Source organism: Pseudoalteromonas aurantia, from assembly GCF_005886875.1.
Classification (GTDB): Bacteria; Pseudomonadota; Gammaproteobacteria; order Enterobacterales; family Alteromonadaceae; genus Pseudoalteromonas; species Pseudoalteromonas aurantia_A.
Genome location: NZ_PNBY01000058.1, coordinates 57,672 through 115,342 on the forward strand (window position 1 = coordinate 57,672; position 57,671 = coordinate 115,342).

The following is a 57,671-nucleotide window of genomic DNA, read 5'->3' on the forward strand; positions in this document are numbered from 1 at the left end:
CTGGAAATGACAAGCGATGTCAATAAATTTAATATTAAAAAACTAAACAAAAATAAAAAACCAATCCTTTTAGATTGGTTTTTATACTATTTAAGAACGCAATGTTAATAAATGCATTATTAATTGCGTTTTATAACCTACCTACTAACCTGTATTTCGCATACCCGCCGCAATACCTGTCATGGTGATCATCAGTGCATTGTCAATTACTTCACTGTGATTAGTACGTGAGCGCTTCAGTAGTTCTACCTGTAATACATTGAGTGGATCTGTGTATGGATTGCGTAACGCAATCGACTCTTTTATCCAAGGTTGTGCTGATAACAATGTTGATTTAGGTGCAAGCCGCTCTACCTGTTTTTTTACTTCAGCCAACTCACTGCGTAACTGCTGCCCCAATCCGTGGTACTGCGCTGTGACTAAGCCTTGCTCGTAGTGCTCACTAAGCCAGCTATCGGCTTTGCAAAACACCATTTCTAGCATTTCTAATCGAGTTCTAAAAAAAGGCCACTGTTCACTCATTTTAAGTAATTCAGCTTCGCCAAACTGCTCTAATGCGCCACAGAGGCCTTGTAATGCTCCCAACCAAGCAGGTAGCATGAGTCGATTCTGCGTCCAAGCAAATATCCAAGGGATCGCTCGCAAGCTCTCAACTCCACCATGCGGGTTACGTTTAGCTGGCCTTGATCCTAAAGGTAACTTAGCCAGCTCTACCTCGGGTGTGGCCATTCTAAAATAAGGCACGAATTGCGGATTTTCTCGAACAACCGAACGATAATGCTGACAAGAATGATTAGAAATAGTATCCATTACCGCACGCCAATGCGGCTCAGGTTCAGGAGGCGGTAATAAATTGCTTTCAATAATTGCCGAGCTATATAGCGCAAAACTTTGTATAGCCACTTGCGGTAAACCGAACTTGAAGCGGATCATTTCTCCCTGCTCTGTAACCCGTAAGCCATTTTTCAATGAACCAGGCGGTTGTGAACGAAGCGCTTGGGCAGCTGGTGCTCCGCCGCGACCAATCGTTCCACCTCGGCCATGAAATAAAATGAGTTCAATGTCTTGGCTTTCACATAAACCAATTAATTTTTCCATTGCACTGTACTGCGCCCAACCAGCGGCCATCATTCCCGCATCTTTTGCCGAGTCGGAATACCCAATCATGACATATTGTTTACGATTAATTTGCTGCCTATACCAAGAGTGACTAAATAGTTCAGTCATCACTTGCGAACCGCTATTTAAGTCATTTAACGTTTCAAACAATGGTGCTACAGGTAGTTTGAATCCACAACCGGCTTCTTGCAACAATAGCTCTACTGCAAGCACATCAGATGCTGAACGCGCCATTGAAATAATATAAATGCCCAGTGATTGCGAGTCTTGCTCTGCTATCACATTAAAAGTATCTAAGACTTCTTTTACATTCGCGGTTGGCTGCCAGTGTTTTGGAATAAGTGGCCTGCGAGAATTTAACTCAGCAAGTAAAAAAGCTTGTTTGTCTTGTTCACTCCAATCTCCATATACGCCAAGCCCTAAATACCCCGTCAATTCACTCAATACCTCAGTATGACGCGCTGAGTCTTGTCTGATATCTAATTTACATAAGTTCACACCAAAACACGCTAGACGCCTCAGTACATCGAGTAGTAAACCATCGGCAACCACTTTCATATCACACGCCACTAACGAGCGGTAGATTAGCTCTAACGGAGTTTTCAGCTGCGTTACATCACGGATACTATCTCGATATTTACTCGGTTGCTGTTTAATTTTATTTTCAAGCGCATGAATAGTATTCGTTATATCTGCTTTTAACCCTTTTAATACATACCGATACGGCTCAGCTTGGTTATTAGCAACCTTTAGCAATTCATTGCTCGCTTGATGCATAGACAACTCTGCGCTGAGAGTGTCTAAGTCTCTTCGATACAAATCTAACGCCATCCAGCGGCCATGATCTAACACAGTTTGTGTGACGCTTGCCGTAACAAAAGGGTTACCGTCACGATCTCCGCCCATCCAAGAAGTAAAACTGACAGGCGAAAATGAATCGGGCAACTCAAGTGATAGTGCATCCTTTGTATGAGTATGAAACTGACGAATAAAGTCAGGTACAGCTTGCCACAAACTATTCTCGATCACTGCAAATCCCCACTTAGCTTCATCAAGTGGTGTCGGTCTTTTTTGACGAATATCACTGGTGTGCCAAGCCTGACAAATCAACTGCTCAATTCTATTTTTTATATATTCTTGTTGCTGGCTATCTAAGCCTTTTAACTCCATAGCGGCCAGACAGTCACTTAGCTCTACATGTTTATTAATAATGGTCCGGCGCGTGACTTCTGTTGGATGTGCCGTTAGTACCAAATCCATCTTTAATTTTCCAATGGTTTCAGCTACTTCATTAAGGTTTAACGCCCCTTGCTCTATTTCGTCAGCAAGCGTCATAAATGTATTAGTTAAAGGCTGGATCACTCCATCAGGCGCGCCGCTTTTTGAGATTGTATGAAATTGATCCGCAACGTTTGCCAAATTTAAGAAGTGGTTAAATGAACGCGCAACAGGGAGTAATTCATCGTCTTTTAACGCGTGTAGTGTCGCAATTAGCTTGCTCCTATCTTGCTCACTACCAGCACGCGACGATTTGGCTAATTGCCTTATTTTCTCTACTTTATCTAACATAGCAGGGCCTTGTGCCTGCTTTATCGTTTTACCGAGTAGTTCTCCCAACATACTTACGTTGGCACGAAGTGTTTGATATTGTTCAGTCATCATACGTCCTTTGTCTAGATTTTACGCTATTTACTATACAGAGATTAATACTGAATAACAGCGATCTAATCTGCGTCTTATGACGTATTGATACACACAAAAATGACAAAAGGTAGGCAATGAAAATTTTTTATGACGGTCAGTGTCCATTATGCGCAAAAGAAATGACTAGCCTAAAACATCACGATACCGACAACAAAATCCATTTTATTGATGTTCATTCGAGCGCATTTGAACAGGATCATCCTAGCATCAATAAACAGCGTGCATTACAAATACTGCATGGACTAGATAATGATAACAATTTGCTCCTAGGTCTAGACGTTACTTACTGTGCTTGGCAAACTGTAAACAAGCATAAGTGGTTAATTATACTTAGAAAGCAGCCAATAAAGTGGTTTGCAGACAAGGCTTATCTATTCTTTGCCAAACACCGAATGAAAATTTCAGGGCTATTAATGCCTAACCAATGTGATAAATCAGGGTGTAAGTTAAAATGACAACACAAAACCATTTTGTCATCGGCGCGTCTGCGGCGATTGCACAGAGCTTTATAGACAGACTACACCATCAAGATCCGAGCTCGCATGTCTATACTATTAGCCAACAAAACATAGAAGCGCATCACCATAACCGGACGCATATAGTGAGTGAATACAATGAAGACAGTATTGCTCATACGGTGGAGATGTTAAAAACCCCATTACAGCATGCCGCCACCATCACTATTTTTAACGGGCAATTACACAACCAAGAATTTACACCAGAAAAGCGCTTAGAAGATATTTCTGAGAGTTATTTTGACTGGATTTTCAAAGCAAATACCCTAACACCGATACTTTGGCTTAAAATGTTAGCACCACACTTGAGTAAGATCCGTCATCCATGTGTTGTCACCTCTCTAAGTGCGCGAGTTGCGAGTATCAATGAAAATGAGCTTGGCGGCTGGTACTGCTACCGCGCGTCAAAAGCCGCACTCAACATGATGTTTAAAACAGCCTCGATTGAATATAAGCGCAGGGCTAAAACTACCAAACTGGTACTGTTTCATCCGGGCACGACAGATAGCCCACTATCCAAACCTTTTCAAAAAAATGTCCCACAGGGGAAATTATTTACCCCTGAGTTTGTGGCCGAACGACTTTACGACCTAATACAAACACGTGTGATTGATGGCCAGCTAGACTATATTGATTGGCAAGGTCAAACAATAAGTTGGTAAAGAAATAGACACCTCACACTTTCGCATAACCATACAGAGAGATCTCCATGTACTTTTGTAAAGATGATATTGTTCAGTTAGAGCAACGATATCGAACTCAACTCATTAACTCACTATCAGGATTTAAAAGTGCCAACCTTATTGGCACAACCGATAAAGCAGGAAATGAAAACCTTGCTATTGTAAGTTCTGTTTTTCATTTAGGTGCTCACCCTCCTCTAATGGGTATGATAATGCGCCCTCACTCTGTACCTCGTCATACGCTAGAGAACATATTCGAGACTGAGGTTTACACTATAAATCATGTTAGCGAAGATATTTTCATTAGCGCACATCAAACATCAGCAAGGTACGATAAAACGCATTCTGAGTTTGACGCCGTTAAGCTCAGCCCACAATACCTTAAAGACTTCAAAGCGCCGTTCGTATCACAAAGTAAAGTGAAAATCGGGCTGGCATTACGTTCTTCGCAAACCCTAGAAATAAACAACACTGAATTAGTCATTGGTGAGGTGGTTGAATTACATGTAGAAGATACTGCTATTAGCCAAGATGGCTTCATTGACATTGAAAGCTTAGGCACTGTAGCGTTATCAGGGCTCGATAGCTATCATCAAACGCGTAAGCTTGGTCGATTAAAGTATGCAAAAACCTCCGAAGTCCCTCAGTTTTTGGACCCTTTAAACCCAAAACCATTCGATTAAACTCATTTACCAACTGTGTTGACGACCTCATTAATCGTTCGTCAACATCACCAGAAAAGGCTATCCACAGCTTTTGCTAAACTTATTAGCATGTTAAACATTCAAACACCTTACTGCGTCACCACAATGAATGTATTACTTGCCAGTATGTATTGTATTTCCATATCAGTCATTTACACTGTAGGAACAAGTAGCTTTGGAGCATCATTATGTGGCATAAAAAAATTAAACCTATTATGTTAGCCGCGTTACTAGGCTTTGCGGGGAGTTCATCAGCTGGCCTTGAACAAGGTATTGAAGCCGCTAACTCAGGTCAATTTGAGGTAGCACTGAAAGAGTTTCGTTACCTTGCTGATATGAATTACGCACCGGGTATTTATCAGCTTGCAAAAATGTATCAGGGTGGATATGGCGTAACTAAGAACTTAACAAAGGCCGCCTCATTATTCCAAGACGCCATCAAGCTTGGTAGTGCCGATGCCATGTTCTCTCTCGCTGTTATGTATGATGATGGCAAAGGTGTAAAGCAGGATAAAAATAAAGCCATTGATCTATTTGAACGCGCAGCAAATAAAAACCTCGCTGCTGCACAATTTAACTTAGGTGTCATGTATGCCAATGGTGATGGTGTGATCCAAAGCTATCATAGAGCAATGGACTGGTACGAAAAAGCCGCGGCAAATAACTATACACTCGCCCAGTTCAACCTTGCCTTGATGTATTACCAAGGGCTAGGCACTGACAAAAATATTGAAAAATCGTATATTTGGAACTTAATCGCTGAATACAATGGTAATAATGATGCGAGTAAAAGCCGAGATTTAGACGAACAACAGATGTCTCCGTCACAAGTTGAGGTAGCTACCGACATAGCTAATGATATTTATAATCGTATCCAACAAGGGACGTATGCCCCAGAAGTCCGTCCTAAAAAACGCTCCTACACATTCTAATTTAGAGAGACTATAGAAATGATATACTCGTTTTTATAGTCTCTGCTCAACGCAATTATCTCATGGAAATGAAGTCAGATCACTTCAAAAATAGTGCTTTTAATGGGTCTAATAGTAACTTCGACTGTTTAAGTAACAGCGACGTTCGCACCCTGGCAACTTTATCGCTCGCTAACACACTTTTACCATGGCTAAACGTAAGAAAACCCTCTTTACCATGATATTGGCCCATGCCCGAGTGGCCAACCCCACCAAACGGACTGTCTTCAATTGTTACTTGCAAAATCGTTTCATTTATCGCCAATGTGCCTGTACGCAATGATTGACTTACTTTATCCTGCAATGTTTTGCTTTGTGTAAATAAATAACTTGCCAATGGTCTCTGTGATAGCTCAACGTATTGGAGCGCAAATTCTACGCTTTCAACTTCTATAATTGGTAAGACTGGTCCGAATATTTCATTTTGCAGTGCGATCATATCTTGCGTTGGATTGGTAATTAAGTACAGCCCCATCCTAAATGGTGCTTTTTCATTTACAACTGTACTCTCACCATGTTGAATGTCTGGCCAAACAACAGCGCCTTTTTCCTGCGCATCATGCAAAGTTTCATGCAAACGCGCATACTGTTTTTCACTAATAATACTCGACAATTTCTTGTCATCTTTGCCATGTGGATAATGTGAAGTGTAAAGCTTTTTCAAGGCGTCAATAAGCACAGTTTTATTCTTTTTTGTCACCAAAACGTAATCGGGTGCTACACAAATCTGGCCTGCATTCGTTAATTTCCCCAATAAAATGCTTTTGGCACAATGTTCAATATTCGCATCGTCAGCAACAATCACCGGCGACTTGCCACCAAGTTCCAATGTTACAGGGACTAAATTCGTTGCAGCTGATTGCATGACCTTTCGACCAATATCAGTTGCCCCAGTAAAAAACAAATGGTCAAATGTTAAGCTTGAAAATTCAGCCGCAATCGTATGATCACCTTCAACAACAACACAATGCTCTTTTATATCAGCCAAAAGCATTTTAACTTCTTGATTTACGTGTGGCGTAAACTCACTGAGCTTTAGCATCACACGATTACCTGCACTCAGTGCGGTAAATACTGGTAATAATGCCAACTGTATTGGATAGTTCCACGGTGCAATGATCCCAACAACGCCCTTAGGGACCTGTTGCACCCAAACTTTGGAAGGCCACATTGCAATACCAGAATGGCGTTTATCTGGACGCAACCACGTTGCTAGATGCTTTATCTGATATTTAAGCCCATTGATGGTTGGTAAAATATCACCAATTTGCGAATCGAAATCAGTACGGCCGTTAAAGTCTTTGTCGGCAGCCACCACAAATGCTTGCTGTGATTCCACCAATCGTGTCAACAAGTGATTCAGTAATTCAAGTCTACCGTCTAAAGAGGGAAAAGGTTGCCCTAAATAAGACGACTTTAATGTTAATAGCTGTTGATTAAGAGATGAGATATTTTCTGCTTGCACTTGAAATAAACCACACTAGTAAGGTATGTCTCAACTATATCGAAGCCTGAATCGATACGCAAAACTTAACTTTTAAATAACATCAATATTAAACATTGGCTTTCTAAAGCCTTGTAACGTATCTATATTGGTTTCACCTAGGCATAAAATCCGAATAGAGCCGACCCTACCGTCATTGTCAGTAGTGTGATCAACAAGATAGCCAACACATTCATAGCGAAGCCTGCTTTGATCATTTCCTTGATTTTAATCTCCCCAGAGCCAAAAACAATGGCATTTGGTGGTGTCGCCACTGGCATCATAAACGCACAACTTGCAGCAATTGCTGCTGGCAATACCCACATTAAAGGCGTACCGGTCACTTGCTCAGCGACAGGTCCCAATAAAGGTAAAAACCCCGCCGCCGTCGCGGTATTGCTGGTCATTTCAGTCAAGAAGCAGATCAGCGCAGCAACGATAAGAACCCCAACTACAATGGGCATCACCGATGCGCCCGCCAATGAATTCGCAATGTATATGGCCAAACCTGACGACTTTATCTGCGCAGCTAGAGTCAAACCACCTCCAAATAGCAATAGAATACCCCAAGGTAATTGATTTGCAGACTGCCAATCTAATACACGTTCGTCACTGTGTTTTTTGGCTGGCAATATAAAAAGCAACAGAGCTGCAATCATGGCGATACCCGTGTCGGTTATATTCAACCCTGTTATTTTCGCTAGGTACGGCCTTAAAATCCAACTAGTCGCAGCGAAGATAAATACGAATAAAACATTTTTCTCCGCCAACGTCATACGGCCAAGCTCTGATAATTGACTTTTAAATAAAGCAGTCAAATTGGTACTTTCACCTGTATTGCCCGAGAGCTTAAACGCAAAGCGCGTTAACCAAACCCAGCACAATACTATCATAAGGATACTAAATGGAACGGCAAAAGCCATCCACTGTGCAAAGCCTATCTTTATCTGATAACTCTCCCACAAATATGCCACCATTAGCGCATTAGGTGCAGTGCCAATAATAGTACCAATTCCTCCTAAACTCGCACTGTATGCAATAGCCAGTAGTAATGCTTTACCATAATTATCATCGCTATTATTGGTTTCTTTTAAAACATGGATCACTGACAATGCAATAGGCAACATCATTAAGGTCGTTGCTGTGTTGTTGATCCACATCGATAAAAAACCGCTCACAAGCATCATTGCTAAAATTTGCAACGTCGGGCTATTACCACTTTTGAGCATAGTATGCAGTGCGATTCGCTTGTGTAAATGCCATCTTTCCATCGCGATAGAAATTAAAAAACCACCCAAAAATAGAAAGATTAACGGATGTGCATATAGACTAGCAGCAGACTTTATATCGTTAATGCCAACCAACGGCACGGCGATAAGGGGCACTAAAGAGGTTGCAGGGATCGGCACAACCTCACTGATCCACCAAATGGCCAACCATAAAGCTAACCCTGCGGTGCGCCATGCATTAACTTCCATACCCGTTGGCGCATGCGTTACGCATGTTAAAAGGAATAAGCTCGGTCCAAGTAACATTAATAGTAAATTTAATTTATTTTTATTCTTCGTGTTCACGGTCATCATATCTTAAATAAATTTATAGAATCGTATCAACTAATTGAGGACAGAGTATGAAGTAGCGAAGTGAATAGCTCAAGTGAGGAATATGTTACATACCTCATGAGTAACAGGGTCACTGATGAGGTATGTTAAGATTTTAGTTAGCCAATATCTTTAATGTCACTCCATTGGCATTACTATAACCTTTTAGGCCAATAAACCACTGACCTGCCGCTGGCGCATCAAAAGTACAGGTTTCTTGATTACCATTTTTATAAGGCCTGCAATCATGTACGGTATCTGATACATCAGTACTATGCTTCACGTAAAGGTCTGCATCGCCTGTCCCACCAGACAACGACACTGTTAAATTTTGATATCCAGACGCTAATGTTTCATTAAAACGTAACCAGCCACCTCGGGCAACCGTCAAACTATTTTCGGTCCGCTCAATAGGTTCAGGAGCCCCTGTTTGTATTTGATAGCGCCCAGTTAAACTCACATCACTTATCGCATTCCAAGCTTCGACCATAACATGATAAGTGCCTACTTGAAGCGGGGTAATCGCGCATGATTCAACACTATTTGAATTTGTGCTTTTACAGTCATAAGATTGTAGTGTGGGTTTAGTACCAAATTTAACATATAAATCAGCGTCACCTGTGCCCCCTGCAGTGGTAAATTGCAGGTTAGTACTATTTAAAGGTACATTTAACGAATAAAACAACTGTTGTTTAGCCGCACCATTAATACCCGTTTTAGCAACCCCGTTTTCTAATACATTATCAACCGGGGGCGGATCAATAGTGCCTGCAGACTTAGCAAGTTCAGCTAAATAAATAACTGCCAGTTTGGCAAATTTACTTGCGTGATCAGCGTCAAATTCGGTGTCATTAATAGTATGGATCTTACGGTTTATATCTGCCATTCTCGATTCAAATGGCATGGAGGCGGCATACCCTTGTTGATACCATGAAGCATGATCTGAGCATCCATAGCCACATTGATCAAAACCATAAGATACCGCGGGTAAATAGGCATCAATAAGTTGACCTAAAAATTGGTTCTGACCATTATTTGTATAATCTGTCATCATCACAATGTCATCGGTACTACCATGGCGCCCTGTCATATCAAACTGTGCCATACCAACAACATTTTTACCTTGTGATTTATAGGACTCTGCAATTGCTTTCGACCCTCTAAGGCCTACTTCTTCGGCAGCAAAACCCATAACTTTGATCGTGCGCTTGGGCTTAAAATCACTCGCGACAACGGCTCTAAGTGCCTCAGTCAATACAGCGATACCCGATGCATTATCATCAGCCCCCGGCGCTCGCCCACCACTTGCATTCGCGCTATTAATAGAGTCAAGGTGCCCGCCAATAACAACTATCTCATCGGCTTTTTCATTACCTGGGATAGTTACTATAACTGAGGATTGTGCCCAGCTATGCGTAAAGTACTCGACACTGATGTCATTACGAGACTGTACGATTTGTTGCCAATGATTTTTCAACCATTCAGAAGCATCTACGCCAGTTTGTTGGGTGTAATAGCGATTATGAAAAGCAGACATCGTATTGACCGTGTTATTTAAGTTGCTGACCGTTATTTGACTTAATAAGCTGTTGGCCATATCTGGGTTATCAATACTGTAATTAACCGCAAAAGGCTGGATTTCTTTATTATCTACTGCGACTAATTGTGCTAAATAGGCGTTAGCTTCCATCAATGAGTCATGTGCGACAAACCCACCACAACGATGATAATTATCATGCATAAACTCACTCAATTCATTTACCTGACTTGCAGCGATATTTAACATGTGAGCCTGTTGATGGCTGCTCAGTTTTGAATGTATCTGTTCACCTACTAGGGTATTTTTTAACTGGTAGTGTTGTACCGCATCTGCGCCAATCGTTACCCAAATACGCTCATCTAACATGTCAGACGCAGCTAAGCTAAACGGTAAGGTACCTAAAATAATCGCCAACTTTACATGATGTTTCATAATAGAGTCCATTGTTTGTGAAACAAAAAAGGGAGCGTTATGCTCCCTTACTTATTGATTTTGATTAGTTTGCTTTAATTTTCAACGTGACACCACTTGCCGCATTATAACCACGAAGATCTATGTGCCAAGTGCCCGCTTGAGGGTTGGAAATGGTACACGTCTCAGAGTTACCATTTTTATATGGACGACAGTCGTAAGAAGACGTCGTCGACTCAGAACCAAAGTTTACATAAAGATCAGCATCACCCGTCCCACCGGATATACTAATATCTAAAGATGAGTAGCCCGCACCTAAATCTTGAGTGAAGCGCGCCCATCCGTTACGAGACATACTCACATTGCTTTCAGTTCGATCAATCGGTTGTGTAGATCCGCCCCCTGTAGAATAACTACCTGTTAAAGAAACACCAGAAATTGCATTCCATGCTTCCACCATTACATAATAGGCACCCGCTTGCGCAGATGGAATTGCACAACTTTCCGTGCTGTTTGAATTAGTACTCTTACAATCAGATACCGACAGCGATGGACGAGAACCAAATTTAACATATAAGTCTGCATCACCCGAGGTACCGGTTGTTTCAAACTTAAGATTAGACGCTCCTGCCGGCACGTTTAAAACGAAAAATTGTTGTGCCTTAGCAGCGCCGCTAATGCCAGTTCGTGCAACACCGTTGCTGATCTCTTCGTCGTCAACCGGTGGCTCTATAGTTCCACATGAACTACCAGCACTTAGGTTTGATATAACACCTACCGCCGCAAGTGCTGCTTTTACATCATCGGGGTTATAATTTAAATCACATGCAGCGTCCATTACACCGTTGCCAGCTAAGTCCCAATTTGTACTTGCCGTCCAGTATTGTTGATTGGCTTTAGCCATGACTTTAAATGCCTTTTGCGTGTCCCATCCCGCAGTTGTCGCTAAATTGTAGAATGCCTTATTAAACACTCCCGAACTGTGATGTACATCCATACCAGAGGTGTAACTAGATTGCTGATCAATTGAACGGCCATCTTGAGTGGGGTTATTCATATAACGAAGCGCTCCGGTTCCTTTGAATATTTCTTGGCCTACTAACCAATCATTTGAGCCCTTCATATAAAACTCAGCGGCTTCACCGGCCATATCAGAGAAAGCTTCATTTAAGCCACCCGATTTGCCACTATAGATTAACCCTGAGTTTTGCTCAGTGAAACCATGACTCACTTCGTGAGCCGATACATCCAAGCTCACTAATGGATAAAACGTGTTTTGACCATCACCGAAAGTCATCGCACTGCCATCCCAAAATGCATTTTCATAATTATTACTATAGTGAACACGCATTTTTAACTGGAAGCTCAAGGGGGCTGTGCCAATCCAGTCGTTGTACATGTTAAAAACAACATTGCCAAAATAGTGGGCATCATTAAGTGGTGAGAAAGCGCCATTTATTTCTTTCACTGTATTTTCAGGACATGTAAAGCTATGAGCTGAACTGCCACTGGTACCATGGTTCAAGTTTATCGTTTTAACATTGGTATTAGTCATTGAACAGGTGTTACCTGATTGAGCTACATCAAGATGACCAAAATCAGTACCGTATACATATTTTCCTGTTTTTGCATTCCCGCCGGGGCCGGTTGCATTTGCATGTTGCAAGTTATCAAAGCTATGGATCATTTCACCAGTATGCGCATCAATAATATGGTACGGGCGAGAAGGCGTTTTACCATAAGTAACATAGCTCACCTCATAGGCTAGTCGAGCCATTGAGTGCTCATCCAGAAAAATCACTAAACGGGACGATTTATTATGCTGTATTAACTGCTCTGATGTGCCTAATTGTATTTTATGTTGCTGCAGAGACTTTTTCTGCGCCACCGCTTGAGATAATGTTGGCTTCACTGTTTTAATGTCACTTGCCACATCGTAAACAGCCGCGCCATGTGCACGTAACACTTGTCCATGCTTATCAAACGTCAGTATCGCATGGTCGCCAATCACTGGAACGCCCTGATACACTTGCTGGTAACGACGCGTCATTTCACCATTTTTCCCTGCGAACTCTTTCACAATGAGTAAATCATTTCCTGCTCCTAGCCCCACAACTTGTGTTGCTGTTGCAGATAATAACGTAGCAGCATTGGAAACCAGTATTTTATTCATATTACCTTGGTTATTTAAATACTGTTTATTTGCTGCACTAGCTGCACCCGCATAGCCTAATGCTAACGCAGTAACAGTCGCTAAAGTGACCTGTGATATTTTCACGTTTACGCTCCAAAATGTTGTTTAGTTTTATCAGCCATCTATTTTGGCTTTTTATAAGTTGAAATTAGCAACAGTTGTCCTTGTTGCTTAACCCAGCGTAGCCAGCATTAAAAATAAATAAACCTAAATTTAACATTTAAAACATATTTTATTTACCTAAAAATAAAACTATATACATCAAAAAAATAGATTAACCCTTCTTTACTCTTAGCGCTAAAACGTACAGTACTTGTAAACAAAATAATACAATAGGCATAAAAATTCAGCTCATAAAAAATACAAAGTGCAAGATTTGATATGTTATAACAACTCAAACCTATGATAAATATGGTGTTTATAATTAAGTTGTGACTTTTTTCAATTGGCAGATCGTCCAAATTTCATGCTATCAGTGACAACACATAGCAAACTTATGTCGGTCTAAGATAGATAATTCAAAAGTATCAGCTATATCAAATAAGTGTTGTATTTAGCATGATCTTTGCGCTAATTGGCTTTTCTTAAACACTTGGCGACTAGAAGCGACAGAGACAAATAACAATATTCGAGTAGCTTGTTTCGAAACACTTAAAGAACTTTCAGCATTAGAGTAAATTAACTTTGCCACTTATTACGACCAAAACACGCTTGAAGGCAACCTAAGAAAAGGCTGGATATGAGTCGGATTGGTCAGACACTTTATTACATTCACTCCCCCAGTATTAAAAACAATACCAAAGCGCTCGAGCAAGTTTGGAGCAATAACTGGCAGTTGCTCTTTGATGATCAAGAAGCAGTTAATAAAATCAGGGAATATAGATAAGGTACGAATAGAAATTAAGAGGGTACTGACCGCGCTTAATTAAAGACGTACTGTAGAGTACCACCCACATAAATAATTAAGAGCATCGTTCCTATATTGCTTGGTTTTCGTCTAGACAATCCCCCCCCTTTTTCTATAAAGTGTTGTTATTCGTCGCCGTTCTACTCGACAAATAGTTTATACATAATCACTCTGTGCTTATGTATAAACTCATTCAGGTATTTAGCTAGGTTCAATATTCGTGCCTAGCCTGCCCCCTGAAGAAATCTAAGACTTGTCAAATAACCAACATAAATAAGCGATTAGCCTCAACAATTACAAGGACTTAAAGTTATGATAAATATAATAATTATCTTATTTACACTGTTATATACCAGTGTAACTTATGCAGCTGTTTCTGCTGACGTATTAAATATTTCCTCAAAACGACTTGCGGAAGACCGAAAAGTAGTGGTGAAGTTACCTGTTGATTATCAAAAAAATAATAATAAAACATACCCTGTGGTCTATGTCCTAGATGGTGAAACAGAATTAGACTTGACTTCAAGTTTGTTGCATAGAATGTACTTAGCGAATGAGGCTCCTCAACATATTGTCATTGGTATATATAACACCGACAGGCTGAGAGATCTTGCTCCCACAGTGAATCATGATCCTAGAGGTCCTGTAGGCCAAGGAGGCGGTGCAGATAAGTTTTTAGATTTTCTTGAAATGGAACTTGTACCACACATAAATCAACAGTATCGGGTATCACAAGACAAAGCGATTATAGGCTCATCAATCGGTGGCCTCTTTGTTTTACATAGCCTTCAATCACGCCCTCATTTATTTCAGGCCCATTTAGCATTCAGCCCAGCGGTTTGGTGGGGCGCAAGAAAAACACTAAAGCAGTTCAAACACTTTGTGCAGCATACTCCAGACTTAAATAATTTTTTGTATACGAGCATAGGTAATGAGGGAGGAGAAATGCGTGAAGTTTATGACTCATTAAAGCCCACAATAGAAAAGCATTTACCTAAGCAACTATCATTCCACTCAGCCGTTTTTCCAGACGTGCCCCACGGACTGGTCTTACCCGCAAGCTTATTAGATGGATTAACAGCACTAATCGCATATAATAAAGGTAAACAGAGATAATTGTCTGAGTGACTTTGCATACTAAAGCACGTGATACCAGGCAATGCTCCCCAATCAACTCATAAATAGAATATGACTTGATAGAACATAGATCTCGATTTAGTGTCTATCGAATACCAAAACTTACTAAGTGGCAAGCATGTCACTTAGTAAGATGTAGAAAGTATTAATGAGAAAGCATGAAGGCTGGATTTAACGATTGTTCATAAACTTATAAATGAGCTCTAAAGTCAACGCCGGTTTCTCTCGAAATATCCAAATAGTTGTCTTTAAGATATTTGCTCACCGTTATCGACGTCTGATACATACGTTCAAATAACAAACAAATAGAAAAAGAATTATTCATAATAATATAGCGAGTCGAATAGGGTGATAATATAGAATACATTAAGCGACTAACTATAACACCCGTTCGCATATTTTATACTATATTTATCATGTGGTTATCCCACTTAAGTCGATGCTTCTGTAAACTCACTTTTCTCTGTCCTTGCCGTACAAGTTCACCTCGTCCTGTACTCCCCACAAATAGACCATTACTACTGGCGATACCAGCGCAATCTCGCTGTTTTGTGACTTCAAGTAAGCTATCTGTTTGAGTATCCCAATAGGTAATCACTCCGCCTCTTGGCGACGTAACGGCAAGTCGATTATTCACAGGATCTATGGCCAGACTTGCCGTGTATTGATTAAACATGCGCCATATATTTAATTCTGTTTTGAACGCTTCGAGTTCAGGGTCGTCGTGTAACGTATGTGAAAAGATAAGTGGCTGAGTATGGTGTTTTTCCCCCTGATATTGGCATCCAACATAGACTTTATTATCATTAGATACGCATAAGTGACGTGTACTTAGCTGATTGTTCGGTGGAGAAAAGGATCCTATTAATTTACCCGACGTGGCTTCTAGGTAACTGATGTTTGGTTTCATTGATTCAATATTTAGTTTGGTCCTTGGACTTGCAGGATGAGTATGGATCCCGCCATTGGCAACTACTATTATTTTACCTTGATTCATCAATGCCAGTTGATGGGGTCCTACTCCTCCACTTAAAAATTCAGCTTCAATTGCATAGTTAGTCGTGTTACGAACCACCACCACTCCCTCATATGCTTTATAACTATTGTCAAAACGATTCTCAGTGGTATATAACAAGTCACCTCCCTCACTCAAGACACCATGCCCATAAAAATGCTGCTCGGCAGAAGATAGGATCTGTTTTTTTATTGCACCGGCATTAATATCAATAACGTATAATTTGTTACCTGGTCGCCGTGAAAATGCAAAAAGCGTTTTATGTTTACGACAATAAGTTAAGTCATGTGCTCGCGCTTGTATTTTAACTCGACCAAGCATATTACCATTGTGGTCAAACCATCCTACAAAATGCTTTCCTGACAGGTCGGTGAATGCACTTGCAAATTGTGATGTTTGCGAAAGTGCACAACCACTCATTAGTACAGTAGCCGAAGCCACTGCACCAATTGCGAGCATATTTTTGCAGAACTTACGCCTACTATTAAACTGTATTGTATTGACTGCCAAGTTTAATCTCCGTCGTTAGTATTAAACCCTGGAGCAAGATCTGTCACTTGAACAAAATCAGTACTCATAATAGTACGTAGCTCTGTGATATCTTTGCGGAGTGCTTGTAATTTAATCTGCCCCTCATCTGTTTTAATCAAATCAGCTAACGTGTCACCTTTAAGTCCATTTACATTTGTCAATAAAGTAGTAAACGCCGTCATAATTGAAGTATTAACATCTTCTCGATTATTCACTTCAGTTAGATAGTCGTCAAAACCAAACTCATTAAGACCTTGATACTGAGAAAATAAGGTATTGATGTTAACAGCTATATTATCTAATGAACTTAAACTTATAGCACTTTCGAGTAAATCACCTTTACCAGGGGCGCCAACACCTAACGGCGCTTTTAACTTGTCGTCATTGATGATCTCTAGATATTCAAACCATATCGTAAGAAACTTTTCTATTGCGTGTTTTTTACTATCGAAATCACCACTGCCTTCTTTAAAACTCTGAGCATATCCTGAGTTCCACTGCAATAAGGTATCTTCCATGATATCACTTACATTTGTTGTAATAGCTTTAATATAACTACACCTATTTTCTCTGTCTTGCGCGCTCAGTAGTGATGTTGCTGGATCATTGTTAAACAACACATATTCCATTGCTGGCAAGCCCTGAATTTGGTGCTTTTGACTACCAAACCCTTCAGAAAAATCACTTTTTTCTGCCAGTGTAGCCTCTACATCTGAAGATAATTTACTGGCTGATATCGGCCAAAATTGCACTCTTGAGTAATAAAATGTTTCAGCAATGGGCCCGAATTTTAAAGTTCTAGCAGCCTGCCAAGCCACGCTTGTCTCACGCCAAGTTTGTTTGAGCTTTTCAAAATCAATATTTGTAGGCGTTGTCAACGCACAAAATTCAGTACTTTTATTTTCTAACTTTTTAGCCGCTGAATGCATATCTTGGTACGCTGGTAAGATCGCATTATCAACTAGACTTGCTGTTAGCCTCGTTAAACCATCATTAACGCTTAATGAACTTACAGTCGGAGTCGTTGGCACTGTTGATGTCGCTGGGGTTTTATCCGCCCCACCAGATGAACCACCACATCCCGACAAGAGAGAAAAACTAAATGCGCCCGTTATTAATAACAACATAGGATTGTTTTTATGAAACACTATTTTAAAATCCGAGAAAAAGTTCATTGCTGATCCAGCCTTGATTAAATTTGATTAATAAAGTGAAGTAACGCTTCACGTTCAGTCATAGTTAGGTTTATAAAGCTATTTTGCTGTGATTTTGCTTCACCGCCATGCCATAAAATCGCTTCTTCTAAGGTTCTGGCCCGACCATCATGCAAATATGCCGCGAAACCTTGTACACGTTTTTGTAGACCAATCCCCCATAGCGGAGGTGTTCTCCATTCTGCACCCGTTGCAGAATTCTCTATACCTTCATCTGCCAGCCCTTCACCCATATCATGCAAAGCTAAGTCGGTATAAGGCCAAATTTTTTGACCTGCAATTGCTGCTATAGAGTAATCGGGATCCGTTATATAACTCGGCGTATGGCATCTATTACAACCTATTTGATAAAATAGTTTTCTCCCTTGCATTGCTTGTTTACTGGTTAAATCTCGAGCAGGCGGTACAGCTATTGTTTGGCTCATAAAGACAGTGAGATCATGTAACTTTTTTGGTATGTCTAGTGTGCCATGAGGGTCAACATCAGCGGCTTGTTGGCATCTAACTTGATGAGGTAGGCACTGTTCTTTTTCAAATATTGGATTAGTAATACCAATATCATGCACAAAAGCGCCTGCAACTTGCTGTTCCAATGTGCTATGTAATCCTTTAAAACCAAAACGGCCAATCTGTCGGGTTTGGTCAATCGCATCGACTACAACATTGTATTTTCCACTGACACCATCACCATCCCTATCATCGATATCTTCTTGTACTAGCAAATCCTCTGCTTTTATCGCATCCAATAATCCCATACCATAGACTGCGGGCGCGTAGCGTGCCGATAGCCTTGAGTCACTATCCATTTGTCCATAATGATAATTATCAAATTGGTATCGGGGTTTGCGCAAAGTATATTCAGTTCCGTCGGTATATTTTCCAATTATTTGTTCATAGAAAACGCGAACTTGCCCTTCACCTTTCAAAGGCCCGTTCAAGTTGGGGTGAGACAAACGCACATTAAGAGGTTGTAGTTGTCCGCCATATCTGCTGTCTGCCATGTAACTATTTATATTTAAAAACCGAAATAGCAATGCTGGTGGTGCAATCTCTCCATGTTTTGGAGGCTTTCCACGGCCACCATCTACATGACACGTTTTACATGAGCGAGCATTAAATAACGGTCCTAATCCATCACGGTCCTTTGTGATCGCAGGTGATGCAACCCACGGGTCTCTAAAAAAAGAAAACCCGTCCCAAAAATCTAACTGGCTCATAATGGGCACATTGTCTGCCGGATACACAAATGTACGTTTAGACAATACTTTACGTGTTGCCTCCCCCCCGGGTTTTAATTCACTTACGCTAAATTGCGGCGTATCACCAAAGGATCCCGCTACTTTATATAAAGCAGCACCAACTATCAGTACGACTCCAATAATAATCCGCATTTTTAGTCGATAATTACGTTTTATAGTCATAACGAATTCAAAAAAGCCTGTAAGTTTGAGCGCTCTTCTTTAGTCATATTGATATAGCCTTTTTGAGCCGCCAATGCTTCACCTCCATGCCACAAAATCGCTTCTTCAATTGTTAACGCTCGACCATCATGAAGAAAAGTCGCTTTAGGATTGACCGTCTTCACTAAACCTATCCCCCATAAAGGCGGGGTTTTCCATTCAACTCCTGTTGCATCTCCCTCCGGACGTCCATCGGCTAACCCGTCACATCGCTGGACATAGAAACACAGCTCACCACTTGAACAACTCTCACCTGACGCCAATTCTCGAGTAACTTCACAGGTGCCACCCATATCATGTAATAGCAAATCTGTGTAAGGATAAATCACTAAGTTCTCAAGTGCGTTAATATTGGTTTTAGTGTCTTTGATTTGTAACAAGTCAACATCTCCTAAAACACTACCGAGCGCCCTACCGGTTTTATGGCGCGGTACATGACAACTATGGCAATTAGCTTTATAAAACAAAGCCCTTCCTGCTAAAACATCTGTGTTCCATGTATTATTCTCTTCGTTAAACCCTCTACGCTTTGGCACAGCAAGCGTTCGGTTATAAAACTCCACCTGTGCAAGGTCAACATTGTTTAAATCCACACCATCATGATGCTTGTTATTTTCTAGTAAAGCTTGTTCGTTACATGCTGTCTGTAAACTTGTACATGGCTCTTCAGGCTTAATAGTATTTGTCACGCCCATGTCGCCTCGATACGCACCTGAAATCTGCTGTAGTATCGATCCTGTAACAGCCTTCTGTCCGAATCTTGCTAACTGACGAACGCCTGTTATTGGTTGTGACGTATATGCAGCTCGACCCGAAATACCATCATTGTTACTATCATTTGGGTCTGCATAGACTAGAATGGACGATTCCGGAATACTTTCTATTAGACCAGAGCCATACACGTGTGGTGTCACGCGTGCTGAAAACCTGACATCTTCATTAAAATCTCCATATGCCAAATCTTTCACTTTATAAATGGGCTTTCTAAGTGTGTAACTTGTTCCATCAGCAAACTCACCATGTTGTAATTCATATTCAACCCAGGTATATGCTTCGCCGTAGGATAAGCCTTCGTTAATCGCTCCTTGATATTTCGCTAATATAGGACCAGATTTGCCTTCAATTACACCAAATACTTGAAGTTGAGCACCATAAATTGGATCAATACTACCTTTTGAGCTCCCTACCTTTAAGAGCATACTCATCATTGGCTCGATATTCGATGACGGAACTTCGCCTCTGCCATCTTTAATATGACAACCTTGACAACTAGTATTATTAAACAGTGGACCTTCGCCATCATGGTTACTTCTAAATGTGTGATCTCCTGCTTTAAAAACAGCGTCCCATTCAGGTAGTTGCACAATTGCCGGTATGGCTTGGCTAAAGGCATCATTATTTTGAATATCTGTTGTTGCAGTATCTGCAGATAGGTGCTCATTGCTATCAACTTTATCAATTAACAATGGTGGCAACCCATCATCGACAGTAACTGAAAACGCATGATTTGACGTATCGAGAACAGGATCAGGTGGGGTACTGGTATCTGGTGGTATACCTGTTGCCGGATTACTTGATTCGCTCGAACCGCCACCACATGCCGACAGTATAATAGTGGCAATAGATGCAGCTATATAATTATATTTATTTAAAAAATTCATCTTCAGTACCCCTACTTCTTCATTACAAAATTGCAATGCCGAAAACTGAAAAAGGCTGACATTGCATCAGCCACTATAAAAATTATACGGTATGTATTAGATATCTTCTTCGGTATCATCTTTAAGTGAGTCATCGATTTCCAAACCTAGAGCATCAACCGCCTTTTGTATCAAGTCAGTTTGCTTTACAAGCGCTTGGATAGTCGAATAAACATCTTGCTTATTTTGTTCATTTTGTATTTGAACATCAAAAGACATGCCTAGTTTAGCCGTGTTATCAATTACCGAAGCTGTCGCCATTGTCGTTTCGAGAGCCGCGCGTAATTCATTTGCAAGCTCATGATGTCCTTTGGCAACCAGTAGATCATGAATACTAGCGCCAACAAGTGCTTCACCATCAACTTTCGTGTAAGAACCTGAATAATGATTCTGAACCCCTTTTGCATTTAGCCAAATGTCCCTATGTGTGTTGTCAGAAAAACAGGAGTGTTCATCTTCTTGGCTATTAGTTCGCACTGCGATGCTCATACGCTCACCCGCTAATTCACCAAAACTCAAGCGCCCCATGCTTTCAAACATCGATGCTAGACTCTTATCAACGTTTTCTGCTTTGGTATATTCAGCGTAGTGAAAACCTGATCCAGGTTTCCATGCGTTAACAACATTAGTTAAATCATCAACGAGTAAATCGGCAGCAGCAATGAGAAATTGTGCTCTGCGTTCACATACTGCATCTTGTGCACCCTGCTCACCTGATGTGCATGTTCTTCCATTTGCTTCATCAGCAGGGATCGTTGCTGCTGTATAGAAATCAGTAACCGGACGGTGTCCAGCTGTGTAATCTCGCTCTTCGGTATAAGTAAGATCAGCGTTTAAATCCTGACCCCAAAGAAGAAACTCAATAGCATGATAACCTGAAGTAACATTTGCTTCTTCACCATCTAATTCAAATTTCTCTTCTAATAGTGCCTTGGTGATAACAGGGAAAGATGATGCGTCATGAATAATGTTTCCACCCTCTTGGTAAACAGCTGCGTTGCCACGACCCTCATTACCGTCCATATCAATGGTGTAGTCAATCAAGGCTTCAGCTAAAGGCCACGCATTAATCGCACCTTCTGGACCTTCACCATCAACAAGTGTCCATTCGCCAGCTGTATTTTTTGTTAACGCATCGATGGGGCCTTCACGAAAACGGTATACCTCAGTTTGACCGTAAGGCTCCCTCGCCGCTAACCATGCCGATTTGGCAGCGGTAAAATTGGCTTCAGTGGGGTTCTGCACAAGCTCTTTTACCTTCTCTTGTAAAAGCTTTGCTGTGATCAATGAATCTGCAAATGCTGCATACGCATGTTGCGCATTAGTATTGACGACATCTTGTGCCGTTACAAAATTACTGACACCCGCGACACCTTGTTCACCTTGAACACCTGCGGTGCCAGAGGCGCCATCTTTTCCATCATCACCACTACATGCTGCTAGTACCCCAATACAGACTAAAGTTAACGCAATATTTTTAATATTTCCCACAATCATTCTACCTTTTGTATTAGATTATTTTAATCTCTGAAATATTAAACAATAAACAATTCGCAATCAATAATTATTTTCATTTGCATTTGCATTTTAAATACTCTTTTTTGCTCTAGATCAAAGTTATCTTATAAATTGCAGCCCAAAAGCGAAATAAATTGATATTAATTAATATTTTCATCAGCAGGTTTGCGCTTGGCGCGAGCACTCTTTGTTAATTCCTGTTAACAAACCAAAAGTTCTGCTCTAAAATCATTGTAAAACTGACTGCAACAAGTTTGCCTCGAATTAAACCTAGGATTTTTTGTGCAACATTAGCCCTGTTGTGAACAACTCGCCTAAACAACGCCATATACTGGGCACCCGGTGCCTCAAAAATTTGGCAGTTGTTGGAAGACATTTGAAATTGCCGAATATAGCTTTTTGATTGCCCTTAGCTTGCACCACATAGTCTGCTTTGCGGCTGACAAGTTGGTTTAGCGTCTCTTTTTAGCAATGCATTGCGTCTAATGTGGCCATCGCACCGGTAATATAAAACATTTGGAGTAATTCACGCACCGCTGGGATTTCATAACTTTTGTTATCAACACAGGTATGGAGTAAGGTCAGTCCTGAATCGCAATCGTACACTGAAACCTAATGGGGCTTATCTATAGCGCGTTTGCTAGCAGTAATCAGGTCATCAAGGCCTCGGAAGGTACGAGCGCTGCTGTGCCGGGTGTGAATATTATGTACAAAAGTACAAAAACGCCTTAGCTATGAGGTTTTTTATTAGTTCGAGATGAGAAAATAAAGACGTGCATCATAGGTTTGACTTGTTTAAAAAGCGAGATCCAGCCCTGTAGGTTTGTGCGAGTATTAAAAACTGAATACTCGCTTTAAAATTAAAACATATAACTATATTGTAAGCGCAGGTTTCGCCCTTTCGCAGGAACCCTTCCATTTTGCATTCTAGGGTCGAATACATCATAGTTTTTATCAAATAAATTTTGCGCTTTTAAGTTCAAAGACTGTGTGGGTGACACTTGCCATGTCACGCTGGCACCGACAATGAAATATGAAGATTGGTCATAGTGAGGCGCTAAACTTAGATCTAACGACTCAACAAATACCGCATCACGCCAAATAGCATTCAAACTATATTGAAACTCTGACACTTGATGCGTTAACGCCATTGCCCCAAAGCGCTTAAAGCTTGCATTAAATGGTTCATCAAACAATTGCGTGTAACCCACTTCAAACCAAGAACTTGGAGATAAATTAAAGTTTCCGTTAAGTTCTATACCCTGCACACTTGTTTCGAATACGTTGTCGAACGTAAAGCGGCCCTGCTGTACATCAATTGGCACAAGGTTTATAAAATCTTCAAGCTCATTGTCAAATACAACAACATCGGCTTGCCAAGACTCATATTGCGTATGCCACACTATCTCGGTTGTTTTAACATACTCAGATTTAAGGTTTGGATTGCCAATCGTCACATCATCATTTGAGTTCAGTTCATTACTCACTGGGGTTCTAAACGATTCTCCATATTGCAACTTTAATGTATGACCTTCAAAAACATCATATATAACTGCTAATCTCGGAGAGAGTTTATTATCTATGTGCTTTACTTCATCAAAACGCGCCCCAATAAATAAGGTGACTTTATCGTGTGCTTGATACTTGGCTTGCCCATAAGCAGCATAAGAGTCAAAAGACTGCAATAAATCGCTAAAAGCAGCGTAATCAACAACAGTGATAACCCCCCCTTGATCAAACGCTTCATCTACATATATATCACCACGAACAAAATCAAAATAACTCGTTCTAACTCCAGCTTTAGATTGCTCCTCTTCGGAGTACTCCGCACCAAAATTAAAGACTAAACTTGGGTCAAACGTATAAGCAGCATCAAGTTTAAGCGTTGCGTCTTTGGTACTCCATGACGGCCCAACATAAAAGTTACGCTCTAACGCGAGTTGTTCCGCACTTGCTAGCAAGCCATTACTGTCGATCTGGTGCTCAACATATTGTAACTCACTGGTTACTTCCCATACTTCATCATTCAACCATGCATAAGCAAAATTGAATGCGAGGTTTTCACTTTTATGGTTATTGCCTTTAGACCACCCAGCTAAGTTTACAAACTCACTTAATTCAGTTTGGTTATGATGTATGGCAAAGTGCCCTTGCTTCCACTTAATACCTACTTCAACAAAATGGGTATTAAGTGGGTCTCGCACATCAAATTCAGCGTAACGTTCTCCGTTACGCTGCTCCCATGACACGTTGGCATATATATCGTAAACTTCATTCAGTGGCTGAAACACATTCAAGCTACCTTGAAGGTGTCCATGCTCTCCCACAGCAACCGACACTTGATTGTGCTCTTTCTTTGTCACTACATTCATCACACCTAAAAATGCATTGCTGCCATATAATGCTGAGCCTGGGCCGCGAATAAACTCAACACGTTCGATAATCTCGATAGGAATAAATGGCATATAAACAGACGCTTTGCCAAACGAAGATTCGTTGAGCCTCAAGCCGTTAATCATCACCAAGACATTTCCACTATCAAGGTACACACCTCTGGCATGCTCCTTAGGGACTGCGCCAACCCAATCTCCTCGCGTTGACTGAAAACCAGGAACAAAGTTCATTAGGTCGTAAGCATTACTCACACCTAACAGTGAAATATGTTGTTCATTAAAAACGGTAATACTGGAAGGAACGCTCGCGCGTGTTTCTGCGGTTTTTGTTGCTAAAGTAATGTTGACGTCAAGCAACTCTTCGAAAGATAGTTCAAACAACCCTTCTTCGCTATTAGCTTGAGCTACACTTAAAAATGAAACTGCATACCCCAAAAAAAACAACGCTACTCTATTAATCATCACATTCTCTATATTACTAGAAGGCTGTGTGCAATAGTTTACGTCACTGCACAGCAGCCAAATCAACTTTAATAATACTAGCGATGGCTAACTGTGCAAGCTTTTAACTCGAGTTTATTGATAATTAAGCTGTTGCTGTTGACTGTTTGGCCTTAAAGTACTTATATAAACCAATTAATGATGCGGCAATCCAAAAAATTTCAATAACAAAACTGGCAAGGTTGAAGTTATAACACAAACTAATGAGTAACAGTATCGCGCCGGATAAGTTCATTACGTTGTATGTTAAACCCTCTGGGCTTGCTTTTCCTAGTTGAAGCATAAAAAATGCCCCTACTACTAACCCAGTTCCACTCATACCAATTACATCAAACAATATGTCGATCATGTATTTTCCATCTGTGCAGTCGATAATATGTCGTATCGACTAAAAAAGTCACCCAAACTGACTGGCCCATTCCATGGGAAGGGTTGTTTTCAATCGTTGAAACAGCACAAAACTGCGCAATCGTAACATTGAGGGCAATGAAAGAAAGGTCAAATGTCCGCTCTACTTAAACGTAACCTTACCACCAATTATTTTAAGTGCAGGTGTTCCCCGTATTAGTGTTTGCCGTGAAAAAAGTGTATCGCATTCAGGGCAATGAGTTTGGTTGTGTGTGAAGTCTTTGCTGATCCGTTCAATAAAGCATTTTACCAAAGCACCTTTACCGCCTTTACGATATTTAAACAACGCAGCTCGACATTTAGCACATGCAATATCAACGGTACGTGTTGGGCCTACTTTGTTTGGCTTCGCCATTTAATTACCCTGTTAAACTTAATACAACAGCATTTAGTATAAACTGAACCACATGGTAACCGCCATTGACTAAAAATAACTTTAATGGCCTTTGTTCAAAAATATAGCTAATACCAAACGCTGCACTGACAAAACCCAACCCTGTGAATAATCCTAACAATATGGCCTCAACTAACGTTGGGTCTTTGCCTAACAATACAGCCATGGAAAAAGCAATAAACAAAGACAATAGCAATACCACCCCGTAAATCATTTTGGGATCGCTATTTTTTAAGTCTAAGTCGGTTAAACCGCAGCCTTCCATCCACACCCGCCCAAACAACCAAGGAGAGTACCAGATGCCTCCCAGCATGAATGAAGAAAGTGCGGCCAATAGCACTGCCCAATAATTTAGTTCTAATATTTCCATGGCCCATATCTCTCACCGTTCATTATTTCAATTTAGTTAATAAACAGACCGTATGCAACCATACAAATGTTCAAGTATTTGGCAATTACCTTTGCGCAGGTTTTTTTTGTAATTTACGTTGTAACGTGCGCCGATGCATATTGAGCTGTCTGGCTGTTTGCGAGACATTGCCTTCATTATGTTTTAAAACTTGTTGGATGTGCTCCCATTCTAGTCGCTCAGGAGACATTACTGTATCTGGTAATTGTGTGACTGCACTCTTACCTATCAGTGCCTGTAAAATCACCTTCGTATCCGCTGGTTTAGTCAGGTAATCATCCGCGCCTAATTTAACTGCTTCCACCGCCGTTGCAATACTGGCAAACCCAGTCAATAACACTAACTTACTATCGGGACAAACCGCTTTAAGCGGTTCAATAAAGTGTAAACCTGATTGTGTCGTAAGTTTCATGTCCAACAATATGTATTGCGGTAAAAATGACGCGCAAACCATTAATATATCATGTTCATCATTTACAACTTTGCAGTCGAACCCATACTTGCCCATTCGCCTTGACAAGGTATTTGAAAACGCAATGTCATCTTCTATTATGAGTAATTTTTTCATATCTTTATATTTTGGTAGGAAGGTGTAAATGTGTTTGTGCCCCTAAACTAGGGTGGTTTTCAATGGTTAAACTGCCATTAAGCCTCTCAAACGTCGCGTGTGATAACAGTAGTGCTATACCCATTCCATTATCGCTTTGCACTATTTCATGGCCCAATTCACTTAATTGCATAGGGTCGATCCCTTTCCCGTGGTCAATAATTGTTAAAGACCAGGATTTTTGTTCAGCCTTACTGCACAACTGTATAATGTTTGAATGATTTTGCTGATTAGCACGTGCTGCATTATTTAAAATATTTAATAATGCCGGCAACAACATCGGATCTCCGCTCACTTGTAAATTAGGCGACTCATCCGTTATCTCAACCTTTTGGTCTGGGTATTGTAATGCCATAAGTGATGCTAACTCCTGCAGCACATCCGATACGGCCTTTCTGTGTTCCATATGGCCTAATTTTAAATTTTCAGTTTGTGTTCTAAACCCTGCAAGCTGTCGCTTACATTGCTCAAGTGCTATCACTATATCTGGAATTGCTGGGTGCTTAGGGCAGTCTTCGGCTATTTCTTCAAATAATAAATTTAAGTTAGCAATGGGTGTTGCCAGCTGGTGTGTCGCTTGGGCTGCGGCACTGCCTAAAGCCATTATTTGCTCGCTTTTTAATTGCTGCTCTCTCGCTTGCGCCAATTTGTGTTCTTTATGCTGAATCTGATTTACCAACGCCATAACAACCGCAACAATCACAATGACGCTAAAAACAAAATTGACCAACATACCGGTTAAGTGCTGGTGCATGTCCATATGATGCACGTGATGGTTAGGCAGTGTAAAAAATAAATAGCCATAGCTTGCCAGTGCACACAGCGCAACGATCACAACGTAGTTTTTAGGCACAGTTACGGCTGCTATAACAATGGGTAACAATAATAATGAAACAAACGCATTACTTGCGCCGCCTGATAAAGATAATAAAACAGTCAAAAATAATAAGTCAGCTAAGAGCTGCAATAACATCCCAGTAGGAGCAGCTTCACTTTTATGGCGGTACGCATAAACACTCATTAATTGGAAAAACGACTCAACACCAATAACAAGAAAAAAAGGGGATAAATTAATGTTTTCTTCAAATAAATACGCAGCGCTGCACACCATTATCAATTGCAACACGATAGCGATAGTACGAAGTAATAACAACCTTCCGATGGATGAGGTAGGAGAGAATACTATCATAAAACCCTAATAGACCTAACATAATTGTTGCTGCACACTCTAACGCCATTCTTATAAATGGCAAGTACCTGCTGAAGGGTTACCGTGTTATGCCAATGTATTATTCTTCAAACAGCAACTCAAACTCAGGACAAGGTGTTCCTTGGTGATAAATAAGCTCCCAATGATTTTGTGCCCGCTTCCAAATCGACATACGAATAGAGTAATGCAGTGGCGCTTTGGCACTATGCCGATACGCAGCATGATAAGTTAATTGTGCAAGGTCATCACTTAACATCTGACCTTTAAAAGATTGATTGTAAAATTGCGGTACCTTTTCATTTGGTAGCCGTGACATTACATGGGCCTTATTAAACATCATACCATTGGCTGATATTTCATGAAAATATGGGTTTAGCAATTTATCTAAACTCGATGATGATTGTCTGATACTCGGTTCTAACAGCACCCTCTCCTGCTCAATTAAATGCCCAAGTAAAGATTCAGAGATTTTTATCGTCATGATAAATAGTCATAATAATTTGAACAATCGTTATTAACAGCGTAGTCGAGAGCGAGCGTCATAACAATAGCTACTGGCTTTGAAATACAATTTTTGCTATAAATGCCAGCGACGCCAGCTGCGTCAGACAAGAATAGAGAACCTTATGATTTATGCCAAAATTACTGGTTGGGGTAAATGCGTCCCACCAGCCACACTTACAAATGACGACATAAGCCAAGTTGTAGACACAACTGACGAATGGATAAGTACCCGTACAGGTATTAAAGCGCGCCGTGTTAGCCATGTCAGCACTGCAGAGTTAGCCACTGTTGCAAGTAAACATGCCATAGCGTGTGCCGGCCTTGAAGGCAAAGATATTGATTTAGTTTTATTGGCAACCTGTACTCCGTCAACCATGGTGGCAAACACAGCATCACTGGTGCAAAAAAACATCGGTGCAGAAGGTGCCGCAGCATGTGATACAAATGCTGCATGTTCTGGCTTTTTATACGCACTACAAAATGCCACAGCGCAAATTCAAGCAGGCATGATCAAACGTGCTGTCGTTGTTGCTGCCGAACGTATGACTTGGTATGTAAATTGGTCAAAACGAGATAGCGCCGTACTATTTGGCGATGGAGCTGGCGCAGTTATACTCGAAGCAAGTGATGAACCTTATGGTCTGCTAAGTACTAAAACGGGCTGTGATAGCACTGATCGAAAAATATTGCATATAGAAAACTATGGTACTGATTTAAGCAGGTACGAACCTCCGGGGCCATCCGAATTACTATTTGAAGGTCGAGAAATATTCAAGCGCGCTGTAAAAGGGATGAGTGATGCATGTGATGATGTGCTTAATCATGCTCAGCTTTCTCTCAAAGACATTGACGTCCTTATCCCACACCAAGCAAACTTACGTATAATTCAGGCGATACAACAACGCTTAGATATCGATGATAATAAGGTTATGGTGAACATTGATAAGTATGGTAATACGTCTGCAGCGACTATCGCGATTGCTCTATGCGAAGCCGTTGAACAAGGGATCATAAAACCCAACGATAACATCATGTCTGCAGCCTTTGGTGCAGGGCTGACATGGGCTGCAAGCTATATAAAATGGGGTGAACGCGTTACACCTATTAATATCAGCGATGCCACATTACCAGCAACAAATAAAACAGGCTTAGAGCTCATATCAGAATCAGTGAACGCATGCCAATAAAATGATTCCTTGTCCCCTATTACGATGATAAAATAACAGCAATTTTACTTATGTAGGGGACTGTTTTGTTCACCCAACACTCTGATATCGCTCAACTAGAACCAAAAGAAATATGGCAGTTTTTTGACCAAATCTGTGCCATTCCCCATCCATCTAAACATGAAGAAGCCTTGGCCCAATTCATTATAAATTGGGCAACCGAACAAGGGTTGGTCGTTCGTCGTGATCCAACGGGTAACGTCTTTATTAAAAAGCCTGCCACAGATGGCATGGCGCATATCACACCCGTAGTGCTACAGGCACACATTGATATGGTGCCGCAAAAAAATGACGATACAGCACACGATTTTACAAAAGATCCTATACGACCTTATATCGATGGCGACTGGGTAACAGCAACGGGCACAACGCTCGGTGCCGATAATGGCATGGGTATGGCGTCTTGCCTTGCAGTACTTGCTGCTAACGACATTAAACACGGCCCTCTTGAAGTACTACTCACAATTGATGAAGAAGCAGGCATGACTGGTGCTTTTGGCTTAGAAGCGGGTTACCTAGAAGGCGAAATATTACTAAACACTGACTCTGAGCAAGAAGGTGAGATCTATATGGGCTGTGCCGGTGGGGTAGATGCAACAATGTCACTCCCTATCCAACGTGCTCAAGAAAATCAAAACCATATTGCCTTTAACCTAACATTAAAAGGTCTCAAAGGCGGGCATTCTGGTGTAGATATACACACGGGCCGAGCAAACGCCAATAAGCTGTTATCACGCTTTTTAAAAAACCACCTTAATGACATCCCATTTCAACTTATCAACTTTAAAGGTGGCTCGTTACGTAACGCTATTCCGAGGGAAGCATACGCGCAAATTTCAGTCGCGCCAGAGCACGGGTCGCTATTAGCAACACACATCACCGACTATCTTAAGTTAGTGTCGGTAGAACTCGCATCAATAGAAACCAGCATCACATTTGAAGCGACTCCTGCGACTTTAGACGATAAGCCAATGACAAGCCAGTCAGCACTGCAAGTACTTGCTCTACTAAATGCATGCCCTAATGGTGTTATCAGGATGAGTGATGATATAGAAGGCGTAGTAGAAACCTCCCTAAATATGGGCGTGATCAATACCCACGATACCGAATTTGAAGTGCTTTGTTTGGTTCGTTCATTAATTGACTCGGGTCGCGCTGATGTAGAAGGGCAATTGCGCTCTTTAGCTCAATTAGCTGGAGCCAATGTGACTTTTTCAGGTACCTACCCTGGTTGGAAACCAGAACCTGATTCTAAAATATTGCATATTTTCCGAGATGTCTATGAAGGTATTTACGGCAAAAAACCACATATCATGGTAATACATGCAGGCTTAGAGTGTGGTTTGTTTAAAAAACCGTATCCAGACATGGACATGATCTCGTTTGGCCCAACCATCAAATTTCCACATTCACCTGACGAAAAAGTCAAAATTGATACAGTGGGTCTTTACTGGCAGCAAATGAAAGCCATACTTGAAAATATACCTGCAAAATAAACAATATAAGCCCACGCCTTTATCCTGTAATAACACCCTCATGATAAAGGCGACTATTTAATTACCGGCTCAATAATTACCGACTTAACATGCACTATGCAATAGATAGCCTGACGAAAATACCTTAAGTCGTTTTACCGCAGGTGATAGCCCCTCGACTAACCCACCTCTGGTGGCGGCTTTTATTATATCGTCCAAAATATCATATTTGCTATCATGCTCTTTCTCTAGGTTAATCATATTCATAGTCCTGCCAGAATAAACCCGGCAACTTGCTGTCCCTAGATAAATAACCTGACTCTGTTGGTGTCTCTCATTTTGCTCGATGCGGCGATACACGCTATTAATAACCGTTACGTCACCTTCTAACATCTGCAAAAACCATCCACCGTTATAAAAAAGGCTACCCGAGAATCCTAAAGATGCATTATTTCGTTTGACGACTTCTAGGATATCTAAAAAATAAACGCTTGTAAGCGCTCTACTCGTTTGACTAAGATAAATTAATTGATGTGGTGGCATATCCAATTCCCTGATGTGAATTTAACTTAACGCATAGAGAATGAATAAAAACTTGGCAAGGTAAAGATACAATCACTTGAAGTATTCGATAGTGAAGCATAAAAAAGCGCAGCTGAATAAGCTGCGCATTTCACATGGTATATTAAAAATCAAAGTGAGAGTCTAAACGCTGTAACGCTTCTCAATATATGAGAACGTCGCTCTGAGGCCTAAGCCTTCACCACCTGTGGGTCTACCTGGCAGTGGACGAATATTCCATGACATTACGTCAAAGTGAACCCATGGGGTTTGAGATGGCTCAACAAACTCTTTCAAGTACAACGCTGCTGTGATTGCCCCACCAAAAGGGGTTGAACCACAATTCGAAATATCTGCCACATCACTTTTGAATAACCCTTTATACTGATCAAACAATGGAAGTTGCCAAACTGGATCTTGATTTACCATGCCCTGTTCAACCAACCCATTTGCAACGTTTTGATCCGTACTGAAGAAACCCGGTAATTCAGTACCTAACGCGATGCGACATGCGCCAGTCAAAGTCGCGAAATCCAGCAATAAATCAGGTTGCTCATTTTGTGCTTCTGCCAATGCATCACACAAAATTAAACGGCCTTCAGCATCGGTATTATCTATTTCTACCGTGATCCCTTTACGTGTTTTTATCACATCACCGGGTCTAAATGCATTACGTGACACTGCATTTTCTACCGCTGGCACTATTACCCGTAATCTAACTGGTAAATTTGCAGCCATTATCATTTGTGCTAAGCCAAGAACATGGGCTGCTCCACCCATGTCTTTTTTCATATTACGCATACCCGCAGCTGGTTTAAGATCCAAACCACCAGAGTCAAAACACACCCCTTTACCAACTAAAGTAAGCTTTGGATGTAATTCTTCACCCCATACCAAATCAAGTAGCCTTGGTTTGTTATCACTGGCACGACCAACCATATGAACTGTAGGATAGTTATGCTCTAGTAGCTCGTCACCCACTAACTCATCAAACTGACCGTTAAACCGGTCCGCAAGTTCTCGCATTATTTCAGCTAAATGCTGGGGCATCATGTCTGCCGCAGGCGTATTAACCAGATCTCGCACTAAATAAATCGACTCAGCTTGCTGAGACACTTTACGGTAAGTTGATTCATCGCTAATAGCTAAAACGGATTCTACAGGGGGCAATGATTTATAGGCCGAAAATTGATAAGCGCCCAGTACAAAGCTCAGTGCTTGTTGGCCCACAAATTCATTACTACCTTGAATTTTATACTGGCCCTTTGGTAATTGTTTTGCCAAGTCACCTGCTAGCCACATATCATCTAACGTATCAACCGTACATAACACTAATAGTAACTCACAACTGCCTTCTGCTGCGAGTGTAAATACCGGTGATGATTGACCTCGACATGCTTTAATAGCATTGGAAACATATGGTGTCTGCTCATCAAGCCAAGAGTCTAAGTCTGCCTTCTCAACAAAATGTAATGGTATTCCTTGATCAGAGTGGATCAGTAGTCCGCGCATAATATTCTCTATCTGGTAAATTCTAGGTTTAGAATACCAATTTACACCTTCAAGGTCACTTATTTACGGTTTTGATTTGACTTGTTATTAATAGAAAAAGAGCTAGGCAATACGTCAACCCCAACCCATTGTCCTAATTTTACGATTAATGGGATAGTAATTGGTGCAAACGGCAAAAGTGCAAACACACCGAGTCCAAGGCCTTTACAAATATCGACCAACTGCTTGTTCGCCACTTTTAATTCAGCCTTTTTACCCTCTCCCATTGTGTAGCGTTTATAAATGCTCAGCATCTCTTTTGTCTCTTGCTTTTCTTGAGCTAAAGCCACTTTTAATGCAAGCATAGAACGCCGTAAGCGAACTTGTTGTTTTCGCTTCGAGATCCTCGCCACTCGCAACGGAGCCTTGTGAACAACTTTGATAAGGCGCATTATCACCAATAGTTTAGTATGTATATTGAGAACAGTGTAGCAAAATATGCGAGTATGTTACTATGCGATTTTAGTCTTTATTGTTGCTATGTTTATGTCCCAAACAAATCATGAAAATATCAATCAAATTCCACCGGAACCAAAAAAACCAGAGTCAGACGATTGTTGCGGTGGCGGGAGTTGCTGCCCCTGTGTATGGGATACCTATAGACAAGCACGTAAAATATGGTTGAAAACCATATCTAATGCCCCAAAATGAATAATACGGCGATTTTCGCACCATCTAATTCCGATTAAAAAACCACCCAAGAGTTTAAAAAAACAGCCAAAAACCCTTATTTATTACAAAAACTTATCAAATAGTTTGCCTTTGGTAAAAACACTGCTAAGTTTGGAATAATGCAAATTATGTTTGCATCTTAAGTTAATGGTATGTATATACTCAAAAGCGCAAATAATAACTCTGAGCGTTCTTTAACTTATGACAACAATAAATCAACTGGGGAAACAGGATGAAATTACAAATAAATAAGGTAAGCCGTGCTATCACGTATGCGCTTGCGTCTACAGCTTCAATGGGCATGTTAACTACCTCGGCATTTGCCGCAGGTGAGGATGAAGCTAAAGAAAAAAATATTGAAAAGATTGCGGTAGTCGGTTCACGAGCTGCCCCCAGATCCGTTGGCGACTCACCAGTACCAATAGATATCATCGGCGGAGATGAATTAGCAAAAGGGGGTGGTGATGATATGCTTGAGCTACTTAAAGGCTCAGTGCCTTCGCTTAACGTGCACCAAAACCCGATTAGTGATGCAGCATCACTCGTTCGACCAGCAAACTTACGTGGTTTACCCGCAGATAGCACGTTAATTTTGTTAAATGGTAAACGTCGTCACCGCTCATCTGTTATTGCGTTTTTAGGCGGTGGTATTAACGATGGTGCCCAAGGGCCTGATATTTCAACTATCCCGAGCATTGCTTTAAAGCAAGTAGAAGTGCTTCGTGATGGCGCAGCAGCACAATATGGCTCTGACGCAATTGCGGGAGTTATCAACTTTGTCTTAAAAGATGCCGACGAAGGCGGTAGTTTTTCAGTGAAAAAGGGCCAATTTTTCGAGGGTGACGGTGATACCACAACCTATGAAGGTAATGTCGGTTTACCTTTTTCTGATAATGGTTTCGCAAATTTAAGCTTTCAATATAAAGAAGCCGATGCGACGAGCCGCAGTGTGCAACGACCCGATGCACAAGCGTTTACTGACGCAGGATTAGAAGGTGTTAGAAACCCAGCTCAGGTATGGGGTGCGCCAGAAATTAACGATGATATTTCGCTATTTGGTAATGTCGGCCTAGAGCTATCAAATAACGATGAATTTTATATGTTTGGTAACTACTCAGAACGTGACGTTAAAGGCGGTTTTTATTACCGTAACCCAACAACACGACCAGGTGTATATGGCGGTGTCATTAGAAACGTTAATGGGACGCCAATGCGCCGCGATCCAAATGACGTAGAGCAACAAAAACTATGGGATGCTGCCAACCCAACTATTTTAGTCGGCTCGCTAGATGGGTATGAGCAACAATTAGACTGCCCTGTTGTTGAAATAGGTGCTAATGGGCTTCCTGACCAAGCTGGATTAGATTCACTAACAGCGGCCAATTGTTTTGCATTTAATCAGGTACTGCCAGCAGGCTTTACTCCATTCTTTGGTGGTAATATCACAGATACGTCGTTCACTGTGGGTACCAAAGGTGAAATTGATGAAGGCTATTTTGAAGGTGCTTACTTTGATATAAGTGGCTCTGTCGGTCGCAATGAATCACGGTATTTCATCACCAACACAGTGAATGCATCGCTTGGTCCTGATAGCCCACAAGATTTTAGCCCGGGTAAATATATTCAATTAGAAAAGAACTTTAACGCGGATATATCAAAAGGTTATGATTTTGATTTGGCCTATGATGTTAACATTGCAGCGGGTTTAGAGTGGCACGAAGAATCATTCGAAGTTATTGCTGGTGATGAAGCATCATTTATTCCAGGTCCACTAACTCAACAAGGCTTTGGTATCGGTTCTAATGGTTTCCCAGGTTTTCAACCATCAGCTGCAGGTGTATTTACACGTCGTAACTATGGTGCCTACTTAGACGTTGAAACACCATTTACAGATGAGTTTTTAATGGGGTGGGCTTTACGCTTTGAAGACTATGACTCATTTGGTTCTACCACAAACTATAAAGTAACTGCTCAGTATCAAGCAACTGATGACTTGTCGTTCCGAGGATCAATCAGCACTGGCTTTAGAGCACCCACAGTAGGTCAAGCAAACGTCAGTAATGTGCAAACAAACTTAAGTAGCGGTGTACTAGTTGATTCGGCACTTCTTCCTCCTACAAACCCAATCGCAGTTCAAAAAGGAGGAACTGAGCTACAACCTGAAGAGTCTGAAAGTTATACATTAGGTGCGGTCTATCAGTCTGGTGATTTATTCTTAACCATTGATTACTACAACATTGAAGTCACAGATCGTATTAGTCAATCTGAAAAAATAGAGCTATCACTGGCTGATAAGGAAACACTTAAAGCCGCGGGAGTTCCAAATGTTGATGGGTTAGCACAAGTGAGTTTCTTTACAAATGACTTTGATACTACGACCCAAGGTGTTGACGTTGTTGCTAACTACTCGATGGACTTATTAGATGGGTATTCGACTTTCGCGTTTGCATACAACTGGAATGAAACAACTGTAGATAAATCTTCTGACATCACAGGGGTATTTAAAGTTAAACGCTTAGAAGAAGACTTACCTAAACATCGCTCATCATTTACTTGGTCTTCTCAATGGGAAACAATTTCATCGTTTGTTCGTGCCAATTACTTTGGTGAGTACCAAGGCGTTCACGTAGATTATGATGCAACTGCAAAGACAGCAGATGCGTCTGTAACCATTGATGCAGAGGTAACTTACTTCGCAACTGATTCAATTAGTATCAGTGTGGGTGCCAACAACCTATTTGATCAAGAACCTGAAAAGTTAGACTTTTTCAATAAGACTCAAATACCAAACAACAACTGGGGTGGTAAATATTATGAAACATCACCATATGGAATTAATGGTGGTTTTTACTACGTAAAAGCAACATATACGTTCTAAAAAAACTGTCACCCAGCAGTAAAGGCGAAATGGCATTGGCTATTTCGCCTTTTTATTTTTATTATCTATCCATTGACTCTATCTTCATACAAATCACATGTTACTACTAAAAAGAGCCAACGAACTATTGGCCGACGATAAATTACGCGAAGCCGAGTTTATGTTTAAGGCCGTGTTGAAAGAAAACAATAAAAATGGCCCTGCCCTTTTTGGCCTTGGCCGGATCTGTATGCGCCTTGAAGAATATGACAGTGCAATCTATTACTTAAAAAGAGCCTGTGAATTCTTACCAAAAATGCTCGACCCATTATTCGCGCTTGCCGATGCATTTATTGAGGCCGGTTCGCCAGTTGACGCTAAAACAGTATTAGAATACACCTTAACCGTTGCTAGACACAACGCGCAAGCACATTATGAATTAGGTCAATTCTATTTAGATCATGGCTTTATTGATAATGCCAAACGGACTTTTGAAAAAGGCATCATGTGCCCAAAAGGTGCTGTAACCGCATTCATGCTGTATGAATTAGTGCAAATTGTACCAAAAACAGAGTTAGAAGGATATTTAACCCCGCTACATGAGTTGTTAAATGAATATAATAATAAACGCCTCAAGGTGGTCGTTTATTATGCGCTTGCCAAATGCTGCCATCGTTTAGCGGACTATAACCAAGCATTTGATTACTTTAAATTAGCCAATAGCACACAGCTAGAATATTGTGATTTTAAAACAGAATATATGCAGCCTTTTTTCTCAAGTATCAAAGCGCGCTGCAATACGGATTTCTTTGCGACCCCACAAGACACAGTAAATACTACATTTGTACCTACATTCATTCTTGGACTACCTCGAACAGGCTCTACCTTGCTCGAGCAAATGCTCCTTCAACATACAAACATCGGTAGCATGGGCGAAAGTACTGTGATCAGTGATAAACTAGTCCCCTTTTTAACGCATCGTTCAGAGTCTCCATTCCCTAATTGTTTACATAACCTAACGACCTCGGTGCTCGACCATTGTCGTTCATTGTACATCGACGAAATTAAAAAACTGCGTGTGGGTGAGCAAGCCGTTATCAATAAGCTCCCTGCTAATTTTCAAAATATAGGTTTAATATACAAGTTATTTCCAGATGCACGTATTATACATTTAACCCGCAACTTTCACGCTACAGCTTGGTCTGTATTTAGCAATCACTTTGCTGAAAATGAGCCTTACTTTTGTTCTCTTACGGAATTCCAGGCTTATGCACAGTTCCATGACGATACTATGTCGCATTTCAAAGCAATGATACCGCGAAATATATATAGTATAAGCTACGAAGATTTACTGGATGAACCCGCCCTTGAGATCCGTAAAGTATTAAACTTCATGTATCAAGAGTTTCAGCCTGAATGCTTAGAGTTTCATAAAGCCCGCCACAAAGTAAATACATTGAGTAAGGCCCAAGTCAGACAACCGTTAAACCAAGCACCACGCTCTAACTGGCGTCACTACGAAAAGCTTATGTCAACGATGCTTCCGGCTGATCATAACGCTCAAACCACGACAACAGATCCTTAAACTGATCATCACACGCACATTTATGCGTTAACATATCAATATGGCCATAATCATGTTTATGTCCATATTGACGCCCGTACACCGACAGTTGCTGGACACCACACCCAGACTCATCTATAAATTTTTGAATATCTATGGGTTGTGCCAGCGCTTTATCTTTCACGCCAGCAACATGTAAAGTAGGCGGCAATGCTTTACCCAGCAACTCTTGCGCATAATCAAACCCGTCATCACTGTCTATCCAAGGCGCTCTTTTTGCCCATTGTGCACTTTGCTTGTGAGACTTTCTCGTTTCATTATCACTCCCCCACTTCAATGTCTTAGCCGGCAAATAACCATGTTTTTTAGTGTAGAAATGAGCCAGTCCAAACCACAATAAATTGGCCTGAAAATATTTACTAACATGATGGTTATATAAACTGCGTTTAGAGCCAAAATACACACATGACGCCACTTTATTCACCGTTTCAGGAAAACGGGCAAAATAACTATTCATGAGTACGCCACCCCAAGAATGAGCAACCCAATACTTAGGGAAGTCACCGTGGTGATGTTCAATAAAATTCAACATAGCGGGCAAGTCTTCAATAATTGATTCACTTTGGCCATACTCAGAACTTGATGATATTGCAGGTAAGCTTTCGCCCCGCCCTCGTAAATCAGCCACATAACAATGAAAGCCATGAGAGGCTAAAAATGGCGCAAGCCCTTTATTTTTTACTGAATAAAAAATCTTGCCATTTTCAACTGCACCATGCATGAAAAAAACACTCGGGCCTTTTGCACCTTCTTGATAAATATGGCGTAAGTGCAAAGTTTGTTTATCGAGCAACTGAGTATGCAAAGAGTTTTGTTTAATCACTTTTTTATTCATTGTTATTGTATAGAACTACCTCATCGTACCAGTTGTTTTTTATTACAGCAACAAGATGCCAATCTCTAATTCAATACTAGTCGAGCAGACGATGAGTTCGCTATAATAGAGGCAACTTTACTAGTCTGAACTTTTATGCACCCACGAAATAAACATAAGCACGGTTATAATTTTGAGTCTTTGGTTGTCGCACTGCCATCATTATCTAAATTCACCACAGTGACACCAAGAGGTGGCACTAGCATTGATTTTTCAAATAAAGTAGCGGTAAAAACGCTCAATAAAGCGCTGCTAAAACACCATTACAATATTGAACACTGGGACATTGCCGATGAATTTTTATGCCCACCAGTTCCCGGCCGAGCAGATTACATTCACGCAATTGCTGATCTATTAGCAGATGATTTAGATATAAAGACTACCAAGATCACAGGGCTAGATATTGGTACGGGCGCTAATGTCATTTACCCTTTATTAGGATGTGCGGAATACAAATGGCAATTTATTGGTACTGATGTTAATTTAAAAGCCGTGAAAAGTGCACAAACAATTTGCTCTGCTAATAATTTAAACGTAAAACTTCGCCATCAGGTCGAGCCACGCTCTACTTTTAAGCATATTATTTCTGCTACCGACACCCTCAGTTTTAGCATGTGCAACCCACCATTTCATAGCAGTGAGCAGGCAGCACAAGCGGGTACAGCACGAAAGTGGAAAAACCTAAAAAAAGTCCCCCCTAAAACCCTTAACTTTGGTGGTCATGCGCCTGAACTCTGGTGCGAGGGTGGTGAATTGCGCTTCATCAAAAATATGATTGCTGAGAGCAAATTATACTCGCAGCAGTGTGGCTGGTTTACCTCTTTAGTCTCAAATAAAGATAACTTACAGCCACTTAAAAAAGCGTTAAACAAGGTAACTCCTTTAGAGGTTAAAGTAATTAAAATGGCCCAAGGCCAAAAGCAAAGTCGTTTCTTAGCATGGTCATTCATGACGCAAGCACAGCGCCAAGCTTTACACAAATAGTAGCGTTTACAGCGTATCATTATTACTTAAATGATACGCTGTAGACACACAAGCTCATCAAGCCTTGACGTAGTGATGTATCCTCGCTCGCGCTAATCAGTAGCAATCGACTTTACCAAAATGGAAACATAACAGTGAAGGTGCTCCCAAAGTCAACTTTGCTGTCAACATGAATGGTGCCATTATGACTTTTTACAATGGAATTGGCGATGGTCAAACCAAGTCCTGTCGCGGAGCCTATCGGCTTAGACGTATAAAATGGATCAAATATCTGATGGATACTATCTTCGGAAATTCCACAACCCCAATCGGTGATAGCCACCTCTAAGCAGCGCTCTTTACGTTTTGCGGATATTTCAACACGATGATTCATGCTACACTGTGATTCTAGTGCATTTTTGACTATACAACTTAAAGCTTGACTTAGCAGATCCGGGGCGGCGTTAAACGCATCGTCACAGTTGATGTGCATTCTGAATGATGCTGATAACTCAATGTTTAGTTCACCAAGCACGGTATGTAATATCTCATCAATATAATTTCCAGATGTAACCTGCTGGCTTGAGTTAGTGAAAACATTTAAGTCTTTTACAATGTTTGCGATTCGAGTTAACCCTTGTTTCGTTTCGTTCACTAAGTCTTGGCTTTCACCTTCGATCCAAAGTAAGTCAAATTGACCTTCAATGTCACTCATAAGTGCGGTCAGTTCCTGGTGCTCTTGTGTGGCCAACCGCAACTTTGACCATGCGCTATATAACTTATCAAAATATTCAGAAATAAACTCGTTATTACTACTTATCGCACTTAACGGATTATTAATTTCATGGGCGATCCCAGCCGCTAACTGACCGACAGACGCTAACTTTTCTTGTTGCACTAGTACCTGCTGCTGCGCATCAATCTTTTGTTGCGCAATCAGTAGCGCAGCATTACGCTGTTCTAATTCATTTGTTCTTATCGCGACACACTCTTCAAGCTCCTCATTAAATGAAGCTAACTTTTCTGCCATATTTGCTAATTTAACCAAGTGTTCGTATGAACGTAACGAAGCGGTTATCACGGTATACAAACGCTCTTTGGTCAATTCAGTTTTGTTTTTATAGTCATTAATATCATACTTGAGCATTAGCTCATGCTCTGGAATTGAACCTGGTTGGCCTGTTCTGAGTACAATTCTCACCGACTCATTACAAAGCGTTTGTCTGATTTCTTGAGCACATTCTAACCCAGCCTCATTAGTCTCCATAATGACATCAAGTAGTACTAAGGCAATGTCTGGGGAGTCTTGTAATATGGTAAGCGCTTCAGATTTACTGTAAGCGTGTAATAGTTTAAGAGCACGTTGCTCAAATTGATAACCTCTTAAAACCAGCGTAGACAACTGATGAATAGACTCATCATCATCTACAACTAAGACTAACCATGGGGCTAATTTTGTTTCAAGCGCTGATTGAGATTTATGTTGTTTAGGCTCACTCCTGAACAACGCCAGTGGTTCATTTTTATTCGTCATAATAGCTCAAGAAGTTTTACCTCTAAGCTTGGGCTCTACAGCGTTATTTTTCAAGTTTTAAAATTGATTTAACGCCATTTTATAATGGGTCCGGCATACTGAGACATACCGATCGTTTCCGCCAATTTCAACTTGCGCACCATCTGCAATAGCTTGTCCATGTTCATCAGTGCGCAACACCCGATTCGCTTTACGCCCGCAGTGACAAATGGTTTTTAACTCGATCAATTTGTCAGCCCAAGCTAACAAGTATTGAGAGCCTTCAAATAGCTCACTTCTAAAATCAGTCCTGAGTCCATAACACAAAACGGGTATCTCCAGTTTATCAACCACATCGGTTAACTCATCTACTTGCTGTTTAGTTAAAAACTGGCATTCATCAACTAAAATGCAATCGAGTTTGGCCTGCTCATGATGACTTTTAATGAGCTTATGTAAATCCGTATCGTTGGCATAAACATGTGCATCAGCTTGCAACCCAATTCTTGACGCAACTTTACCTACTTGTTCACGGTTATCAATTGCTGCAGTCAATATGAACGGGTTCATGCCACGTTCACGATAATTAAACGCAGATTGCAATAGAGTTGTCGATTTACCAGCATTCATTGCTGAATAATAAAAATAGAGTTGAGCCATACCAAACCGTTACTGATGATAGAAATGAGCTGTAGTCTACCCAACCTCTGTGCAATTTTCTATGATGACATGACGACTCATTAAAACAGCGTGCTTATTCCAAAGCATCTTCATCCATTTCAAGGTAATCCATATAAAACTCAGCGACGGGTATTGTGGCTAAAAGCGACCAAACTGTTTCAATTTCATTCTGATGCTCGGCAAAAAATTCTTTTGAAAAAGTTAAAAAGCCATAACTCATATCGAATGGTGGGTAAACTGACACAAGCTCCTTTGAATAGGGGTACGCACGCACTTTCTCTCCGTTGATCAAACACAACCCTATTGTGCCATCAACCACATCTTTCATTACCAATTCATAAGATTGCGTTTGGGAATTGGTACGTACTATCGCAAAGCGTTTTGCATCTAGACTCGAGGCTGCTGAATATCCCGTTGGAATTGCTAACGAGAAAGTCTTGTCTTGTTGCTCCATATGTTGATAAAAAATCTGCTTTCCTACCAAACAGCGACCAAACCGACTGATAGCCATAGCTGGGTTAATAGTAGAGTCGGATTTAATTGGGTACTGCATAAATTCTGTTCGCTCTGGCCTATAACTGGCGATCACAGCATGTACTTTATTCTTTTTCAATTCATGTAAGCATCGTTGCCAAGGCTTACGTACATATTTAATGGTTATTTCTGGCAGTCCCACATCCACGTGCCGAAGAATTTCAATTGCAGCACCGGGTTTGTTTCGTGGAATGCCTTGTCCGTTCCCCATATATGCCGGCGACAACTCTTTATCTTCATAGCAAAAAGTCACCTCAACAGCAAAAGACAGTGATGAACTCACACTAACAATGGCATAAACCAAACTACGTAATAACAAAATCAGGCCCAAAAAATCACTCTTCATAACAGTATAATCAAGTGAGTCAATTTTGCTGCCCTAAACGCACTGCGAACTTTATAATTAAAGAGTACTCCACAATTGAAATGTAAGATAACTTCGAAAAGGGGCACATTTTTCTGTATCTAGATGACCAACCTGTGCAAACGCTTTCTTAACACCCAGATCACCACCCAAATAAACATCAGGGTTGCTTTGGCCTCTCATTTTCGCGTAGTCAACTGTCCAAGGGCCAATGCCTTTTATTGACAGCCAAGCGCTTAAATCATCGTTTTCACTTTGCGATAAGCAGAAACTCGCTAAACTCTTTAGTGCCGACTTTCGTGATGCTGGCATTTTAAAAAAGTCAAAATCACAAGTATGCAATGTGGCTGGATTTGGGAAGAGGATATCACCAAGCTTCCCCTCTTCTCCCTTATTATCAACTAGTTTACACAACAAGTTCCTAGCCGCCTTTACACTTACCTGCTGACCTAAAACTGCCCTTATTCCAGCTTCAAATGGGTCCCAAATACCAGGTAAACGCAGCCCCTCCACTAACACAACATCTTCCGGTAAGTATTGGCTAATGTGTTGGTTAATAAATTCGGGGTCGGCATCTAAATCTAATACTCGACGAATGTTAGCGACAACTAAATGTAAACCACGTATATCATTAATTGTAATTTCGACCTTAAAACCATGGCGTTGTGCATCAAAATATGCGGTAAACGCACCGCTATAACCTGATAAAGAAAAGCTCCTTCCATAACTTGTCTGTGTGAGCCACTCTATAGGTTCGATTAAGCGCACGCTTAAAAACTGATGAAATGCTTTCCAATTATAAGGAGGTCGAAACGCCATAAAGAGGCTGATCGGAGCATCAAATACATCACGTTCTTTACGAAACTGGCTAGGACTCAATGACAACAGCCTTCCAAAAGCATCATTAAAGCGGCGTAATGAATTAAAACCACTGGCAAATGCAATTTGAGACACAGGCAAGCGGGTTTGCTGCAGTAATTGCTTCGCTAAGTCACACTGCTTATACAAGTCATATTGCTTAGGACTTGTGCCATAGTATTTTTTAAATAGGGCGTTCAAGTAACGCTGAGATATCCCAAGCCTATCAGCTAGCTGTCCAACAGACATGCTGCTTAATGCGCCTTCATCTATTAACTTTTTCGCTCTGACGGCCGTTGTTTCGACGCCTAACCAGGCATAACTGCCTGGGGCAGAGTCTGGCCTGCACCGAATACATGGCCTAAAGCCAGCATCAGCTGCATGATACGCATGCTCGTAATAGGTTACATTTTTTTCATGGGCAGCGGGGGCTGGACAGATCGGGCGGCAATAAATACCCGTACTTTTGACGGCAACAAAAAAGAGCCCATCAAACCGATGATCTCTACTTTTTCGTGCTTGCTGACATACTTCTGGAGAATACATAAACCACCCATTTCAATACAGATACCGAGTATAGTAACGTATATTTTTTGTATTGGGTGGCCGGAAATGGTACTGAATATAAATACCCAGAACCACTTATTCATTATCTAACTGATCACAATGCGCCTAAAAAGCGACGTTCTACGTCTTCCCAATTTACAACATTATAAAATGCTGCAATATATTCAGGGCGACGGTTTTGATATTTTAAATAGTAAGCATGTTCCCATACATCTAAACCAAGTATCGGCGTGTGCATATCCATAAATGGGCTGTCTTGATTTAAGCTGCTAGTCACTTGTAGTTGCTTATTTTCATCAACAACAAGCCACGCCCAACCACTCCCAAAGCGACTGACTGCTGCCGCAGTGAATTGCGCTTTAAATTCGTCAAAACCACCAAATTTCTCATCGATTGCAGTCGCTAACTTACCCGCTTGCAATGTGCCCCCTGTTGGGCTCATTACTTCCCAAAACAAGCTGTGGTTATTATGACCGCCAACGTGCTCTTGCACTGCTTTTTGTAATGATTCTGGGAGTGTCTTTATATTATTTAAAAGCCACTGAGTAGGTTTATCTGCAAACTCAGACCCTTCAAGTGCTGCATTTGCTTTATTGATATATGTTTGATGATGCAACGTATGGTGAATTTCCATCGTTTTTGCATCAATGTGTGGCTCTAATGCATCGTAAGCGTATGGCAGTGCCGGTAGAGTAAAAGCCATGATTATTCCTCGTTTTTTGTACTAATGTAAAGTAACTGAACGTTCAATGTGTATGTTAATGCTACTATTAACTTGCACGATCAGCTCTGGAAAGTGGGGATGGTGACTTGCAAAATGTAGTAATTCTTGCCTCGTTTTATTCACATGATGGTGAGCAATACGAGCAATATCTTCATCAGGGTGTTGCCTCAACTTTGAAACTAACTCATGGGCATCACACAACTTGTGACACGCCGGAGTTGCTTGCCCCATTGCTAAATAACAATCAGCTAAATTATGCGCTGCAACAACAACCGCAGGGCAACAGTGCTCAATAGCACTTAAAACATTATGATCAACATGTGCTTTACAAAATTGCTCTAACAAATGTGTTGCGAGCGTCCAAGCAGCCATGTATTTGTCTCTTGCCTCTAAAAATGCGCCCCGTTCATAGGCATGATTTCCTGCCAATATATTACTTTGCCAGGGGCTCAGTGCTAAATCTACATAATCGTTAGGGTACTTTTTAAGTTGCTCAGTCAATGACATAAATTCAAATCCAATAACAAGGCCATTTGTAAACCAGCGGCCGTAATTTAAGTACGTAACACAGCGCGAAATACAAAATGGGTATGAGGTATAGGGAATATACACCGCACAAACGTTATTGCAAATGATTTTTATTTATATTGTGATTAATAAACGCATAACAAAAAGCTTGCTATGCGTTCTAGAGTTACTTATGAGCTCGAAAATATAAGTTTGGTAAAATATAGAGGGTTAATATCGTTGCCGAGAAAATGCCGCCAATAATGACTGTTGCAAGTGGTTTTTGAATTTCAGCACCTGTGGTGGTAATGAACAAGATGGGCAATAGCCCCAATATCGACGTAATTGCGGTCATTAATACTGGAGTAAAACGAGACTTCGCACCTTCTACTATTGCCTTGGTTAATACATATTCACTGCGTTGACGGTTTATGCTGTCAACCAAGACCACCCCATTTAACACCGCGACTCCAAACAAAGTAATAAACCCGATCGCACTCGCTACAGACAGATGAAGCCCTGACCAATAGAGTGCAATCACGCCACCAATCAATGACAATGGAATAGCACACGCAACAATCAACGTTTGCCTGAGTGAGTCAAATTCCAAATATAGCAGTAATAGAACGCCCATAAGCGCCATCGGAATAACCAACATGAGCTTAGCGTTTGCGCGTTGCTGGCTTTCAAATTGCCCACCAATAGTCACGCTATATCCCGGTGGCAGTGTCATCGCATCCAATTTATTTTGTATATCCTCAACCACCCCGCCCATATCTCTGCCAGCAACATTTGCTTGAATCACAATACGCCTTTGTACATCATCTCTCCTAATTTGAGCGGGACCTTGCTGATAATTTATATTGGCCACTTGTGACAAAGTTAGCCATGCACCCGTCGGCGATAACAGCTTAATACGACCGATTGCTTCAGGGCTCCTTCGCTCATCTGCCTGCAAGCGCACTTGAATATCATATCGTTCATTTGAGACGATGATCTGCCCAGCTGACGCCCCCCCAATACCTTGGGATATAACATTCATAACATCTTTAACTGCTAAACCATAGCGAGATAATATTGCACGTTTAGGCGTAATAATAAGCTGCAATTCTCCGCCTAATTGCTCAGCGGATACATCAACTGCCCCTTCTACATCTTTTACAGCTTCGGCTATTCTCTGCGCATGTTCACTCAACCCCTCTAGTTCAGGCCCACTTAACTTAATTGATAGCTGAGCTTTAACCCCTGATAACAACTCGTCGACTCTCGTCGCAATGGGTTGAGAAAATGTCAGTAAAATTCCCGGGAAAATAGCTAATTTATCAAACATGGCTTTTTCTAACTCTTGACGTGTTCGACCACTTTGCCATGTATGTCTTGGTTTCAGCCCAATGTAAATTTCAATATTATTTACTGGCTCAGGATCACCTCCCAACTCAGGGCGGCCCACTCGGCTGAGCGTATACGTCACTTCAGGAAACGTCATGAGTTGTTGTTCAATTTTAGGCGTTAACGCCAAAGAAGTGTCTAAACTCGCAGATGGAGCAAGTGTGACGCGTAAATTCAGCGTTCCCTCTTCCAAGGTGGGCACAAACTCACTGCCAAGCTGCTTAAATGAGTACACTGCGGCGATGCTTGTACTGAGAATAAATAAGAACATGACCCCTAAGTGATTTAAACTCCAAATCAAGCTTAATTCATACGCTCTAACCAATTTCCGTAACCATTTTGGTTCACTGTTTGGTTGTGACGTTTTGAGTAAAAAAGTCGCTAATGCTGGCAGTAAAAACAACGCTACCAACAATGCAGCAATGAGTGCAAAGATAATACTCATTGCCATAGGCTCAAACAGCTTAGCTTCAACGCCCTCAAAACTAAATAATGGTAAAAACACCGTTATAATAATGCTCGTTGCAAATAATATAGGCTTAGCGACTTGCTGAGCCCCCAACTTAAGACGCTGTATATCATTTCCTTTTCCTTGTTTAGCTTGATGAAATAAACGCTCAACCATTACAACAGAGCCATCAACCAGTAACCCAATTGCCACAGCCAGCCCACCTAACGACATTAAGTTGGCGAAGATCCCAAATACATTAAGCATCATCAAAGCCACAGCAATTGAAATTGGGATAGCCAGTAGCACCAAAACTGTGACCGTTATATCAAGCATAAAAAGCCATAACACGAAGAAGATCATAACAAACGCACTTAGTAATGCTTGAGTAATGGTCATAACAGCAGCATTAACTAAATTAGACTGATTATAGATAGGCTCTACAGTGACACCGTCAGGCAACGCTTTATTTATCAATGGTATAATCGTACTCACACTCGCAATCGTAGCGGAAGTATTTGCGCCCATTCTTTTCAAAATGATACCGCTGATCACTTCTCCGTGCTGCGTCACAATACCCTCTTCGCTTTTTGAAGACAGTGTGACGGCCCCTTGACGAATTTCAGGGCCCATTGTCACAGTAGCAAGATCGGCAATTGTAACCACCGTACCATTTTGTACCTTTACTGCCACATTGGCGATCTCCGCGAGGCCTTCCTGGTCACTTTTAAACCACCCACTGCCTCTGATACTCACTTGTTCTGCACTTCTAGGAAGATACCACCCACCAGCATTTTGATTATTGTCAGACAGTGCTTCCATCACTTGCGACTGAGCAATCCCGTAGGCAAGTAACTTCTCTGTGTCTAATAAGACTTGATATTGTTTAACTTGCCCACCGAATGACAATACGTCGGTAACACCATCGACTGGCATCAATAAGCGTTTTACCAACCAATCATTCAAGCTACGCAACGTCATTAAATCAACCTCTGCTCCTGGGCTAGTTTTCAACACATACTGGAATACTTGCCCCAATCCAGACGTGTTAGGCCCTATTTGAGGTGTACCAATATCACGTGGTATGAGGCTTTTCGCTTCTTGTAACCGCTCAAACACTAACTGCCGAGCAAAATATATGTCTACACCTTCTTTAAAAACCACAGTGATCCCGCTGAGCCCCGTTTTAGAGATTGAGCGAACTTGTTCTACATCAGGCAATGCGTACATCAGCGATTCAATCGGATATGTAATGAGTTTTTCCACCTCCTCTGCACCTAAGCCTGGCGCTTGCGTATTTACGGCGACTTGAATATTGGTCACATCCGGAAATGCATCAAGACTAAGTTTAGATGCTTGCATCACGCTCAATATCGTCGCGGTTAAAAAGGCAGCCAATACCAACACTCTGTGCTCAATAGCCATGCCTATCAATCGATTAAACATAGGGTACCCCTCAGTGGTTGTGGACATCAAAGCTAGATTTCTTAGCCTGAGCATTTAGGAAGAACACACCTTGCGTGACAATTTTTTCACCAATACGTATCCCAGTTATGGCTACCTTGTCACCATAATCCATGTTTACACCCACTTCTTTAGCGAAAAAATGGTTTGGCTTTGACTCAATAAATACTTGCCAATCACCGTCTGAATTTTGACTTACTGCATCCTTAGGTATGAGTAGCTGCGGCTTTGTACTGGTGACGGCAAATTCAGACATAACGAACATGCCAGTATGAAGATCATGACTGGGGTTATCTACAACCAATTGCACAATAGCGGTGCGTGTTATCGGGTCAATACTATGCCCAGTTTGCAATAACTGCGCAGTAAAGGTTTTATCTTCTAGTTTAATACGAATAGAAGCATTCTTTAATATTGTTAAATCTGTGTTTTGTGGAAATCGAGCTGCTACCCATACTTGCTCTTCATTACTCACTTTCGCTATCACATCTCCTGAAAAAAACCGGCGTCCTATGGTCAACTCTTCAGCTAAAATACTGCCGCCAATCTGCGCATAGACACTATATAGACCGAGTAGGTGTGGCGCCTTCAGTCGGGTTTTTTCGATGTCTTTTTCACTAAACCCATACTCCCTTAACTGACTGGCGGCAGCCTGACGTTCGGCTTTACCCAACAGAAACTCTTTATCGCTCACCGCCTCTCCTTGTAACAAGGTGACTCGTTGCCATTCATCTTCAGCTAAGCGATAACGGATCTGTGCTTTTGCGACTTCATAACTGTATAACGTTGCGAGCTTCTGTTGTGGGGCAACCTCCTCACCTAAACTCACGTAGCGAGACTTTACTTGTGATGCGACAGCAACACTCACCAATTCAGTAGTAAAATCATTACTCACAACTTCAGCGGGCGCCATCAGTAACGTTTTTCCTTTGCTTAACGCTAAAGCTTGACTCTCAATACCCGCTGTTAACTGTTGCGCGGGAGTCAGTTCAATCTCGGGGTTTGGCTCGTGCTTATGCTCACTTTCTTGGGCTTTTAAAGAAAGCGGCAGTAATAATAAAAAACAGACGCAAAGAGCGCCTATCATGGACATAGTGTCCATATAGCTTACACTTTTCATATTTTTTAACTCTTAGTAATTATTAAAATAAACGTTTGGAGGTGTTTAATTACTAAGCAATAGGAGGGCGTAACAGTACTGTATGCTGTGCATTGATGAATGCTGTCGTACTTTGATAGTTAAGTACAGACTGAAAACCAATGTTAAATGTTAAGATTTCGAGCCATAATATATGGCTTATATGGCAGACGTGACAATCTGCTTCGTCTGCAGCTTCTGAAAGTTGGCTACTTAAATTGTCATGCTGAAGTGTGTGGCGCTCATGATCGTTAGAAGCTGTGCAATGCGCCTCTAAGGTTTGTGCAGCACTCAGTAAATGGGTCGTTAAATGGAAGGCATCATTATTATTTTCAACATCAAAACTGTCCAGCAGAGGCTGACATAGTAAAATGATGATTAAAAAGAATGATTTCTGCACAAAATAATCAATGAATTAAATATTTGCACACCATAACGAACTCCATGACTGAACTCAAGAAATTAATTTACCGAAGCAATAACCGTAACACAATACATGTTGACTAAAGTGCAGGCGTATACATACTCTGATCATGTTGTATTTAGTATGTTGCTTTATGAGAGGAGAATATTATATTGGCAAGTTTTATTTTAGCACCAAGCGCACAAAATAGGTGCACTGATAAAACAAAGGTGAAATACGTAAACACTCAGCGCTTCTCGTCAAACGCCCACTAAAAAAGGGCCTAAAACCCTTTTCAAAAATCACCTATTACAATAAATTTTAAGCAACTTGCTCAGTGACATTAACAATGTCTATAAGCTGTTCATTCAGTATTTTTTTGGTGCAATTTGTGCATTTACCACACTGTGTGCCAACACCTAATTCTCTACTGAGCTCACGCATGCTATTTGCCCCACCTTCAATGGTTTGAACTATTTTTTTGTCTGTGACGCCGTGGCATATGCAGATATACATGAATGAAAACCAATCTCAATAACATTAATCATTTTTAACTCTAATCTAAATAAAAATACTTATCAACCGCACGAATGTAAAAAATGAGAATTATTGCTAATATCATCACATAAAGGCTTAAATCAATACAAATATTTAACTCTATTTATGTATTTATTACCAATCTTACAGTGTCAGTGGAGCATCGAGGGCACGATTAAAGTATGACTAAACGAGCTTTTACGCATCATAAACATCGCAGATGTGAAAGGTTTTTAGCTATTATGCCAGTGAGAAATAGCTTTAAATAAGAGCTGTTCATCAATGGGTTTTGCAACGAAATCATCCATACCAAATTGCAGACACTTTAACCTGTCTTCATTATAGGCATTAGCAGTAATCGCTATAATATAAGGGGTTCCATATTTATTTGGCGCATGTTTGATCTGGTGAGTACACTCAAACCCGTCCATATTGGGCATCTGGCAATCCATTAAAACTAACGTGGTTGGGTGCTTTTCTAAGTGAGATAACGCGTCTAGTCCATCACCTGCTTTTGATAAATTACAGCCCGTTTTACCCAGTATCTTCGATGCAACAATCTGATTAACCATATTATCTTCAACAAGCAGCACGTCAATGCCACTCAGATCTGGCACTACATTCAAAGTAGTTGTCGATTTATCAGCACTTGTGGGCGTCGCGGGCAGCACAATGGTAAAGGTACTTCCCTTTCCCACTTTACTTTCTAGTGAAAGAGTCCCCGCCATTGCTTCTACCAAACGCTTTGTGATCGTCAACCCAAGCCCTGTTCCGCCATACTTTCTTGTTGTTGACACATCAGCCTGAGTAAACTCCTGAAAAAGTAATTCCTGCTGAGCATTTGATATCCCGATCCCAGTGTCTATAACTTGTACCTCAATATGTTCATTGTTAAATTTAACAATGAGGCTGACGGTGCCTTGCTCGGTAAATTTACCCGCGTTACTGAGCAAGTTATTAACAACCTGCGTTGCCCGTAATGAATCAATTAGCACATACTCGGGTAGCTTAGCATCAATCTGATATTCAAAAGACACCCCATTTTTAAGGCCTGTTTGTCTGAATACAGCGGCCAAGCTATCAAACATTCTAAAGGAATCTGTGGGATGTAAATCCAACGACAGTGCACCCGCTTCAATTTTTGAGTAATCAAGAATGTCATTCAGAATAAGCAATAAATTACGCGCAGACGTTTGAATAATCGCTAATTGGCGAGCTGACTCATCATCATTTTCAAGCTGCTCTTTTAAAAGTCCAGTTAAGCCTATGATCCCATTGAGTGGGGTACGTATTTCATGGCTCATATTCGCCAAAAACTGGCTTTTTGCCTTACTTGCATTATTTGCTGCGGCAACGGCTGCTATCAACTCTTGTGTTTTTTCATCTACCTGCTGCTCTAGCTTCGCGTTAAAGTCCGTCAATTGTCTATTAAGCGCCTCATTTTCACCACTGGCCATCTGCAATTTTGAAAAATTCATAGTAAGCTTAAAAGCTAGCTGATTAAACTGTTGTTGTAAGGCAATAACTTCTAAACAACTTGTTTCAGAATGAAATGAGTCTTCTATCAACTTATCGGGTTCAAAACGGTGAATATCATCGCTCAACGCGGCTATCGGTTTAACTAACATGCGTGTAAGTTGACTAACAAAAATACTACTTAACACAATGATAAATATTGCCAATAACAAAGACTGCCCCCATGCAGCCGCCGCCGCTAAGTTGACATACTTACGTTCAAGCATCGTTACAACCGTCCAATTCAACGCTTTTGATTTAAATGCTTGTCGGTAAAATACTTGGCCGTGCTGCGTCGTAAATAGTTGTTGTTCATTGGACAGCCAATCGTCAAAAACCTCTTTCGGTATCATATCCAGTGTATTGAAATCGCTCTTCAATGAGCTGTAAACCACCTGATGACGCGCATCAAGCACAATCAATTCACCTCTTTGCGACAACAGTTTAGGAATAAACTGCTCAAGGGATTCAAATATCAACGATGCCTCTACGATCCCTTTAAATTGTTCATCAATAAAAATAGGAGCCGAAATACCCACAATAGGATTGTCACCAAGCCCCCGCCCTTTAAAGATATGAGAAACATATCCATCAGGGTAAAATGGCGCTTGTATAAAGTAATCACGTTCGGCAATAGAGGGCATATCGCCAATCAAGCTTTCTTTCAAGGCTTGCGGGTAATAATGCGACACATAGGCTTGTTCATCTGAAACGATGGCTGTGCGCAAGCCCGAATGCATCGAGACCAAACGCTCTAGCGCAAAACTTTTATCAATACCATGAGCGATCCCTTTTGCCGTCATTGAGATTGCTCGAACATAGCTTTGTAAATAGTCTTCAATTTGTTGGTTGATTGTCTCTGAAGTCTCATCTAGTTGAGCTTGTACTTCAAATTCAATACGGCTGTAGTGATTGTTTGTCAGCACAATCGACGTGATAAGTACCACTAATACAACCAATAAGCTTATTGTGTAATTTAAAATGGCGTAGAGTGGTTGAGCACGCCATAGCGCCCTCACTAAAAAAAAGCTGAGTAAATCTATCACCGCTAAATAAAGCGTGGCGTTAATAAAATACTTAGCTAAGGCGGTGAAAATGACTAATAAGGGTAAGTTCAGAACGTAAAAGCCAAATACAAAAAGTAGAGGCAAGCCAACAATGAACCAGAAGCCTATTCCACGAATGAAAAAAGGCTTTTGAGGGCGAACACACAAAAACTGAAGCCACAGTATTTCTAGCAAGAACACCGCAGATGGCCAGCTATGGCCCCAACGATAAAAAATAAAACTGCCCGTAATACACGCGGCTAATATTGCGTATTTCCAGCCAAATAAGACCAAACAACTTAAAACAAAAAGTTGGCCAAAAAGAAACTCAGAACTATCCAAGAACCAAAATGGTAACAAATTAACAAACCCACCGATCATTGCGAGTATCACAGTGAACAAAACAGGTTTATATTTATTATTCAATCCGAACAATGGCATGTCCTTTAGCTTAAGTCTCTTAAAGGTAAAAGAAAAAAGCTATTTTGCCAAGTTCTAAACCGCAACAATCAGGTTTAATTTAACGACACCTAATGATCAGGGCAATCATGGCTCTCAATTTGTAAAACACAACTTGAAATATCAAATGTTTGCTTGAGTAGCGCCTCAACTTGCGCTCGACACGACTCATCATGTTTATCTATCGTGCAATGATGCTTTAATACGATATGTGCGCCAACAGCCAACTTACCGTCCAGTTCACTAATAGCCACATTGTGTACACTTTCTACATGCTCTGTACTTAATATTTTCGTCTCAATATGCTGTATTTTTGGCAGTTTAGGGGAAGAGAAGAACAGTCCAATCACACAGCTACGGATCACTTTTACCCCAGTAAACAGCACAAACAGTGAAATAAGCATACTAGAAATTATGTCTATCACTTCATAGCCTGTTACATAAATCAGTATACCTGCGATAAAGGTCGATACCGTTGATAGCAAATCAAAAAATGAGTGCAAAAATACCGCATAAACGTTAATACTGTCTTTTCTGCCTTTATACAATACCCATGCTGATGCGCCATGAAATAAAAACCCTATCGCTGAAATTACAGACATTAAGTACGTATTTACTTCAAAATCATGTCCCCGACTATGATCTATAAAGCGGTCTGAACCTTCAAATAAGATCACCAATGAAATAATTAAATACAGCAAGCCATTAATTAAGCCACCAACATACTCTGTTTTTTTATATCCATCGTGAAATGTCTTAGCTAAATGGATTGCCAATGTCGATGCAACAAGCGCAATAAATAAACTACTGTTATGAACAAACAAATGCCCTGCATCTGCTGCAACAGCTAAAGAATTAGAAAAATAGGCACCAATTAATTGGATCACCATAAAGGTACAGGTAATTGCCAAAGCAATTAACAAGCGAGCACGAGAGGCACGGTGTGTTGTTATGTCCGTCATTAAAGAAGCTGGAAACCTTAAACTTGTGAAATGCTACCGCAAGGGTAATGATATACAATCGCAATTGTAGCGTGAATTTCATTTTGACGCATTAAAAACCTCACGCCATACACACATTCCATATTTTTTGGGTACAACCTAAAGACCGCATTTTCGTGAGCATGCTATCAAAAAAAAGAACTTTGAATACTTTTGAAATCACTATTGCTTTGCACCATATCCTTAGCGTAGTCAGAGAGTTCATAGTAATAATGGCTTAGTTCTGAGTCAGCAAACCACGGTATGATTACCCCTCTGTGCTGACTGTTTTTGTTGGAAGAAGATAGCCCTTTTAACCAAGAATTAATGACAAAGCAGCTACTAAACTGGGCTATGCTTGCGATTTTATCCGAAATGGCGAGTCTAGTCTGAGTCAATGGTAAGAAAAGTCATACACATTAATTTTAACTGACTGCCAAATTCGAGAAATGGATGGCCATGAAATGACTGAACCGCTCCGTCAAAAAGAACAATATTTAGGCAAATCGCCCATCTCAACCATTGCCGTCACTGGAGCTGCGATGAAAGACAACAGAGATTATTGCTTATCAAAAAGCATGTCAGACTATATAAGTAAGCCCATTACATTAGACAAATTTAAAACGGTGAACGGAAGATGGTATGCATAGCAAATAATTAAGTGCTCTAAAAACCATTAACCAACAAGTCATATTGGTACCAAACTATGTGCTTATCATTTGCAAACGCTAAAACATGCCTTTTTGGTGCAAAACAAAGTAAAATGTAAACAACATATTTATTACCTCAGTAATGAGTTAAAATAGGTATATTTGTCAGCACCTGGTTAATTTATATGCCTAATAGCCCTCATTTCACTGGCTGTGACGATTTGGTTTCTACCATTATATTTGGCCGTGTATAACGCCTTATCGGCCAACTCAAGCTGAATGAGAGGCATATTACTATCCGGTTGATGCCCTGCCACACCAATACTCACGGTTAGCTCTATGGCCCCAGCATTAGTGAGCATAGGCTGTGCCGCAATACTAACACGTATTTTCTCAGCGATTACCGCGCCATCATGCTCTTGCGCATACGGCAACACAATGCAAAACTCCTCGCCTCCATAGCGAGCGACCAAATCACCAACGCGTGTTATTTCACCAGATATGCGCGATGCGACTAATTTCAAACATGCATCGCCCACTTGATGTCCATACTCATCGTTCACCTTTTTAAAAAAGTCGACATCGATCATTAACACGCAAATAGGATAATTAAACCTCATCGCTCTGGCATACTCTACATCTAAAAATTCATCTAGCTTGCGTCGGTTTGCAACGCCGGTGAGTGCGTCTGTAATTGCCGACTGCATAAGTTTAATATTCGCCTCTTCCAGCTCTGCTGTGCGCTGATTGACCTGTTGTTCTAATGTTTCCTTTGCATTGGCTAAATGTTTCATCAACGAGTCTTTTAGCTGTAACTTTTCTTTTCGTTCAATTTGCAGACTTTTTGCAATCGCAAATGACAAACATAATATTTCAAAGCTAATACCAAACATCAATGCATGCTCAGTAAACCAATTAAATGGCACTAAACTGATCTTCGTTGCCACTAACACTAAACCACCAAACAAAGCGCCCCCCCACGCCACACTATAGAATTTGGCAACCTCCAATCCATCTTTAACACGCACGTATCCAACCACTAGCCCGAGCACACAACATGCCAAACTAAAATAAATAGAAGGTGCTAATAGCATTTCATACGGCAGAGTCAGTGAAACCGCCCACATCAAAGCAACTGACGATACAAAGTATCGTAAAGCCAGATTAAAGCGTGGATAAGCTTGCGCAATATTAAGCAAACTTTTACTGAAAATAATACCAAAAAAAACAATCACATAAAGGATAAAAATACTAGATT

At 40.9% G+C, this 57,671-nt stretch carries 46 protein-coding genes and 2 pseudogenes (1 of these 48 only partly in view); 13 read left to right on the forward strand and 35 right to left on the reverse strand.

Going from position 1 to position 57,671, the window contains the following annotated elements:
* Positions 1–144 precede the first annotated feature (144 nt).
* Positions 145–2,778 carry a phosphoenolpyruvate carboxylase gene (gene ppc, locus CWC18_RS12330; RefSeq protein ID WP_138590294.1) on the reverse strand — a complete coding sequence of 878 codons (2,634 nt, stop codon included), beginning with the start codon at positions 2,776–2,778 and terminating at the stop codon, positions 145–147.
* Positions 2,779–2,897: 119 nt separating this feature from the next.
* Between ppc and CWC18_RS12335 the strand changes: the two genes are divergently transcribed.
* The 4 genes from CWC18_RS12335 to CWC18_RS12350 all read left to right on the forward strand — a co-directional run bounded on the left by CWC18_RS12335 (position 2,898) and on the right by CWC18_RS12350 (position 5,657).
* Positions 2,898–3,278 (forward strand): thiol-disulfide oxidoreductase DCC family protein, encoded by a 381-nt coding sequence (locus CWC18_RS12335; protein ID WP_138590292.1) that lies wholly within the window; start codon positions 2,898–2,900, stop codon positions 3,276–3,278.
* The gene (locus CWC18_RS12340; protein WP_138675365.1) at positions 3,275–4,000 is read left to right on the forward strand and encodes an SDR family NAD(P)-dependent oxidoreductase; all 726 of its coding nucleotides are present in this window, start codon (positions 3,275–3,277) and stop codon (positions 3,998–4,000) included. Before CWC18_RS12335 ends, CWC18_RS12340 begins: the two co-directional genes overlap by 4 nt.
* Positions 4,001–4,047: 47 nt before the next feature.
* Complete coding sequence (locus tag CWC18_RS12345) at positions 4,048–4,704, forward strand: flavin reductase family protein (protein WP_138590288.1); 657 nt, start codon at positions 4,048–4,050, stop codon at positions 4,702–4,704.
* Positions 4,705–4,913: 209 nt separating this feature from the next.
* Positions 4,914–5,657, forward strand: coding sequence for a tetratricopeptide repeat protein (locus CWC18_RS12350; protein ID WP_138590286.1), 744 nt, complete (start codon positions 4,914–4,916; stop codon positions 5,655–5,657).
* A gap of 79 nt (positions 5,658–5,736) precedes the next feature.
* On the opposite strand, the gene CWC18_RS12355 is transcribed toward CWC18_RS12350, so the two are convergent.
* From CWC18_RS12355 to CWC18_RS12370, 4 genes are all read right to left on the reverse strand, one after another.
* Positions 5,737–7,161, reverse strand: coding sequence for an aldehyde dehydrogenase family protein (locus tag CWC18_RS12355; protein WP_138675366.1), 1,425 nt, complete (start codon positions 7,159–7,161; stop codon positions 5,737–5,739).
* Between the two features lie 137 nt (positions 7,162–7,298).
* Complete coding sequence (locus tag CWC18_RS12360; RefSeq protein ID WP_138675379.1) at positions 7,299–8,759, reverse strand: SLC13 family permease; 1,461 nt, start codon at positions 8,757–8,759, stop codon at positions 7,299–7,301.
* Positions 8,760–8,895: 136 nt separating this feature from the next.
* Positions 8,896–10,752, reverse strand: coding sequence for a M28 family metallopeptidase (locus CWC18_RS12365; protein ID WP_138675367.1), 1,857 nt, complete (start codon positions 10,750–10,752; stop codon positions 8,896–8,898).
* 64 nt (positions 10,753–10,816) lie between these two features.
* Positions 10,817–13,009 (reverse strand): M4 family metallopeptidase, encoded by a 2,193-nt coding sequence (locus CWC18_RS12370; protein WP_138590280.1) that lies wholly within the window; start codon positions 13,007–13,009, stop codon positions 10,817–10,819.
* A 655-nt stretch (positions 13,010–13,664) separates the two neighbouring features.
* Between CWC18_RS12370 and CWC18_RS21040 the strand changes: the two genes are divergently transcribed.
* Together CWC18_RS21040 and CWC18_RS12375 are read left to right on the forward strand one after the other, a co-directional pair.
* A complete protein-coding gene (locus CWC18_RS21040; RefSeq protein ID WP_171041100.1) occupies positions 13,665–13,811 on the forward strand; it encodes a hypothetical protein in 147 nt (48 codons plus the stop codon).
* A 333-nt stretch (positions 13,812–14,144) separates the two neighbouring features.
* The gene (locus tag CWC18_RS12375) at positions 14,145–14,948 is read left to right on the forward strand and encodes an alpha/beta hydrolase (protein WP_138675368.1); all 804 of its coding nucleotides are present in this window, start codon (positions 14,145–14,147) and stop codon (positions 14,946–14,948) included.
* A gap of 421 nt (positions 14,949–15,369) precedes the next feature.
* Here CWC18_RS12375 and CWC18_RS12380 read toward each other — a convergent pair whose 3' ends face one another.
* The 13 genes and pseudogenes from CWC18_RS12380 to CWC18_RS12435 all read right to left on the reverse strand — a co-directional run bounded on the left by CWC18_RS12380 (position 15,370) and on the right by CWC18_RS12435 (position 28,810).
* A complete protein-coding gene (locus tag CWC18_RS12380; protein ID WP_138675369.1) occupies positions 15,370–16,494 on the reverse strand; it encodes a DUF1513 domain-containing protein in 1,125 nt (374 codons plus the stop codon).
* Positions 16,495–16,496: 2 nt separating this feature from the next.
* Entirely contained in the window at positions 16,497–17,690 is a 1,194-nt protein-coding gene (locus CWC18_RS12385) for an imelysin family protein (RefSeq protein ID WP_138675370.1), read from the reverse strand.
* A gap of 17 nt (positions 17,691–17,707) precedes the next feature.
* Positions 17,708–19,150: a di-heme oxidoredictase family protein gene (locus CWC18_RS12390; protein WP_138590270.1), complete on the reverse strand. Its 1,443-nt coding sequence runs from the start codon at positions 19,148–19,150 to the stop codon at positions 17,708–17,710.
* Positions 19,147–20,850 (reverse strand): di-heme oxidoredictase family protein, encoded by a 1,704-nt coding sequence (locus CWC18_RS12395; RefSeq protein WP_138590268.1) that lies wholly within the window; start codon positions 20,848–20,850, stop codon positions 19,147–19,149. The genes CWC18_RS12390 and CWC18_RS12395 overlap by 4 nt, the downstream gene beginning before the upstream one ends.
* A gap of 96 nt (positions 20,851–20,946) precedes the next feature.
* The gene (locus CWC18_RS12400) at positions 20,947–22,380 is read right to left on the reverse strand and encodes an imelysin family protein (protein ID WP_249930116.1); all 1,434 of its coding nucleotides are present in this window, start codon (positions 22,378–22,380) and stop codon (positions 20,947–20,949) included.
* A 395-nt stretch (positions 22,381–22,775) separates the two neighbouring features.
* Positions 22,776–23,085 (reverse strand): annotated as a pseudogene (locus CWC18_RS21955) (ISAs1 family transposase); the annotation flags it as partial.
* A gap of 182 nt (positions 23,086–23,267) precedes the next feature.
* Positions 23,268–25,262, reverse strand: coding sequence for a TonB-dependent receptor plug domain-containing protein (locus CWC18_RS12405; RefSeq protein WP_138590265.1), 1,995 nt, complete (start codon positions 25,260–25,262; stop codon positions 23,268–23,270).
* Positions 25,263–25,386: 124 nt separating this feature from the next.
* Complete coding sequence (locus tag CWC18_RS12410) at positions 25,387–25,650, reverse strand: CBU_0592 family membrane protein (RefSeq protein ID WP_138590263.1); 264 nt, start codon at positions 25,648–25,650, stop codon at positions 25,387–25,389.
* A 162-nt stretch (positions 25,651–25,812) separates the two neighbouring features.
* Positions 25,813–26,064 carry a hypothetical protein gene (locus CWC18_RS12415; RefSeq protein ID WP_119862865.1) on the reverse strand — a complete coding sequence of 84 codons (252 nt, stop codon included), beginning with the start codon at positions 26,062–26,064 and terminating at the stop codon, positions 25,813–25,815.
* Positions 26,065–26,068: 4 nt separating this feature from the next.
* Complete coding sequence (locus tag CWC18_RS12420; protein WP_138590261.1) at positions 26,069–26,473, reverse strand: DUF1761 domain-containing protein; 405 nt, start codon at positions 26,471–26,473, stop codon at positions 26,069–26,071.
* A gap of 85 nt (positions 26,474–26,558) precedes the next feature.
* A complete protein-coding gene (locus CWC18_RS12425; RefSeq protein ID WP_138675371.1) occupies positions 26,559–27,080 on the reverse strand; it encodes a response regulator transcription factor in 522 nt (173 codons plus the stop codon).
* A 4-nt stretch (positions 27,081–27,084) separates the two neighbouring features.
* On the reverse strand, positions 27,085–28,308 hold the full coding sequence (locus tag CWC18_RS12430) for a sensor histidine kinase (RefSeq protein ID WP_138590257.1): 1,224 nt from the start codon (positions 28,306–28,308) through the stop codon (positions 27,085–27,087).
* 100 nt (positions 28,309–28,408) lie between these two features.
* Positions 28,409–28,810 carry a DUF4440 domain-containing protein gene (locus tag CWC18_RS12435; protein ID WP_138590255.1) on the reverse strand — a complete coding sequence of 134 codons (402 nt, stop codon included), beginning with the start codon at positions 28,808–28,810 and terminating at the stop codon, positions 28,409–28,411.
* A 145-nt stretch (positions 28,811–28,955) separates the two neighbouring features.
* Here CWC18_RS12435 and CWC18_RS12440 point away from each other — a divergent pair, with 145 nt between their 5' ends.
* Positions 28,956–30,020, forward strand: coding sequence for a ketoacyl-ACP synthase III (locus tag CWC18_RS12440; RefSeq protein ID WP_138675372.1), 1,065 nt, complete (start codon positions 28,956–28,958; stop codon positions 30,018–30,020).
* 65 nt (positions 30,021–30,085) lie between these two features.
* The gene (locus tag CWC18_RS12445; protein WP_138590251.1) at positions 30,086–31,555 is read left to right on the forward strand and encodes an aminoacyl-histidine dipeptidase; all 1,470 of its coding nucleotides are present in this window, start codon (positions 30,086–30,088) and stop codon (positions 31,553–31,555) included.
* An 84-nt stretch (positions 31,556–31,639) separates the two neighbouring features.
* Here CWC18_RS12445 and CWC18_RS12450 read toward each other — a convergent pair whose 3' ends face one another.
* The 3 genes from CWC18_RS12450 to CWC18_RS12460 all read right to left on the reverse strand — a co-directional run bounded on the left by CWC18_RS12450 (position 31,640) and on the right by CWC18_RS12460 (position 34,038).
* On the reverse strand, positions 31,640–32,077 hold the full coding sequence (locus CWC18_RS12450) for a BLUF domain-containing protein (RefSeq protein WP_138590249.1): 438 nt from the start codon (positions 32,075–32,077) through the stop codon (positions 31,640–31,642).
* Positions 32,078–32,239: 162 nt separating this feature from the next.
* Positions 32,240–33,607 (reverse strand): leucyl aminopeptidase family protein, encoded by a 1,368-nt coding sequence (locus CWC18_RS12455; protein WP_138590248.1) that lies wholly within the window; start codon positions 33,605–33,607, stop codon positions 32,240–32,242.
* A gap of 59 nt (positions 33,608–33,666) precedes the next feature.
* Positions 33,667–34,038 carry a hypothetical protein gene (locus CWC18_RS12460; RefSeq protein WP_138590246.1) on the reverse strand — a complete coding sequence of 124 codons (372 nt, stop codon included), beginning with the start codon at positions 34,036–34,038 and terminating at the stop codon, positions 33,667–33,669.
* 94 nt (positions 34,039–34,132) lie between these two features.
* Between CWC18_RS12460 and CWC18_RS12465 the strand changes: the two genes are divergently transcribed.
* The 3 genes from CWC18_RS12465 (at position 34,133) to CWC18_RS12475 (ending at position 38,760) form a co-directional block, all read left to right on the forward strand.
* The gene (locus CWC18_RS12465; RefSeq protein ID WP_138675380.1) at positions 34,133–34,297 is read left to right on the forward strand and encodes an oxidoreductase-like domain-containing protein; all 165 of its coding nucleotides are present in this window, start codon (positions 34,133–34,135) and stop codon (positions 34,295–34,297) included.
* Positions 34,298–34,550: 253 nt separating this feature from the next.
* Positions 34,551–37,196 carry a TonB-dependent receptor plug domain-containing protein gene (locus CWC18_RS12470; protein WP_138590244.1) on the forward strand — a complete coding sequence of 882 codons (2,646 nt, stop codon included), beginning with the start codon at positions 34,551–34,553 and terminating at the stop codon, positions 37,194–37,196.
* Positions 37,197–37,293: 97 nt separating this feature from the next.
* Positions 37,294–38,760: a tetratricopeptide repeat-containing sulfotransferase family protein gene (locus tag CWC18_RS12475; protein ID WP_138590242.1), complete on the forward strand. Its 1,467-nt coding sequence runs from the start codon at positions 37,294–37,296 to the stop codon at positions 38,758–38,760.
* Here the strand turns inward: CWC18_RS12475 and CWC18_RS12480 are convergent.
* Positions 38,702–39,634 (reverse strand): alpha/beta fold hydrolase, encoded by a 933-nt coding sequence (locus CWC18_RS12480; protein ID WP_138590240.1) that lies wholly within the window; start codon positions 39,632–39,634, stop codon positions 38,702–38,704. The genes CWC18_RS12475 and CWC18_RS12480 overlap by 59 nt on opposite strands.
* A 135-nt stretch (positions 39,635–39,769) precedes the next feature.
* Between CWC18_RS12480 and rlmF the strand changes: the two genes are divergently transcribed.
* A complete protein-coding gene (gene rlmF / locus CWC18_RS12485; protein WP_138675373.1) occupies positions 39,770–40,657 on the forward strand; it encodes a 23S rRNA (adenine(1618)-N(6))-methyltransferase RlmF in 888 nt (295 codons plus the stop codon).
* Between the two features lie 112 nt (positions 40,658–40,769).
* Here rlmF and CWC18_RS12490 read toward each other — a convergent pair whose 3' ends face one another.
* The 12 genes from CWC18_RS12490 to CWC18_RS12545 form a co-directional block, all read right to left on the reverse strand.
* Positions 40,770–42,170: an ATP-binding protein gene (locus tag CWC18_RS12490; RefSeq protein ID WP_138590236.1), complete on the reverse strand. Its 1,401-nt coding sequence runs from the start codon at positions 42,168–42,170 to the stop codon at positions 40,770–40,772.
* 57 nt (positions 42,171–42,227) lie between these two features.
* Complete coding sequence (locus CWC18_RS12495; protein ID WP_138590235.1) at positions 42,228–42,809, reverse strand: thymidine kinase; 582 nt, start codon at positions 42,807–42,809, stop codon at positions 42,228–42,230.
* A 94-nt stretch (positions 42,810–42,903) separates the two neighbouring features.
* Positions 42,904–43,683, reverse strand: a complete 780-nt coding sequence (locus tag CWC18_RS12500) for an amino acid ABC transporter substrate-binding protein (protein ID WP_138590233.1) — start codon at positions 43,681–43,683, stop codon at positions 42,904–42,906.
* A gap of 84 nt (positions 43,684–43,767) precedes the next feature.
* A complete protein-coding gene (locus tag CWC18_RS12505) occupies positions 43,768–45,132 on the reverse strand; it encodes a DNA-3-methyladenine glycosylase 2 family protein (protein ID WP_138590231.1) in 1,365 nt (454 codons plus the stop codon).
* Between the two features lie 115 nt (positions 45,133–45,247).
* On the reverse strand, positions 45,248–45,856 hold the full coding sequence (locus CWC18_RS12510) for a superoxide dismutase (protein WP_138590229.1): 609 nt from the start codon (positions 45,854–45,856) through the stop codon (positions 45,248–45,250).
* 21 nt (positions 45,857–45,877) lie between these two features.
* On the reverse strand, positions 45,878–46,384 hold the full coding sequence (locus CWC18_RS12515; RefSeq protein ID WP_138590227.1) for a hypothetical protein: 507 nt from the start codon (positions 46,382–46,384) through the stop codon (positions 45,878–45,880).
* A gap of 187 nt (positions 46,385–46,571) precedes the next feature.
* Positions 46,572–49,667 carry an efflux RND transporter permease subunit gene (locus tag CWC18_RS12520; protein WP_138675375.1) on the reverse strand — a complete coding sequence of 1,032 codons (3,096 nt, stop codon included), beginning with the start codon at positions 49,665–49,667 and terminating at the stop codon, positions 46,572–46,574.
* 10 nt (positions 49,668–49,677) lie between these two features.
* A complete protein-coding gene (locus CWC18_RS12525) occupies positions 49,678–50,805 on the reverse strand; it encodes an efflux RND transporter periplasmic adaptor subunit (protein ID WP_138675376.1) in 1,128 nt (375 codons plus the stop codon).
* Positions 50,806–50,857: 52 nt separating this feature from the next.
* A complete protein-coding gene (locus CWC18_RS12530; protein ID WP_138675377.1) occupies positions 50,858–51,223 on the reverse strand; it encodes a hypothetical protein in 366 nt (121 codons plus the stop codon).
* Positions 51,224–51,547: 324 nt separating this feature from the next.
* Entirely contained in the window at positions 51,548–51,742 is a 195-nt protein-coding gene (locus CWC18_RS12535) for a bacterioferritin-associated ferredoxin (RefSeq protein ID WP_138590219.1), read from the reverse strand.
* 254 nt (positions 51,743–51,996) lie between these two features.
* Complete coding sequence (locus CWC18_RS12540; RefSeq protein ID WP_138590217.1) at positions 51,997–54,765, reverse strand: hybrid sensor histidine kinase/response regulator; 2,769 nt, start codon at positions 54,763–54,765, stop codon at positions 51,997–51,999.
* 89 nt (positions 54,766–54,854) lie between these two features.
* On the reverse strand, positions 54,855–55,745 hold the full coding sequence (locus CWC18_RS12545) for a cation diffusion facilitator family transporter (protein WP_138590215.1): 891 nt from the start codon (positions 55,743–55,745) through the stop codon (positions 54,855–54,857).
* A gap of 437 nt (positions 55,746–56,182) precedes the next feature.
* On the opposite strand from CWC18_RS12545, the pseudogene CWC18_RS12550 reads away from it, so the two are divergent.
* Positions 56,183–56,413 (forward strand): annotated as a pseudogene (locus tag CWC18_RS12550) (response regulator); the annotation flags it as partial.
* Positions 56,414–56,589: 176 nt separating this feature from the next.
* Here the strand turns inward: CWC18_RS12550 and CWC18_RS12555 are convergent.
* Positions 56,590–57,671, reverse strand: the 3' portion of a protein-coding gene (locus tag CWC18_RS12555; protein WP_138675378.1) for a sensor domain-containing diguanylate cyclase. The gene runs 751 nt beyond the window's last position; 1,082 of the gene's 1,833 nt are visible here — the last part of the coding sequence; its start codon lies beyond the right edge, outside the window — the gene reads right to left on this strand; its stop codon occupies positions 56,590–56,592.

Coding starts and splice junctions, on each gene's coding strand:
- ppc (WP_138590294.1), bottom strand. CDS start 2,778: ATGACTGAACAATATCAAACACTTCGTGCCAACGTAAGTATGTTGGGA.
- CWC18_RS12335 (WP_138590292.1), top strand. CDS start 2,898: ATGAAAATTTTTTATGACGGTCAGTGTCCATTATGCGCAAAAGAAATG.
- CWC18_RS12340 (WP_138675365.1), top strand. CDS start 3,275: ATGACAACACAAAACCATTTTGTCATCGGCGCGTCTGCGGCGATTGCA.
- CWC18_RS12345 (WP_138590288.1), top strand. CDS start 4,048: ATGTACTTTTGTAAAGATGATATTGTTCAGTTAGAGCAACGATATCGA.
- CWC18_RS12350 (WP_138590286.1), top strand. CDS start 4,914: ATGTGGCATAAAAAAATTAAACCTATTATGTTAGCCGCGTTACTAGGC.
- CWC18_RS12360 (WP_138675379.1), bottom strand. CDS start 8,759: ATGACCGTGAACACGAAGAATAAAAATAAATTAAATTTACTATTAATG.
- CWC18_RS12365 (WP_138675367.1), bottom strand. CDS start 10,752: ATGAAACATCATGTAAAGTTGGCGATTATTTTAGGTACCTTACCGTTT.
- CWC18_RS21040 (WP_171041100.1), top strand. CDS start 13,665: ATGAGTCGGATTGGTCAGACACTTTATTACATTCACTCCCCCAGTATT.
- CWC18_RS12375 (WP_138675368.1), top strand. CDS start 14,145: ATGATAAATATAATAATTATCTTATTTACACTGTTATATACCAGTGTA.
- CWC18_RS12385 (WP_138675370.1), bottom strand. CDS start 17,690: ATGAACTTTTTCTCGGATTTTAAAATAGTGTTTCATAAAAACAATCCT.
- CWC18_RS12390 (WP_138590270.1), bottom strand. CDS start 19,150: ATGACTATAAAACGTAATTATCGACTAAAAATGCGGATTATTATTGGA.
- CWC18_RS12395 (WP_138590268.1), bottom strand. CDS start 20,850: ATGAATTTTTTAAATAAATATAATTATATAGCTGCATCTATTGCCACT.
- CWC18_RS12405 (WP_138590265.1), bottom strand. CDS start 25,262: ATGATTAATAGAGTAGCGTTGTTTTTTTTGGGGTATGCAGTTTCATTT.
- CWC18_RS12410 (WP_138590263.1), bottom strand. CDS start 25,650: ATGATCGACATATTGTTTGATGTAATTGGTATGAGTGGAACTGGGTTA.
- CWC18_RS12415 (WP_119862865.1), bottom strand. CDS start 26,064: ATGGCGAAGCCAAACAAAGTAGGCCCAACACGTACCGTTGATATTGCA.
- CWC18_RS12420 (WP_138590261.1), bottom strand. CDS start 26,473: ATGGAAATATTAGAACTAAATTATTGGGCAGTGCTATTGGCCGCACTT.
- CWC18_RS12425 (WP_138675371.1), bottom strand. CDS start 27,080: ATGAAAAAATTACTCATAATAGAAGATGACATTGCGTTTTCAAATACC.
- CWC18_RS12430 (WP_138590257.1), bottom strand. CDS start 28,308: ATGATAGTATTCTCTCCTACCTCATCCATCGGAAGGTTGTTATTACTT.
- CWC18_RS12435 (WP_138590255.1), bottom strand. CDS start 28,810: ATGACGATAAAAATCTCTGAATCTTTACTTGGGCATTTAATTGAGCAG.
- CWC18_RS12440 (WP_138675372.1), top strand. CDS start 28,956: ATGATTTATGCCAAAATTACTGGTTGGGGTAAATGCGTCCCACCAGCC.
- CWC18_RS12450 (WP_138590249.1), bottom strand. CDS start 32,077: ATGCCACCACATCAATTAATTTATCTTAGTCAAACGAGTAGAGCGCTT.
- CWC18_RS12455 (WP_138590248.1), bottom strand. CDS start 33,607: ATGCGCGGACTACTGATCCACTCTGATCAAGGAATACCATTACATTTT.
- CWC18_RS12460 (WP_138590246.1), bottom strand. CDS start 34,038: ATGCGCCTTATCAAAGTTGTTCACAAGGCTCCGTTGCGAGTGGCGAGG.
- CWC18_RS12465 (WP_138675380.1), top strand. CDS start 34,133: ATGTCCCAAACAAATCATGAAAATATCAATCAAATTCCACCGGAACCA.
- CWC18_RS12470 (WP_138590244.1), top strand. CDS start 34,551: ATGAAATTACAAATAAATAAGGTAAGCCGTGCTATCACGTATGCGCTT.
- CWC18_RS12475 (WP_138590242.1), top strand. CDS start 37,294: ATGTTACTACTAAAAAGAGCCAACGAACTATTGGCCGACGATAAATTA.
- CWC18_RS12480 (WP_138590240.1), bottom strand. CDS start 39,634: ATGAATAAAAAAGTGATTAAACAAAACTCTTTGCATACTCAGTTGCTC.
- rlmF (WP_138675373.1), top strand. CDS start 39,770: ATGCACCCACGAAATAAACATAAGCACGGTTATAATTTTGAGTCTTTG.
- CWC18_RS12490 (WP_138590236.1), bottom strand. CDS start 42,170: ATGACGAATAAAAATGAACCACTGGCGTTGTTCAGGAGTGAGCCTAAA.
- CWC18_RS12495 (WP_138590235.1), bottom strand. CDS start 42,809: ATGGCTCAACTCTATTTTTATTATTCAGCAATGAATGCTGGTAAATCG.
- CWC18_RS12505 (WP_138590231.1), bottom strand. CDS start 45,132: ATGTATTCTCCAGAAGTATGTCAGCAAGCACGAAAAAGTAGAGATCAT.
- CWC18_RS12510 (WP_138590229.1), bottom strand. CDS start 45,856: ATGGCTTTTACTCTACCGGCACTGCCATACGCTTACGATGCATTAGAG.
- CWC18_RS12515 (WP_138590227.1), bottom strand. CDS start 46,384: ATGTCATTGACTGAGCAACTTAAAAAGTACCCTAACGATTATGTAGAT.
- CWC18_RS12520 (WP_138675375.1), bottom strand. CDS start 49,667: ATGTTTAATCGATTGATAGGCATGGCTATTGAGCACAGAGTGTTGGTA.
- CWC18_RS12525 (WP_138675376.1), bottom strand. CDS start 50,805: ATGAAAAGTGTAAGCTATATGGACACTATGTCCATGATAGGCGCTCTT.
- CWC18_RS12535 (WP_138590219.1), bottom strand. CDS start 51,742: ATGTATATCTGCATATGCCACGGCGTCACAGACAAAAAAATAGTTCAA.
- CWC18_RS12540 (WP_138590217.1), bottom strand. CDS start 54,765: ATGCCATTGTTCGGATTGAATAATAAATATAAACCTGTTTTGTTCACT.
- CWC18_RS12545 (WP_138590215.1), bottom strand. CDS start 55,745: ATGACGGACATAACAACACACCGTGCCTCTCGTGCTCGCTTGTTAATT.